Genomic DNA, 40,378 nt, shown 5'->3' with positions numbered 1-40,378 from the left:
CCCGCCAGACCGCCGCCGCCGCGCCGGTGCTCGGCCGCATCCCGGCCGCGTGGCGCAACGCCGCCGGCCGGCCCCGGCAGCGCGTCTACCGGCGCGGCCCGGAACAGTACGCCGTCACCTACGCGTCGGTGGGCCGCCGGCTGGTGTCGGACTTCGTCGACGGGGTCGACGTCCTCGACGTGCTCGGCGACCGGGTGGTGCTCGGCGACGGCCCGATCCGGGAGACGTACCGGGTCACCGTCACCGGCGGGTCGGTCGACGTCGACGGCCCGCACGGCTCGGCCGGGTTCGAGCCGGTGCCCACCTTCACCGATCCGGCCGAGTCGGTCGCGCAGGGCTCGCTGCTGGCGCCGATGCCCGCGACGATCACCACGGTCGCCGTCGAGGTCGGCGCGGTCGTCGCCAAGGGTGACCCGATCGTCGTCCTGGAAGCCATGAAGATGCAGCACACGGTCACCGCTCCCACGGACGGAACCGTCACCGGGCTCACCGCGGTCGTGGGCCGGCAGGTCGTTGCGGGCGCCGTGCTCGCCGTCATCGAGGAGAAGCCGTGACCAACTTCGTCGAGTCCGACGAGCGCCGCGACCTGCGCGCAGCGGTCTACCAGTTGGGCAGCAAGTACGGCGAGTCGTACTTCTACTCGGCCGCGGCCCGGGGCGAGAAGACCACCGAACTCTGGCAGGACGCGGCGGCGGCCGGCTACCTGGGCGTGTCGATCCCCGAGGAGTACGGCGGAGGCGGCGGCGACATCGGCGACCTCGCCGCCGTGGTGGAGGAGCTGGCCACCGCCGGGTGCCCGCTTCTGCTGCTGGTCGTCTCGCCGGCCATCGTCGGCACGATCATCGCCAAGTCCGGCACCGACGAGCAGAAGCAGCGCTGGCTTCCGGGCCTGGCCACCGGCGAGGCCCGCTACGCCTTCGGCATCACCGAACCGGATGCCGGCTCCAACTCGCACCAGATCGTCACCCGCGCCCGCCGCGACGGCGCCGACTGGGTGCTGACCGGCCGCAAGACGTACATCAGCGGCATCGACGAAGCCGGTCACGTCCTGGTCGTCGCCCGGATGGAGGACGCCCGCACCGGCAAACTCAAACCCGCGCTGTTCATGGTGCCGACCGACGCGCCGGGCTTCGTCCACCAGCCGATCGAGACGGGTCTCGTCTCGCCGGAGAAGCAGTTCAGCCTCTTCTTCGACGACGTGCGGCTGCCGTCCGACGCGCTCGTCGGCCGCGAGGACGCCGGGCTCGACCAGCTGTTCGCCGGCCTCAACCCGGAACGGATCATGGCGGCGTCGCAGGCCACCGGCACCGCGCGGTGGGCGCTGCGCAAGGCCGTCGACTACGCGAAGCAGCGGGAGGTCTGGGGCGCCCCGATCGGCACCCACCAGGCGATCGCGCATCCGCTCGCCCAGATCCACGTCGAGGTGGAGGCGGCTCGCCTGCTCACCCAGAAGGCCGCCGCCCTGGACGCCGCCGGTGACCTGCTGGCGGCCGGCGAGGCGGCCAACATGGCCAAGTACGCCGCCGGCGAGGTCGCGTGCAAGGCCGTCGACCAGGCGATCCAGACCCACGGCGGCAACGGGCTGGCGGTCGAGTACGGCCTGGTCCAGGCCCTGGCCAACGTACGGCTGTCGCGGATCGCCCCGGTCAGCCGGGAGATGGCGCTCAACTTCATCGCCCAGTTCTCCCTCAAGCTGCCCCGTTCGTACTGAGAGGGTCCCGTTGTCCGTCCTCCTGGATGTCGCCGCCGGCATCGCCACGATCACGCTGGACAGCCCGCACAACCGCAATGCGCTGAGCCGGCAGCTGATGACCGAGCTCAGCGGCCACCTGACGGCCGCCGGGCAGGATCCCGAGGTCCGTGCCGTGCTGCTGCGCTCCAGTGGCCGGGTGTTCTGCTCGGGCGCCGACCTCACCGAGGCGCGAGCCGGTCTCGGCGCTGACGGGCCGCGTGCGATCGTCGGCCTCCAGCGGCAGATCGCCACGCTGCCCAAACCGGTCGTCGTCGAACTGGCCGGACCGGTCCGCGCCGGTGGTCTCGGGCTGGTCGGCGCGGCCGACGTGGTGATCGCCGCCGAGTCGGTGACGTTCGCGCTCACCGAGGTCCGGCTCGGGCTCGCCCCCTCGGCCATCTCGCTGAGCCTGCTCGAGCGGCTGACACCCCGGGCGGCGGCCGACGTCTTCCTGTCCGGGCGGACCTTCGACGCCGCCGAGGCCGCTGCGATCGGCCTGGTCACCCGCTGCGTGCCGGACGCCGGGCTCGCCGCCGCGGTCGCCGGGACCCTCGCCGAGCTGGCCGAGGGCAGCCCGCAGGGGCTCGCCGAGACCAAACGGCTGCTCACCGCCGGCCTGGTCGCCCGCATCGACCGCGACGGCGAGGAGGCGGCCGCGCGATCGGCCGAGCTCTTCGCGAGCCCCGAGGCGCAGCAGGCGATGCGGGCCTTCCTGTCCCGGCGGGCGTGACCGCCGGTCGCGGCGCCGGTCAGGGGCGGGGCTTGCTGGGCAGCCGGATGACGAACGTGGTGCCCGGACCGGCCCGGTCGGCGACCGCGATCGTCCCGTGGTGCCGTTCGATGATGGTGCGGGTGATCACCAGCCCCAGCCCGGTGCCGGGGATCCGGGCCTGCACCGCCGTCGACGCCCGGTAGAACCGGCGGAACAGCCGGGGCCGTTCCTCCGCGGGGATGCCGATGCCGGTGTCGGTCACCGTCCACGTCACCCAGTCCGGCGCGGTCGCGTCCGGCGCGGCGCTGACCGTGACGCTGCCGCCCTGCGGTGTGTACTTCACCGCGTTGGAGAGCAGATTGTCGGCCACCTGCCGCAGCCGGTCCGGGTCGCCGCACACCGGCAGGCTCGGCGGCAGGTCGACCCGGACCATCAGGTCCTTGGCCTCGGCGGTGACCGTGCTGGTGGCGATGCTCTCGGTGAGCAGCTCGGACAGGTCCAGCGGCGCCATCTCCACGGTCAGGGCGCCGGACTCCAGCTGGGCCAGGTCGAGCAGGTCGTTGGTCATCAGGTTGAGCCGGTCGGCGCATCTGGCGATGGTCTGCAGATGCCGGCGCCGCTGCCCGGGGTCGAGGTCGTCGCCGTCGTCGAGCAGGTCGATCGTCCCGAGGATGACCGACAGCGGGTTGCGCAGCTCGTGGGTGACCATCGACAGGAACTCGTCCTTGGTACGGGCCAGGTCGACGGCCAGTTCCTCGGCGCGGCGCCGTTCCAGGTACTGCCCGACGTGCGCGGCCAGGCCACGGAGCAGGCCGGTCAGGGTGTCGTCGGGTTTCTCGGCCCGGTCGCCGTAGACGCACAGCGCGCCGAGCACCCGCGCCCCGATCCGGATCGGCACACCGACCGCGACCCGCAGACCGGTCCGGGCGGCCGCACGGCTGCGCGGGGAGTCGGTGTCCACGCTGAGGTCCGGGATCCAGCCCACCCGGCCGGTGCGCACGACCGTGCCGGGCAGGCCGGCCCCCGGCTCCAGCTCGTCGACCGCGAACCCGGCCAGGTCACGGCCCGCCCGGTCGTGCCGGGCCGCGCACGTCAGGGCCTGCCGCTGCTCGTCGATCAGCCACAGCTCGGAAACCGGCCAGCCCATCCGTTCGCCCAGCGCCTCCACCACCCGGGCGGCCGCGTCGCCGCTGGTCGGGGCCTCGGCCAGGCCTCGGGAGACAGCCGCCTCGACGATGGTGAACCGGCTGCCCCGCAGCGCGGCGGACACGTCGTGGGCGAGTGCGTGCACGATCCGGTCCGGGCCGCTGCCGGTGAGCGTCAGCGTGGTCTCGACCGGCAACTCGTGGCCGTCGCGGTGCATCACGGTCAGCTGCACCCGGCGCTCCAGCAGCCGGCCGGGGTCACCGTCGGCCAGCCGCCCCAGCGCGGCCAGATATCCGGCGCGGAAACGGCGCGGGACGATCAGCTCGGTGACGTCGTGGTCGTACGCCTCCGGCCGGCGCCAGCCGAACGTGGTCTCCGCCGCCGGATTCCACTCGACGATCCGCCCGTCGAGGCCGACCGCGACATACGCCTCGGAGATCACCGCGAGCACGGCGTCCGGCTCCAGAGGCCCGGGACCGGATCTTCTCTCGTGCCGGCGCATGCTCGCCCCCGAGGTCGGACCGGCTGGACTCCTGTCGGCTCATTGTGCACCGCCGGCCGGTTCGCCGACGCACGATCTGCGTGGTGGCGGCCCGCCGGTCCGCCGTCTCGCCGAATCCGGCCCGCCACCGCCGGCGGCGTGGTCGACTCGAGGCAACAGAGCAGTCCTTCGGAGCGCATGCCATGGACATCGGCGACCCGGTGATCTCCCGCCGCACGCTGCTTCGCGGTGTGCCGGTGCTGGGCGCCGGCCTCGCCGGGCTCCTCGGTGGGTGCGGCCCGGCCGGGGGCGGCGCCGCCCGCACGCTCACCCTGGCCGTCGACGGCACGAGCGCGGTCCACGACCCGGCCTTCTACAGCACGATCGGTGACTGGATGGCCGTCGACTGCATCTGCCGCGGCCTGACCTTCATCTCCTTCGACGACGTCGAGCCGGTCCCGGACCTGGCCGAGAGCTGGACCGTCTCCGGCGACCGGCTCACCTACACGTTCACGCTGCGCCGGGACGTCACCTTCCACAACGGCGCCGCGTTCACCTCCGCCGACGTGCTGGCCAGTCTGAACCGGCAGTTCGACGACACCGACCCGACCCTGCCCGTCGGCGCGTCCCGGCCGCTGCGCAGCCTCGGCCAGAACGTCGCCGAGCTCACCGCGCCGGACCCGGGCACCGTGGTCCTGCGGCTGGCGAGGCCGGACCGTACGCTGCTCGGGCGCCTGGCCGACATCGGCGCCCGGATCCTGTCCAAGGCGGCGCTGGACGAGCACGGTCGCGACATCGGCCGCCACCCGGTCGGCGCGGGCCCGTTCCGGTTCGTGTCGGCGGCCGCCGGGCAGAACGTCGTGCTGGAGGCGTTCGACGGGTACCGGCTCGGCCGCCCGCCGGTCGACCGCCTGGTCCTCCAGCAGGTCACCGACCCGTCGGCGATCGTCAGCTCGCTTCTCTCCGGCGACCTGTCGGCGACCCAGTTCACGCCCTACTCGGCGCTCGACTGGCTCCGCGAGGACGACGACCTCGTCGTCTACGACACGCCGAAGAGCTGCGCCGCGTTCCTGATGATCGACGTGCGCCGGATCCCCGAACTGGCCGTCCGCAAGGCGATCAACCTGGCCGTCGACCGGGAGTCGATCGTGCGGCAGGTGTTCTTCGGCGCCGCGGTGACACCCGACGGCTACACGGTCGCTCCGGACCAGGACGCCCACGACCCCACGCTCGCCGACCTGTCCCGCACCGACGTCGCCGCGGCTGCCCGCCTGATCCGCGACGCCGGCGCGACCGGCCGCACCGTACGCCTGATGTCCGCCTCCGACAGCTGGCATCCGCGGGCCGCGCAGATCATCGCCCAGAACCTCGCCGCCATCGGCCTGCAGGTGGAGACCGACACCGTGGACCCGGCCGGGTACTTCAGCCGGCTGCTCGACCCGGACGACCCGTTCCACGAGCTGATGATCTGGGAACGCAACAGCTACTACCCGGACGCCGACGACATGATCGGCGTGCTGGCCCGGCCGTCCGGTGTCTACGGCGACCTGATCTCCGGGTTCGCCGGCCTGCCCGGCGCGGCCGGCTGGGCCGGCATCCTGTTCGACGCCAAGAACATCGCCGACCCGCGGGCACGCCGGGCCCGGTACACCCGGATCCAGCGGGACTGGGCCGGCACCTACATGACCCTCGTCATGCTGGCACACGCGGCGAACCCGGTGGTGAGCCGCCGCAACGTCCAGCACCTGAACTGGAAGGCCCTCGGCAACCATCGCTGCTACCTGGACACCGCGGATGTCTGAGCCCGCCGCCCGCCGCCGGCCCGCCCCGGCAGTGATCGGCGCCTGGCTGATCATCGGCCTGTTCGTGCTGGTCGCGATCGTCGGCCCGCTGGTGACCGCCGACCCGGCCCGGCACACCGCATCCCCGCTGCTGCCGATCGGCGCCGACCGGCATCCGCTCGGCACCGACGACCTGGGCCGCGACCAACTGGCCCGGATGGTGTGCGGCGCCCGGCCGTTGCTGCTGGTGTCGGTGACGGCGACCGCCGTCGCCGCGATCCTCGGCATCGGCGCCGGCCTGGCCGCCGGGTACGCCGGAGGCCGGATCGACTGGCTGCTGACCGCCGCCACCGATGTGGCGCTGACGTTCCCCACGATGCTGCTGACCATCCTGATCGTCGCGGCCTGGCGGCCCGGCGCGGCCGGTCTGGTGGCCGGCATCGGCGTCACCCTCGCGCCCGGCCTGACCCGCCTGGCCCGGGTGCTCACCGCCGCCGAGGCGACCCGCGAATACGTGGCCGCCGCCCGCAGCGCCGGCGCCCGCGCCTCCCGGATCCTGGTGCGCGAGATCCTGCCGAACATCGCCGGGCCGATGCTCGCGCAGGTGGTGATGACCCTGTCGATCGCTGCCGGGTTCGCCGCCGGGCTGTCCTATCTGGGACTCGGCATCCAGCCACCGACCCCGGACTGGGGTTACATGGCGCACGCCGGGCAGGAGTTCCTGTACACCGCGCCCCGGCTGGTGACGTTGCCGGCGGCGGCGAGCCTGCTGTTCGTGGTCGCCTGCAACCTCGCCGGCGACGGCCTGCGCGACGCCGTCGACCCGCGGCGGGACCGGTGAACGGGGTGGGCCGGCCATTGCTCCGGCGTCTGGCCGCGGCCCCGGTGGCGCTGCTGGTGGTGTGCACGACGGTGTTCCTGGCCGTACGGCTGGCGCCCGGATCACCGGCCACCGACCTGGCCGCCGCCGGCGCCGACGGGCAGAGCACCGCCGAGATCGCCGGGAACGCCGCCCGGGTCGAGGCCACGCTGGGCCTGGACCGCCCGTGGCCCGAGCAGTACCTCGGATTCCTTCGCGATCTGGCCCACCTGGATCTGGGCGTCTCGATCCACGGCGGCAACGACGTCACCACCCTGGTCGGGCAGGCGCTGCCGGCCACGATCGAGCTGGCCGTCGCAGCGATGCTGATCGCCGCGGTCACCGGGGTGGGTGCCGGCGTCCTAGCCGCCTTGCGCCGGGACACGTGGCTGGACACGGCCGGGCGGGTCGCCGGGACGGTCGCCTACTCGCTGCCCTGGTTCGCGCCCGGCGTGCTGGCGATCGTGGTCTTCGGCGTGTGGCTGGACCGGCTGCCGGTGATCGGCCGGCTCCCGCACGAACTGGGCTACCGTCCGTCGACCGGGTTCGTGCCCGTCGACGCGGTGGTGCAGGACCGGCCGGAGCTGGTCGCGCCGTGGGCGGAGCATCTGATCCTGCCGGCGGTCACCCTGGCGTTGTCGCCGGCGGGTTTCCTCATCCGGGTGGTACGCGCTGCCGTCCTCGACGTTCTCGGGGAGGACTTCGTGCGTACCGCCCGGGGGAAAGGTCTTCGCCGTGGCCAGGTCCTGTGCCGGCACGTGCTGCGGGCCGCGTCCCCGCCCGTGGTCACCGTGCTCGGCCTGCACTTCGGCACGCTGCTCGGCGGATCGGTGGTCACCGAGACGGTGTTCTCCTATCCGGGTGTCGGGCGCCTGCTCGTCAACGCGATCATGCAACGTGACTATCCGGTCGTGCAGGCCGCCGCGCTGGCCGTAGCCGTGCTGTTCGTCCTGGTCAACGTCGTGGTGGACGCGCTGTGCCTGATCCTCGACCCACGCTTGCGGAAGGTCTGAGCGCCGTGCCCGGCGGATTCGTCCCGGTCGTGGCGCCACCCGCCATGTCCGCCGCCGACGTCACCCTGTTGCGCCGGGCCGAGGAGCTGCTGGCCAGGGTGTGGGTGCCCGGCCGGCACGAGGTCGCCACCGCGTTGCGCGCCGCCGACGGGTCGGTGCACACCGGTGTGCACGTCGAAGGGTCGTGCCGGCGCAGCTCGATCTGCGCCGAGGGTGTCGCTCTGGGCACGGCCCGGGCGGCGGGCGTGGTGTTGACCGACATCGACTGCGTGGTGTCGGTTCTGGTCAAACCGGCCGGCGTGTTCCGGCTCATCGCACCCTGCGGCGTGTGCCGTGAGCTGCTCAGCGACTACAGCCCACAGGCGACGGTCTGGATCGTCCGTGCGGGCGCCGACGAGGCGATCGCGGTGCCGGCGATCCACCTGCTGCCGGAGAAGACCCGGCGCCGCTGGTGAGGGTCTTTCGGAAGAAGGACATTTCCGTCGACGGGAGGTCGAACTGATCATCGGTCGCCATCGTATCCATGGTCGCTGACAGGTCATGGGGTGATGACAGGGAGAGACAAGTGAACGATCACACCTCCGACAGGCCGCCGGGACTGCGCGTCGGCGGCTACATCGCTCCCGACGTGCCCGCGCCGCCGCCGAAGCGCCCCCGCATCACCCTGCCTGACGTCGCGGACTACTGGCCGGACGCCTCGACCTTGCCGCAGCCGGAGGCGCTCGGCACGCCACCGCCGGCGCAGCCTGCCGTCCCGGTGGCGCCGGCCGGCAACCGCCGCACCTGGCTGGCCGCCGGCGTCGGGCTCGCCGTCGGGGTCGCCCTGTCCGGCGGCGTGGTGGCCCTGACCCGCCTGACGTCGTCGCGGGAGGCCGACGACTCTCCGGCCGCGCCGGGGCCGCCCGCCGTCACCGTCTCTCCCGCGACGTCACCGTCGGCGGTCCCGGCGCCGCCCGCAGCCACCTCCGCGCCGCCCGACGGTCCGACCTTCGAGATGGTCACCGACGTCAAAGAGCTGTCGGTACGGACCACCCGGCTCGGCTCCGGCGAGAGGTTCCGGGTCAGCACCCCCGACGACTCGGGCCTGCGGGTCAACCCGGTCCTCACCGGCGACGTCCTGACCGTGACCACCACCCCGGTCGGCTCAGGCGGCTCGGGCCGGGTCGAGGTCCTGCTCAGCGACCGGATCGTCTGGCGTCTGCTACTGACCGGGGGTGTGGAGAGGTCGACCTTCGGTCTCGCCGCCGGCACGGTGAGCCGTATCGACGTCAACGGCGGGGCGCTGCAGATCGACATGACCGTGGGGGTCGACCGGGTCACCGTGCCGATCCGGATGACCGGCGGGGTGAGCACGTGGCGGATCCGGACGCCGGCGCGGGTGCCGGTACAAGTCGCGGCGGGCGGAGGCGCCGGGGAGGTCGTCCTCTACGGACGCAACGACGGAGGGCTGAAAGCCGGCAGCATCGTGCGCTCCGGCAACCCGGACAACCGGCCCGGCATCTCCGTGGAGGCGGTGGCCGGTTTCGGCGCCCTGCACGTCCTGCAACTGTGAACAGGCGCGGGCCCTGTCACCGGGAGACCGGCAGCTGCCAGCGGTTGAGCGCCGTGCTCGTGCACACCTTCGCGGACAGCGCCGGGCCGCCGGATCCCTGCGGCAGCACCCCCAGACAACGGCCGGAGCCGGTGTTGAACAGCGTGCTGTCCGGCTGCGGAACCCACAGCTGGGCGCCGCTGAAGTTGCAGTCCCAGATCTGCACCTGGTTGCCGATGTCGGCGCCGCCGTTGGCCCCCAGGTCCAGGCATTTGGTGCCGGCCGCGTTCATCAGGGCGCCCTCCTTGGTGAAGGTCCACTTCTGATTCGCGGCGCCGGTGCACTTGGCCACCGAGATCTTCATGCCGTTGGAGTCGTCGGCCGGCATCACGATGCACCGGCCGTCGCCGGTTGTCGGCGTGGTCACCGGCTTGACCGTGCTCGGCGACGGGGACGGCGACTGCTTGGGCGACTTCGACGGTTTCGGTGACCGGCTGCGGGACGGGGAGACCGTGGTCCGCGACGGGGACGGGCGGACCGGCGCCGAATACGACGGCGACGGCGCCGGCGGCAGCGCCGGAGAGGTGGCGGCGGTGGCCGCCATCGGGAACGCCGACGGGGCGAGCCGCAGGGCGGCGAACGCGCCACCGGCGAAGACCAGCGCGCCGGCGACCACGAGGGCGGCGGCCGTCAGCACGGTCCGGCGGCGGCGGACCGGAACATCGTGGAGCGTCACGGCCGGCGGTGGTGTGTCGGGCACGGCTGGGGCTGCTGCCGCCGTCGCCGGGATCGCGGCCCCCGAAGTCGCTGTTGCCGGTGGCGCTGTTGCCGGGGTCGCTGTTCCAGGTGTCGCTGTTGCCGGGGGCGGGGAACCTGGGGAGCGCAGGCTGCGGCACCGGGCGACGATCTCCGCCGGAGTCGGCCGGGCCGACGGATCCTTCGCGGTGCAGGCCCGCAGCAGACCGGCCAGCCCCGGATCGACGCCGTCGAGGTCGATGTCCTCGTGCATCAGCCGCACATACACCGTCTCGAACGTGCCGCCGCCGTACGGCCGGCGGCCGGTCGCCGCGTTGGCCACGGTGGCGCCCAGCGCGAACACGTCGGTGGCCGGGGACAGCTCGTCCGAGGCCATCAGCTCCGGAGCGATGAAACCGGGCGTGCCGAGCGTGATGCCGCCGACCGTCAGGCCCGACTCGTCGATGCCGCGGGCCAGCCCGAAATCGATCAGCTGCGGACCGGTCGGCGAGAGGATCACGTTCTGCGGCTTGATGTCACGATGGCAGATGTCGTGCCGGTGGATGTCGGCCAGCCCCTCGGCGACCGCGGCCAGCAGCCCCAGGCACCGCTGCGCGGAGAGCGCGCCCTCCTCGGCGATGGTCGCGGCGAGCGTCGGGCCGGGGATGAACTCGGTCGCCATCCAGAACGGCGCCGTCGTGACCTCGGCGTCGATCAATGTCGCCGTGTACGCGCTACGCACCGTCCCCAGCATCGCCGCCTCCCGGCGGAACCGGGCGACCGCCTCCGGGTCGGCCAGATAGCTCGGGTTGATCACCTTCACAGCGGCTGGCCGGCCCCCTGGTGACCTGCCCAGATACACCGTGCCCATGCCTCCGGCACCGAGGATGCCCTCGAGGTCGTACGGACCCACCTGCTGCGGGTCGCTGGGCGACAGCGGCTTCATCAACCCCGTGTTTCCTCCGGCTCGGCCCCCGTGACGTAGCCACATGTTGGCAGACGATCACCGCCCACCCGCAACGGGCGGGCTACTGCGCGGTAGCCGGATCGGGACGGAACAGCTCGACCAGCGCCCGGTGCCGGGCCACGTCATCCGGCACCGGCGCACGATAGCCGCACCGGCGGATGTGGTCGAGCAGCTCCGGGTCCGGCGCCAGACCGTACGTCCGCAGGTAGTAGCCGGACACGTCGGTCCAGATCCACCGGCCGTCGGTGCGGAAATTCTGCGGCACCACCGGGCCGAGCGTGCCGTCCAGGACGTCGTGCTCGCGGGCCGTGGTGGCCAGCAGCGACTCGCCGGCGGCCAGGAAGCCCAGCACCCGGCCGGCCTCCTCGGGGCCGAGACGTTCGTGGCCGGGTTCGAAGGGCGGGTCCTCGCCGTCGAAGTCGCGGGCCAGAGCGACCGGCACGGCCGGGACACCGGCCCACAGCAGAGCCGACCGGCCCCGGGCCAGGCGCTGATAGGCGGGCGGTTCGCCGCCGTCCCGGAACACCTCCACCTGCGGGTCGCCGACCCCGGCCGCCCGCAGCGCGGCGTGAAGGTGGGCGGTGATCGCCGGCATCCCGGCCGGTGCGGCGGTGACGGCCAGCAGATACACCCGGGTGATCTCCGGGGTGAGCACGGTCGGTGCCCGCCACGCGCGCCACAGAGCGACCGCGCCGTCCACGGCCGCCGCGGCCCGCACCGCACCGGCGTCCGGTCCGTCGAGGGCCGCCCCACCGGTGGTCAGGTCCAGCGCGATCAGCGTCGGAGCCCCGGCCTCGGGTACCGCTGGGGCGAACTCCCAGTCCTCGGAGAGGTCCGGAACCGCCCGCAGAGCGGCGATGTCGATCGCCGGGTCGAGGGTGGACAGCAGCGACAGGTCGGCGTCGGTGGGCCGGAACCAGCCGCTGCCGGTCCCGGCCGCGACGATCCGGGCGGTCTCGGCGGGGCGGCCGGCGGCCAGCTCGTCACGCGCGGTGGCGACCAGGTCGTCGGCGGCGTTCCCGGCCGCCCGCAACAGCATCTCGTGCAGGTCGGCATCGGTCACCGGGGGCTCCTCGGTCGTGTCCGGCCCGCCGGGCGCCGGGCACGCCTACCAATGTGACCGGTACGCCGCCGTCCGGCGAGCCCGCCGATGGCCTTGTGCTCGATCCGCCCGTCAGATCTGCCCGGACGGGCGGACGTCCACGGCGGTCCGGGTCGACCCGGCCGGGCTGGGGCCCACGGCCGGATCGGGTACGGAGGGGCCGCCGGCCCAGGACGGGAGTTCGGTGCCGTGCGGTGGCAGCAGGAGCCGGAGCCGGGCGCGGGCCGCGGCCAGCGCGCCGTCGTCGAGCAGGTGAGCGGCCCGCACGTCGTCGCCGGTGATCCGGGCCGGAGCCGGGCCGTACGGGTTGGCGAGCACGTCCACCCCGTCGTCCAGCTGCCCGATCAGGCCGAGCAGGTCGGTCCGCTGCCATCCGGCCACCGGGACGATGTCACGCTGGGGTGCGCTGGTGGCGACGATCAGGCAGAGCGTGTGGTCGGGCGCGTAGACGACGAGCGGCCGGCCCTGCTCGTCGCACGCGACGTCGAAGACCGCGTCACGCAGCAGCAGCTGAACCAGTTCGACAGGCGGGGTGCCCCGCAGCAGGGCGTCGAGCGGGTCCGCCGGGGCGTCCGGGTCGATGGGCCGGTAGGCCGGGTTCGGCCGGAATCCGGCGATCCGCCCGTCGGCGGCCACCGGCCAGGATCCGGCCACCGCGGAGGCCGGCGGGCTCCCGTCGTCCGGGCCGGGGGTCCACGCCGGATCCAGCAGCAGGTACCTGTCGGTCACTTCGTTGCTCCGATCACGGTGAACGTGCCGCCGTCACGGACCGGCATCTGCTGGAGCGGCTGGATCGTCGCGGGCTGTCCGGTGGTCCGGGTACCGGTGACGTCGTCCGATTCCCCTAGGACACGATCCAGATCGGCGTCACCTTGCGGGACGTAGGGCACGATCGGGCCGGCGGCGGCGCTGCCGTCTCCGGTCGGCTGCCCGGGCGTCACCGCAACCGATTCCGGCGTGACGGGAGCCGTTTCCGGCCGTGCGGGCACTGGTTCCAGCGGTGCGGGGACTGATTCGAGGGCAGGTTCCGGCGGTGCGGGGACTGGTTCCGACGGTGTCAGGGCTGGTACTGACGGGACCGGAGCCGGCACTGCGGGCGCGGGGACGGGTTGCGGAACGACGGGGGCCGCGGGCGGCGGTGGTGGCTGCTGCGCTTCGTGGAGGGCGCTTCCGTACCCGCGGAGAGCCTTTTCCCAGGTTCTTGCGGCCGCGTTCTCGGCGGCTTCCGCGGCGGCCAGCGACCGGATCGCACCGCCGCCGCGCCGCACCGCGTCGGTTCGCGCGGCGGCGTCCGTGTAGGTCTGCGACGCGTCGGCGAGGGTCTGCGCCGCCGCCGTCAGCCCGTCCGGGAGGGTGCTCCCGGTCAGCTCCACCGCGACGCTGTCCCGCACCCGCAGCAGCACCGCATCGGTGACCAGGACCTCGGTGCCGCCGGTGTGCCGCGACCCGTCGGAGAACACGCCGGGCTTGCCCGACACGCTGAACCGGAACCCCACGTCGTACAGCAGCCCGCGGGTCAGGGTCTCCTTCTCCGGCCGTTCGGTGGCGGCCCGGCCGGCGAGCTTGTGACCGTGTTCGATGCTCGTCGACAGGGCCGGCGAGCCGGTCGTCAGCAGGTCCCGGTCGGCCTGGGTGGAGCCCATCACCGACTGGAAGTCGCGGCGCTGGGCGCCGTGCGTGCTGCCCGCCGCCATGGCCACGACCGGGGCGACGGCCGTCTCCACGCCGGTGTGCTTGACCTCGGTCTGGTGTTTGTGGTCGTCGCTGACCGAGCTCTTGATGGTGATCCGGTGGTCGGCGCCGGCCAGCCGGGCCGAACCGGACAGGATCCGGGCGTCGACGTACAGGTACCGGTCGGCGCCGATCGGCAACGGGACCGCGAACGTGCCGCCGGTCATCGCCCGCAGCGCGGTCGCCATCGTGTCCGGGGTCAGCGCGCTGTCCAGGGCGGCGATGGTGTCGTCGTCGACGTCACCGCCGGAATCCAGGATCGCCTGCGCCGCCGCGGCCCGCAGGGCGGCCATGTCCGGCAGGAGGCGCTCCACGGCGTACGCGTCGGGCTCGTCGGGAAGCCGCAGCGTCCCGTCCGCCGTGCGCCATCTCTCCCGGGCCGCCTCGGTGTGCCCGGCCCGGTCGACGGTCAGGATCGGGCCGGTCTGGCCGAGCCGGGTGTGTCCCGGTCTCGGCGCCGGCAGGGTGTCGCCGGGCAGCGAATGGAACTCCACCTCCCGGGTCTGCACATCGGTGGCGAGCACGGCGCCGGCCGACCGGCCGTCGCGTCCCAGGTGTCGGTCACCGCGGGTGATCGACAGCTCCACGGTGGCCTGCCCGCGCCACGCTGCCACCGGCCCGGTCGCGGTCAGCGCCTGCTTGTGGACACTCGTACGCCCGGTGGTGTCCTTGCGGTCCCGGGTGCCCCACTTCAGCCCGCCGCGCAGCGCCATGCCGAGCGAGCCGGCCCGCGGAGCGGCGGGCGTGCCGGGTTCCCGCAGCGTCTGGTTGAACCGGGCGGTGACCGAGCCGCCCAGTTTCTGCCGCCACCGGGACCTGACCACACTGTCGGCGATCTCCACCTTGCCGGAGACGCCGAGCTGGTCGACGTGTGCGACGGTGGCGCCGGCCGGCGGCGCCGCGAAGGTGATGTCGGCGGCCAAATAGTAGGTGTGGCCGGTGAGCCGGTCCTCCAGGCGCAACGGCTGGGTGCGGCCGCCGTTGAGCCCGCCGGGCAGATGCCCGTGCAGGTTGGACAGGAACTCGCGGACCGCCCGGCTGTTGTCGTGCGGGCGTGCCAGCCCGTCGCGGGGCAGCAGCCGTTCGGCGGTCTGCCGGGCCTTGGCCTCGTCGCCGCCGTACTGCCGGGTGAGGCCCTTGACCAGGCCGGACCGCAGGTGGTCGAGGCGGTCGCCGAGGTCGATCGGGGTCAGCGACCCGCCGATGCCGACGCTCGGCGCGCCGGTCACCGGGACCGCCCCGGCGGGGCGAGCAACAGGCGGCGACGGCAGCAGACCGTCCGGCACCTTGCGCGCCGCCTCGGGTTTCGGAGCTTCATTCTGTACGGCCACCGCCCGCGCGGTCCGCTCGTCGAGCCGCCGGAGGAGGTCGTCGTTGTGCCGCCCGGACATGTCCCGGGCCGTGTCCCGGTGCCCGGCCAGCAGTTCGGCTTGCGCCCGTTCCTGGTCGGTGGTCAGCGCCTGGACGGCGGCGGTGTGGTTCTCGTCGAGGGCGCGCAGCCGGTCCCGTTGCTGTTCACGGAGCCGGTCCAGCTCCCGGGAGACGCTGACCGGGGCCGGGCCGCCGGGTTCCGGTCCGGCCGGCACCGGTTGCTGCCGTCGTAGTTCGTCGCGGCGTTCGCGCAGTTCACGCCGCTGATCGGCGGCCACCGCGGCACGCTCCTGCTCCTGCCGTCGGCTCAGGTCCCGCAGCGCGCCGGTGTGGGCCTGCCGCTGGGTGTCGCGTTCCTGCCGCTGGCCGGCGTCCAGGCCGTCGCGTTCGCGCTGCTGCTCCCGGGCCGTCTCGATGTCGGCGCGGGTGGCGGCGAACTCGGCGTCGTGCGCCCGCAGCCGGTGGTACTGGGCCTCGGTCATCCACATCTGGACCCCGTCCGGGACCAGCACGTGCTCGGCCGCCGACCGGGTCCGGCCGTGGCCCGGATGCCATGGGTTCTCGTGCACTTCGGCGGTCACCTCGGCGTCCAGGTCGAGCTGGACCAGCACCATCCGTTCGGCCCGGCCGGTCAGCGACAGCCGGGAGCCGCCGGACAGGTCCTGGCCGCGGCTGCGTCCCCACTTACGGCTCAGCGGGACGAGCTGGCCGACGAAGATGCCGCCGGGAACGTAGCGCAGCAGACCGGCCGGCAGCGGGGTGTGCGCGACCGACCCGACACCGGTGACCGTCGCGCCGGCCTCGAACTGGCGGCCCTTCACGTTGCTCGACGTGGTTCCGCCGGAGTGGGACCGCTTGCCTTTGCGGTACCCGCCGGTGTCGATGATCCGTGGGTTGGCCGGGCGCAGCCGGATCGCGGCCTGGGCGGTGGTGTCGGCGGTTCGCCGCTCGTGCGCCAGGCCGGTGATCTCGGTGGCCGAGCTGAACAACGACGGGCTGGACGTCATCGACTCCGGCGACAGTGCCTCGGCGACGGTCAGCGGGATGGTCGTGGCGCCCGAGTCGAACAGTGGATCGCCGCCGGACGCGGCCCGCAGCACCCGCATCGTCGCGGCCTCCAGCGCCGGGGACGCGGTGAACGCGGTGAGCCGGTTGCCGTCCAGGTCCCGCGAATAGCCGCCGCCGATGCCGGTGACCGGGTTCGGCCGTCCGATCGGCTCGCTCGTCACCGGCCGGGGCGTGCGGCGTGCCGGTGGTCTGGTGCGGGTGGTGCGGTCGTCCGGCACGTACAGGCGTACCGGCAGGGTGTGGGTCTGTGGCGCGACGGCGGCCGGCCGGACCGGGGCGGGCATGTCGCGACCCGGTCCGCCGATCGAGGTGCGGCGGCCGACCGTGTTCAGGGTCCGGTACGACTCCGAGCGCACGGTCAGCGTCAGCTCGGTCGCGAACGCCCGCACCGGCCCTTTGTCGATGGTGCCGTCGGCTTTCACCTTCGTGCCGTGGTCGAGGTGGAAGGTGGCGCCCTGGGACAGGCCGAGCTTCTGCGCGCGGGTCGAGGTGCGGGCGAAGCGGATGCCGGCGAGCAGGGTGCCGTACAGCTTGGCCGCCGGGCCGTAGAGGCGGCCCTCGACGCCGATCTCGGCGGTCGTCGTGGTGCCCCGGCCGGACACCGTCGACGACTTCTCCTTGAGCCGGGTCGCGGTGCCGTCGGCGCGGCGGCCGGCGGTCGGGCCGTCGGAGAGCGGGCCCATGACACCGGTGATCGTGATGATCGTCGGGTAGTCGTGGCGGACCCCCGCGTAGCGCACCGGGATCTTCAGGCCCGGCCCGATGATCCGGTTGAGCACCGTGACCAGGTGATCCTCCGACAGGGTGGCCCGGACCTCGTCGGTCCGCCGCCATCCGGCCCGGTCGTCGGCGTCCGGGTGGCCGTCGTGTCTCGGGTCGCCCATGTCGCCGAGCAGGTCGTTCTCCGACAGGAAGAGGCCGAACAGCGAGTGGTCCAGGCGTGGCTTGCCGGGCACGTCGCGCAGCGCGGCGGCGATCGCGTCGAACAGGCCGCTGGTGTCGCCGAGCTGCGGGATCGACCCGTCGAAGGAGATGCCGTGCTCCAGGTTCGGCGGGGCGAACACCTCCCGGTCGTCGCCGTGCAGCCCGGGCCACGCTTCGTCGCCGAGCCGGTCCGGAGTGGTCCACTGGAAGCTGTCCACGACGCCGTCCAGCCGCTGCGGAGTGCCGCCGGGCAGCGCCACCTCCAGGTCGTAGACCACCTGGAACCGCGTCATCGGCCCGGCGCTGGTGGTGACCTGCTTTCCGGCGACGGTCGCGGAGTGCTCCTGGCCGTTCTCGGTGGTCCGGCTGAACCCGGCTCGCGGCCCGACCGCGAAGTTCGCCGCGCCCGCCTCGGTGCCCGCGCCGGCCCCACCGGAGATCCCGACCGTCCGGGACGCGTTGCGGTTGTCGTCGCGCTGGGCCGTGTGGGCGGTGGTGACCTCGTGTTCCGCGTCGTCGACGGTCTCCACCACCCGGGTCAGGCGGGGCACCAGGCGCATCCGTACCGCCGTCGACCGGGGTCCGCGCAGCGGGTTGCGGCTCGGCCGCACGGTCAGCGGATCGGAGGTGACCCAGCCGCCGGTCCGTTCCAGGGTGTGCAGTTCCTTCTGCAGGTTCCGGTCGCTGAGGAACTCGCGCAGCGCGCGTTTGCCGTCGGCGTCCAGGTCGAGTTTCGCGGCGACCTGGGTGAAGAAGTCCCCGGCCGGGCCGGGCCGGGCGGTGGCGCTCTCCACGACCGCGCCGGCCGGTGGGCGGCTGCCGGAGGCCGCGCCGCGTGGGCGGCGCAGGTCCCGGGGCACCACGAGATCCACCCGCCCGTCGGCGGTCACCGGGTCACCCAGTGGCCGGCCGCCCGGATCGCGCAGCTCGGCGATGTACCGCAGCGGCATGTCGACAGGCACGCCGTTCTTCAGCTTGACGGTACGGGTGACGGTGTCCTCGACGGTGCCGGTGTGTGCGCTGCCGGTGCTCGCCGCCATCGGAACGGTGACCGCGATGTCGGCGACCAGCGGCGGCAACGCGGCGACGGCGGCCCGCGGGTTGAGGCTCTGGTCGTCGGTGACCGAGGTGGCCGAGGTGGTCTTGCCGGTGTCCTTGCCGGTCGCCTTCAGATCCTTGCCTCCGGCGGCGTCCTTGGTGGACGCGGTCAGGCCGGTGGTGTCGAACACGGCCCGGATCACCAGGTCGGCCGGTTTCCCGTCGACCACGACCGGCTCGGCGTGCCCGTCGCCGAGGAACTTGTCGACGTCGTCGCGCATCAGGCGCCGCAACTGCTCGTGGATCTCCGGGTCCAGGCCGGGGACCAGGGCGGTCAGGTCCGGCGGGTCGATCCGCGCCTGGACCGGCGCCTGCTTGGCCAGGCCGAGCTGGCGGCTCTCGCGCAGGTAGCCGGGCAGCGCCCGTTCGATCGCGCGGGCCAGTTCGGCGTCGTTCTCCGGCTCCTCCTCGAGCGTGTACAGCGACGGCGGACGGGCCGGCCCCCAGCCCAGGGCGTCGTCCATCTCGACGTCGGGCGCGGCGCCGTGCTGCTGGTGCAGGTGGTTGCTGAGGTTCGCGTACTCGGTGAACCTGGCGTGCGAACCGGCCAGGCCGGGCTGCCGCGCCTGGTGGGTGTCCGCCTGCCGGACCTCCAGCGGCACCACCGGGCCGCCCGGGGTCTGATGGTCCAGGCTGGTCAGGTGGGTGCGGATGCCGAGGGCGTCGCTCTGGTCGATCGTCGCGACGCCACGGGCGGCCCGGGCCGGCTCGGTCAGGATCGTGTTGAGCAGCAGCGTCCGGGCCCGCGGGTCGACGTCGAAGACACTGGCCAGACCGTCGGCGCCGGCCTTGCCGTCCAGCAGAGCCGCCTTGTCCGGGGCCTGCCGCCGGTACTGGTTGATCACCTCCTGGCCGATGGCCTCGGCGTTCTCCTCCAGGAACCGCTGCACGACCGGCGGCAGCTGGGCGTTCAGCGCGGACATCTGCACCCGGGAGGCCGCGCCCAGATAGTTCTTGGTCAGCCGCTCGACCGGTTTGCCGTCGCGCTGTGACTCCAGCAGGTCGGCGGCGCTGGACAGGATCGCCGCGGTGTGCGTGTAGGCCATCGCGCCGATGCCCTGCACCAGCCGGTTCAGGTGCGGGTCGCCGGTCCCGAAGTGTTCGGCGAGGCGGCGGGCGAACTCCAGCCCGTGTTCCAGCGGCTCCCGGGTGTTCCTCGTCCGGGTGTCCTCGACCACCTTGGTCAGGAACTCCGGCATGCCGGCCAGCGGCACCCCGACCGTGTACTGGGTGTAGACCTGCTTCGGCGACTGCCCGCCGATGACGCCGACCTGGCTGCCGACGTCGCTGACCCGGAACTGCGGCAGCGTCGACAGCGCCTCGGCCAGTGGGGTGTTCCGGCCGGTCGCGGTCACCTGATGCAGCCTGTCGATCAGGTCGTTGATCAGCTGGAACGCGGGCGGGGCCGGTGGCCGCTGCTCGCCGTCGATCACGCCCAGCGGCTCGGTGACGATCTCGATGATCTGCTCGCCGCCGGAGTGGTCCATCACCAGCTTGATCGCCGGATGGATGCCGTCGTGGGTCTGCGCCAGCACCGTCGCGTAGCCGACGTCGACGTCACCGGGGGTGTCCAGCGCGAACTGCGTCTCGATCTCCACCCCGATCGCCCACGGATCGTCCGGGTCCAGGTCGGCGCCGGTGGGTGTGGACGGGTAGGTGGTCTCGGTGACCGGCCGCCGGGCGACGGTCTCCGGGGACTCGTCGGTCTCGTCCGGGTTCCGGTGGGCGGCGCCGGTGCTCCACGCGTTGTCCGGGTGCGCGGTCAGGTCCGGCCGGCGGCGGCCACCGGACACGGTGGTTCCGGCGACGAACACGCCACCGTCGGCGGTGGTCCAGGCGGTCCGGAGCGGGGCGTCGACGCGTACGCCCGGCAGGTGCCGCCGCAGGTCGGTGACGAACCGGCCGGCCCCGGTGTCACAGGCGATCAGCCGGACCGGCCGCCCGTTCCACGCCGGGTCGGCTTTGATCATCGCGGCCAGCTCGGCGGCTCCGACGGTGCGCGTGCCGATCCGGATGCCGTCCGGGGTGCCGTGGCCGTACACCTGGTAGACGGCCGTGCGGGGCGCCCGCCCGGCGTGGTCGAAGTGCGCCGGGTCGGTGCCGGCGTCGATCAGGCGCAGGCCGCCGGGCACGTGCACCGGACCGGTCGGCTCGGAGCTGCCCGCCCAGTTCAGCGCCTCGTCCATGACCACGTCGGCAGGCGCCGGGGTGGTGGCGGGCTGGTGATACAGGCGGTTGGTCAGCTCGGCGTAGTCGTCGAACCGTTCGCGGGTGCCGGGCATGCCGGTGCGGGCCGGGTCGCTCTGATGGGTGTTCGGCTGGCGGACCTCGAAGGCGACGACCGGATCACCGGGGGTACGGGTGTCGACATCGGTCAGAAAGGTGCGGATGCCGAAGGCGTCGCTCTGGTTGATCGGCTCGATACCGGCCCGGTCCAGGGCGGCCCGGGTCAGCAGGGTGCTGGCCACCACCCGGGACGTGATCTCGTCCAGGTGGTAGTAGGTCTGGCCGGGTGTGAGCCGGTCGTCGAGGATCTTCGACCGTTCCGGGGCGGTCTGCCGCCACCGGTTCTGGATCTGCTCGGCGATGGCCTGCGAATTCTGCTCCAGGAACCGCTGGACGTCCGGTGGCAGCTGCGCGTTGATCGCGTTCAGGTCCACCCGGGACGCCGCGGTCAGATAGTTCTTCGTCAGCCGGGGCAGGTCCTTGCCCTTGGTCTGCTTCTCGATGATGTCGACGTTCGCCTCGAACATCGCGCCGGTGTGGCTGTACACCAGGGCGCCCATGCCGCGCACGACCTCCCGGTGACGCGGGTCCGGGGAGGTCGTGGCGAACTCCGCGGCGAGCGCGTCGCCGAACGTCAGCCCGTCGTTGAGCAGGGTGACAGCCGGCGACGGTGTGCCGGACTTGCGGGGTTTGCTGGCCGCGTCGTCGGCGGCGGCCCGGAAGAACTCCGCCATGCCGTCGATCGGTGTCCCTACGGTGAACTGGGTGTAGAGGCTGCGTTCGACAGGTTCGCCGCTCTCCACCTTGGCGTTGCCGCCGGCATCGCTGACCTGGAACGCGACCGGCGGCGCGAGCACCTCCGCCAGGTCCTGCCCGGCCGGGGTGTCCGCGGTGATCGGCGGCACCCCCGACTGCTCCAGGGCCGGGCCGGTCAGCAGGAGGTTCGCGGTGACCGCCGGAATGGCCGGGGCCAGATCGTAGTAGGTCTGTCCGGAGCCGAGGCGGCTGTCCAGGACGGCGGCCTTGCCCGGGTTCTGGCCTTTCCAGGTCAGCGCCAATGCACGGGTGATGTCCGGAAAGTTGTCCTCGATCAGCTGCCGGGTCTGCGGGGAGAGGCCGGCGACGATCGCGCCCAGGTTCACCGGCGCGGCGACGGCCAGGTAGCCGCGCATCCGCTGGGGAAGCTGGTCCTGGTCGCCGTTCTCGGTGATGGCGTCGGCCGTCGACGCCAGCAGCGCGGCGGTGTGCGTGTAGGCCAGCGTGCCGAGATCCCGCACGCTGTCGTCGGCCAGCTGCTCGGCGAGCCGCTGCCCGAACTCGATGCCCTGTTTCAGCAGGACGACCGACGGGTGCTCCGGGTCGGCGGCGGTGTCCGCGACCTGCTGGAACAGGGCGCCGATCGCCGGGCCGGCCCGGCTCGTCGAATAGGAGAGGTCGCGGCCGGCGTCGGTCACCCGGAACGACTGGAACGGCGCGAGGATCTCGGCCAGCGGCATGTCCCGTCCCGAGCGGGCGGCCTCGTGCAGCCGGTCGATCAGCCGGTTGACGACCTCGAAGGCGGGGCCGGCCGGTGGCCGCCGCTCGCCGTCGATCGCGCCGAGCGGCTCGGTGACGATCTCGATGATCGGCTCGTGCAGGCTGTCGTGGTCGACGACCAGCTTGATCGCCGGATGGGCGCCCGGCGGGGTCTGTGCCAGCACGGTGTTGTAGCGCACGTCCTCGGTGAGGATGAACCTCGTCTCGATCTCGATGCCGATCGCCCACGGATCGTCCGGATCCAGATCGACCTCGGTCGGCGGGCGGTTGCTCGCGGTCACCGACTCGACGACCGGACGGTTGTGGATCGTCTCCGCGGACTCGTCGGTCTCGCCGTCGTTGCGGCTGGCGGTGCCGGTGCTCCACGCGTTGTCCGGGTGCGGGGTCAGATCCGGGCGTCGGCGTCCGCCGACGATTCTGGTCCCGGCGACGAAGACGTCACCGTCGGCGGTGGTCCAGGCGGTCCGGCGAGGGGCATCGATGCGTACGCCGGGCAGGTGCCGCCGTAGCTCGTTGACGAACCGGTCGGTGTCCAGCGGGCCCGCGCCGGTGTCGCAGGCGATCAGCCGGATCGGGCGGTTGTCCCAGGCCGGGTCGGCCTTGATCATCGCGGCCAGTTCGGCGGCGCCGATGGTGCGCGGGCCGATCGTGACGCCGTCCGGGGTGCCGTGCCCGAACACCTGGTAGGTGCCGGTGTGCGGGGCGCGGCCGGCGTGGTCGAAGTGCGCCGGGTCGGTGGCGCTGTCGATCAGCCGGAGCCCGGCCGGCACGTGAATCGGCCCGGTGGGCTCGGTGGACGTGCCGGTCGGGGTGCCGTCGGTCCAGGCCAGGGCCGGGACCGCCGCCTCGGACCGGAAGCCGGCCTTCTCCGGCGTCCCCGTCGACGGCGCGTGCTCGGTGGTCCCGCCGTCCGGGGTGCCGGACTCGGTCGTCGTTTCGGTGTAGGCCGGTGGCGGCGGCTCCTTGGCCTCGTAGACCGGGGGGCCCGCCTCCTCGGCCGGGGACTCCCGGTACTCCGGCGGAGCCTCGGCGGGCACCGCCACCTCGGTTGAGGGCTCGCGGTGCTCCGTGGCCTCGGTCGCCGGTGTGGTGGGGATGTCGACGTCGGTCGAGATGTCCTTCACCGGCTGCGGTGGGACGCCGGTCGGGGCCGGCTGGGTGGTCGTAGCCGGGGCGGGCTGCTGCGGGGGCGGAGGATTCTGGGCGGCGGTCGTGCTGGTCTGCGGGTTCACCGGTGCGGCGACCTGTCCGGTCACCGATGTCGTGGGTGTCGTCGCGCTCTGCTGGGACACCGGCGCCGGGGTTGTCGTAGTGCTCTGCGGCGATACCGATGTGGTGGTCGTGGTGGTGATTTGCGGCGATACCGGTGTTGCGGTTGTCGTCGTCTGTTGAGACACCGCCGTCGTGGTCGGGCCCGGCGGGCTTTGCTCCTGGGCCTTTTCGGACATCGGCGCGGGGGGTGGTGTGGTCTCGGCCGGGGCCGTCGTTGTGGTCGGGACCGTCTGGGTGGCCGGGAACGGCGCCGGCTGGCCCTCCTGGGTGGCGGCCGGTGTGGCGGCCGGACTGTCGCTGGGCGCGGTCGCCGTCGGGCCGTCCGAGGTGACGCCGGGTGTGGGCGTCAGGTTGCCGGGTTGCGGCGACCCGGTGCTCGCGGGACCCGTGCCACCGGGGGCGGCCGGGTTGTCGAAGCCGGGCAGACCGGTGGTCGTCGTGCCACCGGTCTGCGGGACGGTGCTCGGCGGCGTGGTGCCCGCGCTGGGCGTCACCGGGGACTGGCCCGGTGCGGTGGTGTCACCTCCGACCGGCGATGGGACCGGAGGGAGCGCAGCGGTGGAACCGCCCTGGACGGGCGGGGACACGACGGTGGAACCACCCGGGGCGGGCGGGGATGAGGCAGGGTCGGTGGTGGAACCCGTTGGGGCGGGCGGGGGAGCAGTGGTGTCGGCGGTGGAACCGGCCGGGGCGGGCGGAGCAGTGGCGGTGTCAACGGCGGGGCCAACCGGCGCGGGGGCGGGAGCGGTGGTGCCGGTCGCGGGATTGGACGGGGTGGGAGATGACTGCGGATCGGATGGGGAGCCTGGAGCCGACGGCGCCGGCGAGGTGTTCGTGGCCGTTTCCGGGGCGGCGGCGGACGGGGGCGAGGCAGCGCCACCCGCGGTCACCGGACCGTCCGTGCTCGTGGTGATGCCACCGCCGTCCACCGGGGCCGGGACGCCGGAGGGGCTGCCCGCCGGGCCGCCGGACGAAGTCCCAGTCGGGGTGCCGGCGGGATCGGCAGGGCCGTTGGTCAGGGGCTGGCCGGTCATCTCGTTGACGACGTCGGCGCCCAGCGCGTCCACCACCGGGGCGAGCTGGGCGAAGTCGCCGCCGGCGTCGCGCAGGGTGTCGCTGAGTTCGGTGAAGTAGTCCTGGACGGTCTGCGGGGTGACCGGGTCCGGGCCGCCGGAACCCCGGCCCACGCCGCCCTCCGGAACGCCGGCGAGGTTGTTGCTGACCTGGTGGGCGTAGTCGACGCCGTACGAGCCGAGCATCGACGACGTGACGGTGGCCCACGGCACGAAATCGCCGCCGACGATGCTGGTGAAGCCGAGTTCGCCGAGCACCTCACCGATCGCCCCGTTGATGGCGCGGCCGTTCATGCCGTCGGCGAAGTTCGGCAGGATCTTCTTGACCGCCCCGCTCCACGCCGCGGCGACCCCGCCGATCATCGCGCCGCCCGCGCCCGCGAGCAGCCACTGGTTCCAGTCGATCTGGCCGACCTTGCGGTTGCCCTCGACCGTCTGGATGCCCATGGCCACGCCCTCTTCGGCCATCTCCTGGAGGCCCTCCTGCACGGCCTCTTCGACGATCTCCCCGCCGTACCGGAAAGCCTGCTCGGTCTTGGTCATCGGCGGCTTCGCCGGCGGAACCGGGTCCTTCGGGGCCGGTGTCGGCGTGTCCTTGGGTTTCGGTGCGGGTTTCGGGGTGGGGGTGTCCTTGGGGACGGTCTTCGGGGTGGGTTTCGGGACGTCCTTCGGTGTCACTTTCGGCAGGGCCTTGGGGGCCTTCGGCAGCGGCGGCACGTGCAGTTTGGACAGCCCCCGTCCCACGTGCCGCAACTTCAGGCCCTGGATCAGCGCACGGACGACTCCGCCGCCGCCCGCGATGTGGAACGGCACCAGGTACCCGAAGCCGGAAACCAGCGCCAGGAAGATGTCGAAAACGGTCAGGAACATGGCGATGGCGACCGAGTACTGGGTCTGCTCGGCGTCCAGCGTGAAGTCGTCGGCCTGCGCGATCATCTGCCGCAGCAGGTTGATGTCGTCCGGCACCCCGTCGGTGACGTTGCGGGTCGCGTTGTAGAACTCCCGCGCGGTCGGCCCGCTGACCGCGCTGAACACGCTCGTGGACAGGCCGCCCATGCCGGTGCTCAGCGCCATCATCGCCGCGACCACCTGGTTGAGCTCCGCGGTCATCGCCCGCAACTGGGTGATGTCCGCCTTCGGCAACTGCTCACCGGAGGCGATCAGGATCGCGGTGTACGCCCACTGGTACTCGGGGTCGTCGGGGATGTGCAGGTCCATGCCGGACGGCTACTCCGGCTCTTCGCCCGGCGTGAGCAGACGGCCCTGCACGCGCATGGCCCGGCGCAGCACCGGCTGCTCGGTGGTGCCCTCGGCCGGCTCGGCGACCATGAACCGGCGGGCCGGCGCGTTCGGGTCGGCCGGCACCTCGTGCCCGCCGACCGTCTCCGAGTCGACGAGCAGCAGGTAGGTCGACTGCTCGGCGTCGTCCCGGGCCTCTCCGAAGATCTTGCCGTTCTCGACGAGCCCTTCGCCGTAGTAGCCCAGGGTGGTGCCGACCACCTCGACCCGCGCCTCGACCGAGTCCAGCCCCTCGACGAACGACGGCCCGAACTTCTGACCCAGGTCGTCGTCACCCCACACCCCGTAGTACCGGGCCCGGATGTCGGCCACCCGGCTGCGCAGCCGACGCCAGTCGTGTGCCGCCGCCTCGTACGGGCGGGCGTGCGCGGCCAGGCGCTCCGGGTCGACGTAGAGCGGCTCGTCGGACATCGTGCCTCCTAGCGCTGGAGTTGCTCGGTGACGATCTGCGGCAGCCGCGGCCCGTCGGCCGGAACCATGTCGTTCAGCCCGAGCCGGCCGGCGAGCAGGTCACGGGCGTTCAGGCCGGCCGGCATCATCGGGGCGATCAGCTCGGCCGACTCCGCGATCGCCTTGGCCTTCGCGTCCTCGATGGTCTTGAGGATCAGCGCCGACAGGTCCTTCGGCGCGAGCCGCCGGTACGCGGTCCCGTGGAACGTGAGGTCGACGACCGAACCGGCGTGGTTCACCGTCACGTCGAGCTCGCGGCGCGGCGACGACGCGGTGGCCGTGATCGCCTGGATCCGCCGGTGCAGCTCGGTGAGGCTCAGGCGCTGACGCTGGTACTCCTCGAACATCGCTTCGAGGCGGTGGTCGTCCGGCATGCTCGGCCCTCTTCCGTCAGAGACCACCCAGCAAAGCCGGGCCCGGAACCGGCGGACAAGGGAATCCGGGCCGATAGGGGACCGACGGGCAAGACCGTTACCCGCACGGCCGCGCCCCGGCCCGCGGAGGCACGGACCGGATGTCAGTCGGGGCAGCATCGCCGGTCCGAGCGTGCACACCCGGGCTTCGGGCATTTGCCGCCGTCGACATCGCTGGGACGCTGCCATGACGCGAAGCGTGTGCATCGCAGCGTCCTAGACAGAGCGGGCATCCCCACCCGGTTGGGGCCCTCGCGGGAGGTAAAAGTGGCAGTTCAGCAGCAGAACGTCGGAACTACCCAAGAGGGTATGGCCGCGGCCCGGGTCGAGTTCGAGGGCAAGGTCCAGATCTTCAACGGGCAGCTGTCCAGTGTGAACCAGGAGATGGCGGTTCTCCAGAGCACCTGGGACGGCACCGCGTCGTCGAACTTCAACCAGGCCATGGACAACTGGGAGGGCGGGTTCAAGCGGGTGATCACCGCCCTGATCAGCATGATCGAGAGCCTCGGCGGCAACGCGAAGCTGTACGAGGGCCAGGAGGACACCGCCTCGAACCTCGCCCAGCAGTGGGGCCAGGCGCTCGGCAACGGCGTCCAGGACACCCCGGTCGCGGCCCCGTCCGGCGGCCTGCCCGGCCTGTGACCGGTCACCCCCTTCCGGCCTTGCTACCGGCCTTGCTGCCGGCCTTGCTTCCGGTCTCGCTTCCGACCTCGCGAAAGGCGTCGAGATGAGCTCGTACAAGTTCAACTTCACCGTGGCCGACAACACCCTCGACCACATGGACACGGTCAACAACAACCTCAAGGCGGCGCTCGAGGAGCTGGAGAGCAACAGCCGGGCGCACCTGCAGGAGTGGACGGGTGACGCGCAGACCGCGTACGCCCACGCCGAAGCCGAGTGGCGGGCCGGTCTCCAGCAGATGGCCCAGGCCCTCCAGTCCGGCCGGGTCTCGCTTTACAACATCTCCGAGGGGTACGGCAGCGCCGAGCAGCGTGCCTCGCAGATCTGGGCCAACACCTACACCGGCCGCTGATCACGCGGATCCGGCCGGTCCACGACAACCGGCCGGATCCGGTCGCCCGCCACCCCTGGAAAGGAAGCCATGTCCGGCGAAGCACCCTCCGAGATCGCAGAGAAACTCGTCGACTCCGGGACCATCACCGAGGAGGAGAAGTACACCTACTTCGCGTGGGGTACCGAGTACAGCGCCGGCACGCCCGAGGAGAAGGCCACCCATGACAAGGTGGAGCAGCTCGTCAACGAGTGGAAGGACGGCAAACCTCCCACCCTGTCCGGCAACGAACCGAACCCGGACACGGAGATGCCGGAGGACAAGCCGAAGGACCCGCTGGACGATCCGGCGGTACTTCCACCTCCGCTGAACACGTCCGGGGAGAAGGGCGGCTCGGTCACCGTCAGCACCGAGGCGCTGCGCCAGTTCGCCAAGAATCTCAAGGTTCTCGAGGACCTGGTGGTCAAGGAGCACACCGCGGTCAAGGACGTGAAGATCGCGCCGGGCACGTTCGGCGCCGGGGTGCACATCAGCGCGGCCATCCAGACCGGGCTGCGCGGCGACACCCTGCGGTTCCTGCAGAGCGTCAGCGAGACGTTCACCTACATCCGCGCCGACATCGAGACGCTGATCACCGACTACGACTCCACCGAGGAGTGGAACGGGATCACCGCCCAGCAGCTCAACAACGTGTTCAACGACGCGTTCACGAACATCAGCCACTACGGGCAGTACGGCAACTCCAGCACGGACGGCACCGGCACCGAGAACGAAGGTGACGGCGACGGCGACGGCGAGGACACCTGACCGTCGCCCGCCCCGCCCGACATCCGAACCACGCTCCGCGAGCAAGAGGTAGCCACTGATGCCCGATCCGTCCAGTACCCCGCCGCCGCTGGTCTCGGTCGGGCCCAACGGCATCTACGCCAGCGGCGAGACCGGCAGCGAAGGCAACGTCTACGACTACACGGACAAGGACTGGAAGTGGATCGAGGCGGTGCTCACCGGCTCGTCGGCGGTGAACAACGCCGACGGGGCGGCCACCGCCGCCCAGAACGCGGCCTCGCTGGTGAACCCGGAGTCGCTGCGGACCGCCGGGAACATCTTCAACACCACCCAGTCGGTGATGCGTGGCGTCGCCCAGAACCTCGCCGCCCAGGTCAAGGGGCTGTCCGGCGAGGGCCGGGCCTGGCAGGGCACGGCCGCCGAGACGTTCAAGGCCAAGATGCTGGACGTCGCGAACTACCTCGAACGGCAGGCCGAACGGATCAACGGCGGTAGCGGCGACCTCGGCGTCTCGGTGCCCAACCAGCTGTTCCACAGCGGCAACATGCTGGAGTGGGCGCAGAAGGAAGTCCTGCACATCGACCACTTCTACGCCAGCTGGGCGTCGCAGTACGTCAAGGACTACGGCGACGGCGTCGTGCACGTCAGCGAGGTCGACGGCCTGCCCGAGATCATGACCAACGCCATGCGCGAGGTGATGGGCAAACTCGTCACCGAATACGTGCGGCTCGGCACCAGCGCGGTGAACACGCCACAGCCGATGAACGCGGAGACCGGCGGACCCGGCGCCGGTGGCTCCACACCACCGCCGCCGAGTGGCCTGCCGTCGTCGTCGGTGCCCTCGTACAGCCCGCCGCCGTTCCAGTCGTCGTCGCTGCCGCCGACCCCGTCGATCTCCAGCAGCGCGCCGCCCGCCCCGACCACACCGCCGGCCCCGAGCACCGGTCCGGTGCCGTCGGCCTCCGGCGGGCCTGCGCCGACCCCGCCGACCCTCTCCGCGGACGCCCCGGACGAGGTCACCGGCGGCCCGGACGCCCCCGGCCCGTCCGCCGCGGACATCCCGGATCCGGCCGGCGCCGACGTTCCCGACCCGCCCGGCGCGCCCGGCGCCGACCCGCCGGCCTTCGCCAGCGGCGGCGGACCCGACGGTGGCCTGCCCGGTTTCGACTCCGGCGCCTCCGGCCCGGGAACCGGCGCCAACGTCCCGATCCCGCCGGTCACCGGCAGCGGCACACCCAACCCCAACGGCAACGGCAAGGGGGGTACGGCCACCCCGCCCGTTCCCGAGTTCGACAGCGCCGACCCGCCGGGCGCCGGTGGTGGCGGCGGTGGCTCCGGGGCGTCCGCGCCGGGCTTCGGTGCGGCCGGTGACGCACCCGGAGCAGGCGCCCCCGACCCGTCGGACGCCGTCATCCCTCCACTGACCTCGGTCGACGCCCCCGTCGACACCGGCGCCGGCGGCCCGGCCGGGTCCGGTTCCGGCAGCGGGATCGGCTCCCCGCCGATGCTGCCGCCGATGACCCCGCCCCAGTCGGGCACCGGGACGACCGACCGCTCCGACTCGTCCGGCCTGGTCGGCGGCGACGCCGAGGACTGGCAGACCGGCGGCGTGCCAGGCGCACCGGACACCTCCGGTGGCGCCGCGCCCGGCGCGGGCTCCGGTGTGGAGACACCCGGCGGCGGTACGGTCCCGGCCGTTCCCGGTTTCGACTCGTCGTCACCCGGCGCCGGGTCCGGCGGCGCTCTCGGTTCGGGTGTGCAGACGCCTGTGTTGCCGCCGATGGCACCGCCGCAGTCGGGCACCGGCGCGACCGAGCGCCCGGATTCGTCGGGCCTGGTCGGCGGAGACGCGGAGGACTGGGAGCCGGGTTCGAGCCCGGGTGCGCCGGAGGCGTCCGGTGGCGCCGCGCCGGGCCTGGGTGGTTCCGGCTCGGGTCCTGGCGCTGCGGCGGGCGCGGGTGGTTCCGGCACGGGCCTGTCGCCGGTGCTTCCGCCCGTTGAGTCGCCCGGTGTGGGCAATGGTCCCAGCGGTCTCGGTTCGGGTGTGCAGACGCCGGTGTTGCCGCCGATGACGCCGCCGCAGTCGGGTACCGGCGCTACGGATCGGCCGGATTCGTCCGGTCTGGTCGGTGGCGACGCTCAGGACTGGGAACCGGAGTCGGTCCCGGGTGCTCCGGAAGCGGTCGGTGGTGCTGCTCCGGGTGCGGGCGGTCCGGGCTCGGGTCTGCCGTCGGCGATTCCCGCGGCGGAGTCACCGGGCGCCGGCCTCGGTCCTGTGCCGGTCACGCCGATCCCCGGGCCCGGCACGCCGGCGCCGGGGGCTGGGGTGCCCGCGACGGGTTCCGGTGTGCAGACGCCGATCATGCCGCCGATGACGCCGCCGCAGAGTCAGCGTGGAACGGCCGACCGGTCGGACTCGTCCGCGCTCGTCGACGGGACCGATGTGCCCTGGGAACGCGACTCCGGCGGCGGGACACCCGACGCTCCGGCCGGGGCTGAACCCGGGCATGCTACGGAGACCGGTGACCCGGTTCCGGCAGATGGCGGACAGGTGCCTCCGCCGCTACCGGTCGCGCTCGTAGCCGTACCACAAATGTCGGGAAGAGACCGCGACGATCCGCCGCTGGTCCTGCCGCCGTTGATCGGTGACGTCCGGCAGCGGCCGGAAAGGCGCTCGCAGAGCGGCGAACTGCTCGCCGAGGAGCGGCCCAGCTGGGCCGCGGCCGGCGACCTGCCGCCCGACCACGTCGCGATGGTCCGCGAATCCGACGACGACTTCGGTTCCTGGGACAGCGAACCGCTCCCGTGGGAGATCGCCGAGGAGGACGATCCGTCGTCGTGGGGCGGCCCGGAACCGGAGGAGAACGTCGTGCCGGCGCTGCCGGACGAACCGCCGCTGCCGCCGCCGACGGCGCGGCCCCGGCCGTCCGGGCAGTCCTATGAGGCGCTGCTGCTGGCCGAGATGCCGATCCGGTCCGGTGGCCCCGACCTCAGCCCCGACGACCGGGACCGGCTCGCCGCGGAACGCGCCGAACGGGTCCGCCGGTCCCGGATCGACATGGGCCTGGACCGGGACGACAGCGACGAGGAGGAACCGGCCGAACGCCGTGCCGCCGACCTCCTCGACCGGGACGCCACCGACTGGGGCGACCGCGACGACACCGTCGGCGGAGTGATCGGTTGAACGCCGCCGGAACAGAAAGCCGGGAAACATGAGCATCGTCACCGTCAAACGACCGCCGCGCGCCGACCCGCCGAAACTGCCCGACGGGCAGGTCGAGCTCCAGGAACCGCCGGTGATGGCCGAACCCGCCCAGCCCGACCTGCGGGCGTTCATGATGGTCATCCCGATGGGCCTCGGCATGGGCGGCATGTTCCTGCTCTACGGCATGTCCAACCGGTCGCCGGTGATGTACGTGATGGGCATCGTCATGGCGCTGGGCATGGTCGGCATGGGCGCGATGCAGATCGGCCGCAACGCCGCCGAACGCAAGACCCGGATGCGCAGCGAACGACGCGACTTCCTGCGCTACATCGCCCAGATCCGCAAGAAGGCCCGCCAGTCGGCCCGCGAACAGCGGCAGTCGGTGCTCTGGAACAACCCGGACCCCGGCTCGCTCTGGTCGATCGCGATGGGCAGCCGGATCTGGGAACGACGGCCCGGCCACGAGGACTTCGGCCGGGTCCGGATCGGGCTCGGCTGGCAGGGCTCGTCGGTCAAGTACGCGGCGCCGTCCACCAAACCGATCGAGGACCTGGAGCCGCTGTCGTCGATCTCGCTGCGCCGGTTCTCCGAGGCGTACCGGACCGTCTCCGGGGTGCCGATCTCGGTCGGCGCCCGCAGCTTCACCAGCATCGAGCTCGAAGGTGAACTCGACCGGACCCTGCCGCTGGCCCGTGCCATGATCGCTCAGCTGGTCACCTTCCACGCCCCGGACGAGCTGCGCGTCGCCGTGCTGTGCAGCCCGGCCGAACGCGAGAAGCACTGGGACTGGATCAAGTGGCTGCCGCACAGCGCCCACCCGTCCGCCGAGGACGCGGCCGGCCCGGTCCGGCTGTTCGCCGACGACCACGACCAGCTGCTCGAACTGCTCGGCCCGGACGTCACCGACCGCGGCGACCTGGACAGCTCGGTGGTGCCCAGCACGACCGAGCCGTACATCCTGGTGATCGCCCACCACACCGCCCTCCCGGACGGCTCGCGCCTGCTCGGCGAGGGCATCCGCAACGTCGGCCTGCTCGACCTCACCAACGAGCTGCCCGGCGGCCCACGGGTGCTGCGGCTGACCGTCGACGGCGAGCAGGTGACGTTCCCGGCCGGCGTCACCACCGGCACCGCGGTCCCGGACACGCTGAGCGTCGACGAGGCCGAGACCCTGGCCCGGATCCTCGCCCCGAAACGCACCAGCGGCACCCTGGAACTCGTCGACGAGCCGATGAGCAGCGACTTCGAACTGACCACGCTGCTCGGGGTGCGGGACCCGTACACCTTCGACGTGGCCGGGCTGTGGCGTTCCCGGCAGGCCCAGCGGGCCCGGCTCCAGGTGCCGATCGGGGTCACCGAGGACGGCGAGGTCGTCGAGCTCGACCTGAAGGAGTCCGCGCAGGGCGGCATGGGCCCGCACGGCCTGCTGATCGGCGCGACCGGCTCCGGCAAGAGCGAACTGCTGCGCACCCTGGTCTGCGCGCTGGCGATGACGCACTCCTCGGAGATCCTCAACCTGGTGCTCGTCGACTTCAAGGGCGGCGCCACGTTCCTCGGCATGGAACGGCTGCCGCACACCTCGGCGGTGATCACCAACCTGCAGGACGAGCTGCCGCTGGTCGACCGGATGCAGGACGCCCTCAACGGCGAGATGACCCGCCGCCAGGAGCTGCTACGCGCGGCCGGCCACGCGTCGCTGTTCGAGTACGAGAAGGCCCGCGCAGCCGGCGCCCCGCTCGCCCCGTTCCCGGTCCTGCTGCTCGTCGTCGACGAGTTCAGCGAGCTGCTGTCCAGCAAACCCGAGTTCATGGACCTGTTCGTGTCGATCGGCCGGCTCGGGCGCAGCCTGGGTGTGCACCTGCTGCTCGCCTCGCAGCGCCTCGACGAGGGGCGCATCAACCGGGTCGAGGGGCACCTGTCGTACCGGATCGCCCTGCGGACCTTCTCCTCGATGGAGTCCCGGTCGGTGATCGGTGTCGGCAGCGCCTACGAGCTGCCCTCCGAACCCGGCAACGGCTTCCTCAAGGTCGACATCACCAGCCTGATCCGGTTCAAGGGCGCCTACGTGTCCGGCCCCTACCAGCGGACCGTCGCGGCCGGCGGCGACGACCACCACGCCCGGGCGCTGACCGAGGTGCTGCCGTTCACCAGCGGCAGCGGCATGAACCGCCGGCGGCGCCCGGAACCCGAACAGGAGGCCGCCCGGCCCGCCGAACCGGAGGCCGCCACCGGCGAGGTCCGGCTGATGGACGTGATCATCGACCGGCTCGAGGGCGCCGGCGCGCCGGCCCGCCAGGTGTGGCTGCCGCCGCTGGCCGAAGCCCCCAGCCTCGACTCGCTGCTGCCCAGCGTGGTGCCCGACCCGGTCCGCGGGATGACCGTCGAGGCCACCGCGATGCAGGGCCGGCTGCGGGTGCCGGTCGGCGTCGTCGACCAGCCCGGCGAACAGTCCCGCGACCTGCTGATCGCCGACCTCGGCGGCGCCGACGGCCACGTCGGCATCGCCGGGGCCCCGCAGAGCGGCAAGTCGACCCTGCTGCGCACCCTGGTGCTGGCGCTGGCGCTCACCCACACCCCGCAGGAGGTGCAGTTCTACGGACTCGATTTCGGTGGCGGCGGCATCATGACCCTGACCGGGCTGCCGCACGTCGGCTCGATCGCGACCCGGATGGAACGCGACCGGGTGGTCCGCACCATCCAGGAGCTGCGCGCCGTGCTGGAACGGCGGGAGGCGGCGTTCGCCGAACACGGGTTCGAGTCGATCGGCGCGTACCTGTCGGCGCGGGCCCAGGGCCGGATCCGTGACCCGCACGGCCGGGTGTTCCTGATCGTCGACGGCTGGTTCACCATGAAGCAGGACTTCATGGACCTCGACCAGCAGTTCGGTGAGCTGGCCTCGCGGGGGCTGTCGTTCGGCATCCACGTGATCGTCACCGCCAACCGCTGGTCCGAGATCCGCACCTGGGTCCGCGACCTGCTCGGCACCAAACTGGAGCTGCGGCTCGGCGACTCGATGGAATCCGAGGTCGGCTCGCGCAAGGCCGCCTCGGTGCCCAGCCATCCCGGCCGCGGCCTGACCTCCGGCGGCCTGCACTTCCTGTCCGCGCTGCCCCGCCTCGACGGCCGGACCGCCACCGACGACCTGCCCGAGGCCACCAAGACGATCGTCGAGGAGATCGGCACCTTCTGGCCCGGCGACCCGGCGCCGCCGGTACGGCTCCTGCCGGCCCGGCTGCCCGCCGCCCAGCTGCCCGCCCCCGAACCGGAGCTGCGGATCTGCCTCGGCCAGGACGAGCAGCGGCTCGCCGACGTCTGGCACGACTTCATGGTCACCCCGCACCTGCTGGTCCTCGGCGACAACGAGACCGGCAAGACGAACATGCTGCGCCTGGTGCTCGACGCGGTGCAGCGGCGGTACACCCCGGACCAGGCCAAGGTGGTCATCGGCGACACCCGCCGGGACCTGGACAGCGCGATCGGGGCCGGCTACCGGGTCGGCTACGCGATCACCCCGCAGAACATGGCCGAACTCGCCAAACAGGCGTCGGTGTCACTGAGCCGCCGCCTGCCCGGCGCCGACATCTCCTCCGACCGGCTCCGCAAGCGGGACTGGTGGGAGGGCCCCGAGCTGTTCGTCGTCGTCGACGACTACGAGATGATGACCAACCCGGGCGGCCTCGGCTCGGTCCTCGACCCGCTCATCCCGATGATCGCCCAGGGCGCGGCGATCGGCTTCCACCTGATCATCGCGCGGAGCACGTCCGGGGCGATGCGGGCCATGATGGACCCGGCGATCCGGCGGATGTGGGAGCTCGGCACTCCGGCGACGCTGTTCTCCTACCCGAAGGACGAGGGCCGTTTCCTCGGCGAGGCGGCGCCCCGCAAGCTGCCGTCCGGCCGCGCCCAGCTGGTCACCCGCCGGTCGGTCCGGCTGATCCAGACCGGCGAGATGTGAACCTCAGGCCGGCACCGGGCTCCTCGCGGGCTCGGTGCCGAGCCGGGCCTCGTCGGAGACGGTGCGGTCGCGGAAGCTGATCCCGGCGTACGCCTCGTAGTCGGCGACCGTGCGGGCCGTCCCGCAGCGCAGCGGCCCGACCGGGTTGCGCAGCAGCAGGTTGCGGGCGGTCATCCGGCTCAGTTTGTCGCGGGCGCCCCAGCTCTTGAACACCTCGGCCCCCGGCTGGTGGTCGTCCCAGTGTTTGCGCCGGTAGAAGCCGCCGTAGTTGTGCCACATGAACGTGCGCACCGGATGGAACAGGTCCCAGCCCCAGGTGAACGCCCGCACCGACAGGGTGATCTCCTCGCCGTGGAAGTACAGCTCGGGGTCGTAGGGCACCTCGGTCACGAACGTGCCCGCCGCGAACAGGAAGTGCCCGGAGACGAACCGGGCCCGTACCGGCCGGTCCCGGTCGCGCCATCCGGGGATCGGCATCGGGCAGACCCGCGGGATGGTGTCGTCGCCGATGTCGAGCGCGGTCAGCACCAGCGGCTCGGCGTTGACGTCCGGCGCCTCGTCGATCTCGTAGACCGGCAGGTACGCCGACAGCACCGGCTTCGCCGCCGGCGCCGACCGCAGCTGGTGCACGATCTGGTCGTCCCAGGCCGGAGCGAACCGGTGATGGCTGTCGAACTGGAGGAAGTGGTCCTCGCCGTCGTACATCTTCATGCACTCCGCCCGGGCCCAGCAGGTGCCCTGGGCATCGCGCCAGTTCACGTCGAGCACGTCGATCCGGGGCAGGTCCCGCAGCGGGCTGATGTCCTCGTCGTCGCCGTGCTGCCAGCAGACGCCGATCCGTAGCCGCTCCGGGCGGCGCGCCTTGGCCAGCATGTCCAGCACCGTCGGCACCAGCTCGCTGTCCCGGTACGACGCGATCGACACGAAGATGGTCATGCTGCCACCCTCGGGTACCGCCGGGCCCGCTGGCGATGCCCACGGCCGTGAATGTGGCTCAAGGGGCACAACCGTGGTTCCTATGGGCCAACGTTTCTCCGGCCGGCGCCGGGCCGGTTGAAGATGCCTACGTGACAACCGCGTTGAACGGCGACCTGTGCCGGATCTCGGTGGAGGGACCGGACAAGCGGGTGGACCTCGCCGTGCCCCTGACCACCACGGTGGCCGCTCTGCTGCCGGTGCTGCTGCACCACACCGCCGTCGGCAAACTCGACCTCACCCGGCCCGAGGAGTCCTGGGTCCTGCAGCGCATGGGCGGCCGGCCGTTCGACCCGGCCGGCACCCCGGAGTCACTGGACTGGCTGGAAGGCGAGCGCCTCTACCTGCGCCCGGTCGAGAACCAGCTGCCCGAGATGCATTTCGACGACATCTCCGAGGGCATCGCCGAAACCGTCAACGAGCGGCGCGACAGGTGGCAGCCGGAATACCGGCGCCCGCTGTTCATCGGCGTGTCGGCCGCGGTCGTCCTGCTGCTGACCACGATTCTGCAGGTGGCGCCACCGGTGCTGCGGGCCGCCGCCGGCTTCGGCCTCGCGGCGGGCCTGCTGGTCACCGCCGTGCTCTACGCGCGGAACCTGGCCGACCGGGCACTGTCCACCCTGTTCGGGCTCTCCGCGATCACGATCGCCGGGATCACCGTCGCCGGTGTCGCCGGATCCGCCGCCGGGCTGGCCGCCGGCTGCGGCGCCGCCGCGGGTGTGGCGCTGCTGCTGGTGGTGGTGCAGCGGATGTGGGCGCCGAGCCTGCTCTACCCGGTCTACCTGACCGTCGCCGTTCTCGGCCTGGTGGTCGACGGTGTGCTCGGGCTGCGGGCGATGGGCGGCATGGACGCGGCAGCGGCCGCCGCCGTGGGCGCGGCGTTGCTGTTCGCGACGGTGCTGTTCGCCCCGAACCTGGTGCTGCGGGCCGGGCGGCTGCGCGGCCCGCAACTGCCCCGGACCGGCCGCGAGCTGCAGTACGACATCGAGCCCTACCCGGCCGAGGAGATGCAGCGCCGCGCCGACACCGCCCAGAACTACCTCAGCGTCCTGGTCGTCTGCGTCAGCGTCGCCCTGCCGGTGCTGTGGACGGTCATCCTGCCGGCCGGCGGCTGGGCGTCCTGGGCGCTGCCCGCGGTGCTCACCGTCGGGCTGCTGCTGCGCGCCCGGGTGCTGCTCAACGTCTGGCAGCGGGTGGCGCTGACCGCGGGCGGCGGCGCCGGCGTCGTCATGCTCCTGCTCGCCGCGGCCGCCGTGGCGACGCCCGGCTGGCTGATCGCCCTGCTGCTGGCGCTGCTCGTGCTGCTGCTGGTGACCGTGCTCGCCGCGATGCGGCCCTGGCCCCGGCGGCTGCTGCCGATCTGGGAGTTCACCGCGACGGTCTTCGACGTGATCGTCGGTCTGGCCGTCCTGCCGATCACCCTGCAGCTGACGCACATGTACGCGTGGGCCCGCGGCCTCTTCGGATAGGTGGAGCATGCAGACCCAACGTGACCACGTGCACGCCCACCAGTTCCAGATGGCGCGGATGAGCTCGGCGCTGCTGCTGGGCGACCCGTCGATGGCCGAGAACCCGATGCGCCGCACCACCCTTGGCCTGGGCGCCGGCGTCATCGTCGGGATCCTCGTGGTGATCTGCTTCGGCGTGTACGGCTGGATCGTCCCGGGCGGCAACAACTCCTGGCGCAAGGGCGGCTCGATCATCGTCGAGAAGGAGTCCGGCACCCGTTTCGTCTACCTCGACGGCCGGTTGTACCCGACCCTGAACCTGGCCTCCGCGATGATCCTCAACGGCGGCGCGAAGATCCAGCTGGTGTCCCGCAACTCCCTGGCCGGTGTCCCGGTCGGTGCGCCGATCGGCATCCCCGGCGCCCCGCAGCTGATGCCCGCCTCCGCCGCCGACATGCTGCGCGGCCCGTGGCTGGCCTGCCTCGGCGGGTCGGTCAGCGCCGCCGCCGGCGACCAGCTCGGGATCAACCTGGACCCGGCCGCGCCCGCCGCAGTCCTGCCGCCGGACCGGTTCGCCCTGGTCACCTCGGCCGGAAAGCTCCATCTGATCTGGCGCGGGCAACGTCACCTGGTCACCGGCGCGAGCATTCCGGTGGCGCTCGGCGCGACGAGTGTCGCACCGGTCCCGGCCCCGGCCGCATGGCTCGACACCGTCCCGGCCGGCGACCCGGTCACCGTGCCGGCCATCCCCGGCGCCGGTGACAGCGAGGTCACCGTGGACGGCCGCCGGGTCCAGGTCGGCGCCCTGTTCAGTCAGAGCGTCAACGGCGGCGAGCAGTACTTCGTGCTCCGCCGGGACGGCCTGACCGCGATCAACCGGACCGTGCTGCTGCTCCTGCAGACGGCGTACCGGACCCGGCCGGTCACCCTGGACGCCGCCGCGGTCGCCGCGGCCCCGCGATCGGCGGAACGGTCGCTGACCGCATTGTTCGACGGGCTCGCCGACGCCGTCCCGCTGGAGACCGGCCCGGTCCTCTGCCAGCGGCAGACCCCGTCCGGTAAGAACGGCATCGACAGCCAGGTGGTGGTCACCGCGCCCGGCGACGCCGCGCTCGGCGCGGACGGGACCGGGCGGGTACGGCTACCGGCCGGCGCAGGCATGGTGGTCAACCCGGTCCCGGCGACGACTCCCGGTGGGCTGCCCGACCCGTACCTGATCGCCGACCAGGGGCAGCGGTACCGCCTGACCGATCGGACCGCGACCTCGGCACTGGGTCTGGCCGACGGCTATCAGGTGCCGTTCCCGCGGGCCCTGCTGGCGCGGATCCCGGCCGGCCCGGACCTGGCCGTCGCCGCGATCACCACCTCGGTCACCGCCGGGTCCACTTCGATCACCGCCGGGACCACCTCGGTCAGCGCCGGGACCACCGGGGGCGGGCCGGCTGCCGGGCCGTCCGTGCCGCCGCCGGCCACTCCGGGCACCGTCCAGCTCAAGCCCCCCGCGCCGCCGCCGTCGTCAGGCGCCGCCGCCGGGGCGGGGAGGTAACAGATGTCGCTGCTGTCGTCGTGGCGCGGCCGGGGTGGCCGGGGCATGCCGCTGCACACCGTCGGCAACGCCTACGTGCTGTACTCCGCCGAGCAGATCAGCCCGCAGGCCCAGGCGCTGGCCCTGGCGGTGGCCGAGGACCCGGACAACGACGTCGTGGTCCTCGACGCGCCGGGCCGGATGTCGGTGCTGACCTGGGAGTCGGTCGCCGAGGCGCTGCCCCGCCGGCGTCGGGCCGGCATCCGGCTGGTGATCTGCGGCGACAACGCCGAACCGAGCAGCCTGGTCGGTCAGTGGCTGTCCGAACGGCTCAACCGGACCGTGGTCGCGCCGCACGGGGCCGTGCTGCGCGCCGCCGGTGGGGCGCTGTTCGTGCACTCCGGCGCGGGCACCGGCTGGATCCGCTACCGGCCCGGCCGCGAACCGCAGTGGGAGGGCAAACGCTTCCCCCGGCCGGAGTGGGACGCGCTGGCCGCCGAGGCCACCCCGACCAGCTCGACAGGTGTCGCCGAGCCGCTGCCGGGCGGCGTGTGGATCCACGACAGCACCGACGACGCCGTGGTCGCCCCGCACCGTGACTGGCTGCGGTCCAACGTGCCCTGCCAGCCCGGCACCCTGGTGGTGCTGCTCGGCTGCCCCGGCACCACCCGGCTGCCGCTCGACGACGTGCACCGCTTCTGGCGGCGCCTCGCCGAGGAGGACCGCCGCCGGGTCCGGTTCGTCGGGTACGGCCCGGTCGACACGCCCGGCCGGGACCCGTTCGGGCAGGCCGTCGCCGACACCCTGGCCACGCCGGTGATCTGCTACACCGGGGTCCCGGTCGGCCCGCCGGCCCGCTCCAGGTCCTCACGGATCGCGTGGTAGACGACCTCGGACTCGTACTGCGCGGCGACACCGGCGACCAGGCGCTGCTTCTCCGCCTCCGGGATGC

General features: G+C 72.9%; 24 protein-coding genes. 16 read left to right on the top strand and 8 right to left on the bottom strand.

The features are described 5' to 3' along the window. The 3 genes from AB0E94_RS47695 to AB0E94_RS47685 all read left to right on the top strand — a co-directional run. The coding region (locus AB0E94_RS47695) for a biotin/lipoyl-containing protein (protein ID WP_360341706.1) at positions 1-554 on the top strand (554 nt) is incomplete at its 5' end. After that, positions 551-1,711, top strand: a complete 1,161-nt coding sequence (locus AB0E94_RS47690; protein WP_360341703.1) for an acyl-CoA dehydrogenase family protein — start codon at positions 551-553, stop codon at positions 1,709-1,711. The genes AB0E94_RS47695 and AB0E94_RS47690, both read left to right, overlap by 4 nt. Positions 1,712-1,721: 10 nt before the next feature. Beyond that, positions 1,722-2,462, top strand: a complete 741-nt coding sequence (locus AB0E94_RS47685; RefSeq protein ID WP_360341700.1) for an enoyl-CoA hydratase-related protein — start codon at positions 1,722-1,724, stop codon at positions 2,460-2,462. Positions 2,463-2,481: 19 nt separating this feature from the next. Here the strand turns inward: AB0E94_RS47685 and AB0E94_RS47680 are convergent, their stop codons facing one another. Continuing rightward, a complete protein-coding gene (locus tag AB0E94_RS47680; RefSeq protein WP_360341698.1) occupies positions 2,482-4,092 on the bottom strand; it encodes an ATP-binding protein in 1,611 nt (536 codons plus the stop codon). A gap of 182 nt (positions 4,093-4,274) precedes the next feature. Here AB0E94_RS47680 and AB0E94_RS47675 point away from each other — a divergent pair, with 182 nt between their 5' ends. From AB0E94_RS47675 to AB0E94_RS47655, 5 genes are all read left to right on the top strand, one after another. Continuing rightward, a complete protein-coding gene (locus tag AB0E94_RS47675; RefSeq protein ID WP_360341690.1) occupies positions 4,275-5,873 on the top strand; it encodes an ABC transporter substrate-binding protein in 1,599 nt (532 codons plus the stop codon). Next, a complete protein-coding gene (locus AB0E94_RS47670; RefSeq protein WP_360341687.1) occupies positions 5,866-6,693 on the top strand; it encodes an ABC transporter permease in 828 nt (275 codons plus the stop codon). Before AB0E94_RS47675 ends, AB0E94_RS47670 begins: the two co-directional genes overlap by 8 nt. Positions 6,694-6,698: 5 nt before the next feature. Beyond that, a complete protein-coding gene (locus AB0E94_RS47665; RefSeq protein ID WP_360341684.1) occupies positions 6,699-7,724 on the top strand; it encodes an ABC transporter permease in 1,026 nt (341 codons plus the stop codon). Between the two features lie 5 nt (positions 7,725-7,729). Further along, positions 7,730-8,179: a hypothetical protein gene (locus tag AB0E94_RS47660; protein ID WP_360341681.1), complete on the top strand. Its 450-nt coding sequence runs from the start codon at positions 7,730-7,732 to the stop codon at positions 8,177-8,179. Positions 8,180-8,289: 110 nt separating this feature from the next. Further along, entirely contained in the window at positions 8,290-9,276 is a 987-nt protein-coding gene (locus AB0E94_RS47655; protein ID WP_360341678.1) for a hypothetical protein, read from the top strand. Positions 9,277-9,292: 16 nt separating this feature from the next. Here AB0E94_RS47655 and AB0E94_RS47650 read toward each other — a convergent pair whose 3' ends face one another. The 6 genes from AB0E94_RS47650 to AB0E94_RS47625 form a co-directional block, all read right to left on the bottom strand. After that, entirely contained in the window at positions 9,293-10,936 is a 1,644-nt protein-coding gene (locus AB0E94_RS47650) for a serine/threonine protein kinase (RefSeq protein ID WP_360341675.1), read from the bottom strand. 82 nt (positions 10,937-11,018) lie between these two features. Then, positions 11,019-12,020, bottom strand: coding sequence for a hypothetical protein (locus AB0E94_RS47645; protein ID WP_360341672.1), 1,002 nt, complete (start codon positions 12,018-12,020; stop codon positions 11,019-11,021). A 111-nt stretch (positions 12,021-12,131) separates the two neighbouring features. Next, entirely contained in the window at positions 12,132-12,788 is a 657-nt protein-coding gene (locus tag AB0E94_RS47640) for a type VII secretion system-associated protein (RefSeq protein WP_360341669.1), read from the bottom strand. Continuing rightward, on the bottom strand, positions 12,785-25,576 hold the full coding sequence (locus AB0E94_RS47635) for a hypothetical protein (RefSeq protein ID WP_360341666.1): 12,792 nt from the start codon (positions 25,574-25,576) through the stop codon (positions 12,785-12,787). The genes AB0E94_RS47640 and AB0E94_RS47635 overlap by 4 nt, the downstream gene beginning before the upstream one ends. Positions 25,577-25,585: 9 nt before the next feature. Beyond that, positions 25,586-26,068 (bottom strand): hypothetical protein, encoded by a 483-nt coding sequence (locus AB0E94_RS47630; RefSeq protein ID WP_360341663.1) that lies wholly within the window; start codon positions 26,066-26,068, stop codon positions 25,586-25,588. Between the two features lie 8 nt (positions 26,069-26,076). Further along, positions 26,077-26,481 (bottom strand): YbaB/EbfC family nucleoid-associated protein, encoded by a 405-nt coding sequence (locus tag AB0E94_RS47625; RefSeq protein WP_360341660.1) that lies wholly within the window; start codon positions 26,479-26,481, stop codon positions 26,077-26,079. 348 nt (positions 26,482-26,829) lie between these two features. On the opposite strand from AB0E94_RS47625, the gene AB0E94_RS47620 reads away from it, so the two are divergent. The 5 genes from AB0E94_RS47620 to eccCa all read left to right on the top strand — a co-directional run bounded on the left by AB0E94_RS47620 (position 26,830) and on the right by eccCa (position 35,478). Beyond that, on the top strand, positions 26,830-27,162 hold the full coding sequence (locus AB0E94_RS47620) for a WXG100 family type VII secretion target (protein ID WP_360341657.1): 333 nt from the start codon (positions 26,830-26,832) through the stop codon (positions 27,160-27,162). An 85-nt stretch (positions 27,163-27,247) separates the two neighbouring features. Beyond that, the gene (locus tag AB0E94_RS47615) at positions 27,248-27,553 is read left to right on the top strand and encodes a WXG100 family type VII secretion target (protein ID WP_360341654.1); all 306 of its coding nucleotides are present in this window, start codon (positions 27,248-27,250) and stop codon (positions 27,551-27,553) included. A gap of 69 nt (positions 27,554-27,622) precedes the next feature. Continuing rightward, positions 27,623-28,339, top strand: coding sequence for a hypothetical protein (locus tag AB0E94_RS47610; RefSeq protein ID WP_360341651.1), 717 nt, complete (start codon positions 27,623-27,625; stop codon positions 28,337-28,339). A 58-nt stretch (positions 28,340-28,397) separates the two neighbouring features. After that, positions 28,398-31,502: a hypothetical protein gene (locus AB0E94_RS47605; RefSeq protein ID WP_360341648.1), complete on the top strand. Its 3,105-nt coding sequence runs from the start codon at positions 28,398-28,400 to the stop codon at positions 31,500-31,502. Between the two features lie 28 nt (positions 31,503-31,530). Then, positions 31,531-35,478 (top strand): type VII secretion protein EccCa, encoded by a 3,948-nt coding sequence (eccCa, locus tag AB0E94_RS47600; protein ID WP_360341646.1) that lies wholly within the window; start codon positions 31,531-31,533, stop codon positions 35,476-35,478. 3 nt (positions 35,479-35,481) lie between these two features. On the opposite strand, the gene AB0E94_RS47595 is transcribed toward eccCa, so the two are convergent. After that, positions 35,482-36,414 (bottom strand): GlcNAc-transferase family protein, encoded by a 933-nt coding sequence (locus tag AB0E94_RS47595; RefSeq protein ID WP_360341643.1) that lies wholly within the window; start codon positions 36,412-36,414, stop codon positions 35,482-35,484. A 131-nt stretch (positions 36,415-36,545) separates the two neighbouring features. Here AB0E94_RS47595 and eccD point away from each other — a divergent pair, with 131 nt between their 5' ends. Genes eccD through AB0E94_RS47580 form a run of 3 tightly spaced genes read left to right on the top strand, consistent with a single transcriptional unit; the run spans position 36,546 to position 40,311 of the window. Next, on the top strand, positions 36,546-37,922 hold the full coding sequence (gene eccD, locus AB0E94_RS47590; RefSeq protein ID WP_360341640.1) for a type VII secretion integral membrane protein EccD: 1,377 nt from the start codon (positions 36,546-36,548) through the stop codon (positions 37,920-37,922). 7 nt (positions 37,923-37,929) lie between these two features. After that, positions 37,930-39,447: a type VII secretion protein EccB gene (eccB, locus tag AB0E94_RS47585; protein WP_360341637.1), complete on the top strand. Its 1,518-nt coding sequence runs from the start codon at positions 37,930-37,932 to the stop codon at positions 39,445-39,447. 3 nt (positions 39,448-39,450) lie between these two features. Continuing rightward, a complete protein-coding gene (locus AB0E94_RS47580) occupies positions 39,451-40,311 on the top strand; it encodes a hypothetical protein (protein WP_360341634.1) in 861 nt (286 codons plus the stop codon). The last annotated feature ends 67 nt before the right edge of the window (positions 40,312-40,378 follow it).

This window comes from Actinoplanes sp. NPDC026670 (genome assembly GCF_040638175.1).
In the GTDB taxonomy this organism is placed as follows: domain Bacteria; phylum Actinomycetota; class Actinomycetes; order Mycobacteriales; family Micromonosporaceae; genus Actinoplanes.
Note: the sequence above shows the minus strand (reverse complement) of the source record. Positions and strands in the feature narration are given on the sequence as shown.

What these genes read in the sequence shown, in the direction of transcription:
- AB0E94_RS47670 (WP_360341687.1), top strand. Translation starts at nt 5,866, where the DNA reads ATGTCTGAGCCCGCCGCCCGCCGCCGGCCCGCCCCGGCAGTGATCGGC.
- AB0E94_RS47605 (WP_360341648.1), top strand. Translation starts at nt 28,398, where the DNA reads ATGCCCGATCCGTCCAGTACCCCGCCGCCGCTGGTCTCGGTCGGGCCC.
- AB0E94_RS47680 (WP_360341698.1), bottom strand. Translation starts at nt 4,092, where the DNA reads ATGCGCCGGCACGAGAGAAGATCCGGTCCCGGGCCTCTGGAGCCGGAC.
- AB0E94_RS47650 (WP_360341675.1), bottom strand. Translation starts at nt 10,936, where the DNA reads ATGAAGCCGCTGTCGCCCAGCGACCCGCAGCAGGTGGGTCCGTACGAC.
- AB0E94_RS47635 (WP_360341666.1), bottom strand. Translation starts at nt 25,576, where the DNA reads ATGGACCTGCACATCCCCGACGACCCCGAGTACCAGTGGGCGTACACC.
- AB0E94_RS47675 (WP_360341690.1), top strand. Translation starts at nt 4,275, where the DNA reads ATGGACATCGGCGACCCGGTGATCTCCCGCCGCACGCTGCTTCGCGGT.
- eccCa (WP_360341646.1), top strand. Translation starts at nt 31,531, where the DNA reads ATGAGCATCGTCACCGTCAAACGACCGCCGCGCGCCGACCCGCCGAAA.
- AB0E94_RS47580 (WP_360341634.1), top strand. Translation starts at nt 39,451, where the DNA reads ATGTCGCTGCTGTCGTCGTGGCGCGGCCGGGGTGGCCGGGGCATGCCG.
- AB0E94_RS47620 (WP_360341657.1), top strand. Translation starts at nt 26,830, where the DNA reads ATGGCCGCGGCCCGGGTCGAGTTCGAGGGCAAGGTCCAGATCTTCAAC.
- AB0E94_RS47630 (WP_360341663.1), bottom strand. Translation starts at nt 26,068, where the DNA reads ATGTCCGACGAGCCGCTCTACGTCGACCCGGAGCGCCTGGCCGCGCAC.
- eccB (WP_360341637.1), top strand. Translation starts at nt 37,930, where the DNA reads ATGCAGACCCAACGTGACCACGTGCACGCCCACCAGTTCCAGATGGCG.
- AB0E94_RS47595 (WP_360341643.1), bottom strand. Translation starts at nt 36,414, where the DNA reads ATGACCATCTTCGTGTCGATCGCGTCGTACCGGGACAGCGAGCTGGTG.
- AB0E94_RS47625 (WP_360341660.1), bottom strand. Translation starts at nt 26,481, where the DNA reads ATGCCGGACGACCACCGCCTCGAAGCGATGTTCGAGGAGTACCAGCGT.
- AB0E94_RS47610 (WP_360341651.1), top strand. Translation starts at nt 27,623, where the DNA reads ATGTCCGGCGAAGCACCCTCCGAGATCGCAGAGAAACTCGTCGACTCC.
- AB0E94_RS47615 (WP_360341654.1), top strand. Translation starts at nt 27,248, where the DNA reads ATGAGCTCGTACAAGTTCAACTTCACCGTGGCCGACAACACCCTCGAC.